This is a genomic window from Paenibacillus sp. ClWae2A (genome assembly GCF_032452295.1).
In the GTDB taxonomy this organism is placed as follows: Bacteria; Bacillota; Bacilli; order Paenibacillales; family Paenibacillaceae; genus Paenibacillus.
Genome location: NZ_JAULSQ010000017.1, coordinates 1 through 57,671, shown reverse-complemented (window position 1 = coordinate 57,671; position 57,671 = coordinate 1). Strand labels below are relative to the sequence as shown.

The window sequence follows — 57,671 nt, the reverse complement described above, 5'->3', positions numbered from 1 at the left end:
CGCTATTCGCTGGGCAACTTTGCTGGCTCGTTACTTTGTTTAACTCGCTTAATAATTCAAGACATGAACCTATCGCAGATACATCTGCAACGGTTGCAATTGCAGCTCGCGGATGGCTTCTGCCACCTGCTGGGCAAGGCGGCGGGCACCGCGTTCCTGAAAATGCGTGTTATCCTCCACACCTGAGGGGAAGTTCACGTACTCGCCTGGCAGCACCCACATAAAGTCGTCCTTGCTACCTTCCACGCCTGCCTGCTCAAACAGAAGACGGCTGCGCTCAGCCAGATCGATCAGTGGAACATCTTCCTCTTCCGCCAGCTCACGCACGGCGATGATATAATCGCCGTGGGTATCGGTCAATGTGCCATCATCCGCAAAGTAGCGACGATGCACCGGGGTTATGAGCACTGGACGAGCCTTGGCTTCGCGTGCAGCATCGATATACTTTTTCAAATATTCCTTATATGTTGTGAATGGGTCCGTCCCACGTTCAGGGTCCGGCTTCTCATCGTTATGTCCAAATTGAATAAACAGAAAATCCTCCGGCTTGATTCGCTCCATAATGGCGCTGAGTCTGCCTTCATTAATAAAACTGCGGGAACTTCGGCCTGACTGGGCGTGGTTATCCACTGCCACATCATGTTTGAACTGTGCTGGCAATAGCTGGCCCCAACCACAATACGGATATCCACTTTCCGGCTGATCTGTTACGGTTGAATCCCCGGCAAGAAATACGGTCATCGTCTGATTCGCAAGGGTAATCTCTAACGCATTGATTCTTGGCGCGGGACCAGAAAATGACAGACGAAGTCTGCCGCTGCGAACAACCACCGAGAATCGCACCTCTGCACATTGTCCGGGAAGTGTGCGAATGGTTGGCAGTACAAGCCTGCCCTCACCAGCTTTCACGCGGGTCACTGTCTCAGCCAATTCATCACCTGCAACAAGTAAAACTTGGTAGGTTCCGTCGGGAACATCCACGATGAACGATGCTTTGAGCGGAATACAGAAGCCCGAACGCAATCGGGCAGACATGGTTGTCTGCCCAGGTTTGTTATGATGTTGTTTCATGGAATTCGGCACATCCTCATCTCCGATGCGATGTTTCTCATACACCAGAGAACCTGCTTCGAATCCGTATCCTCCACGTTCCTCATATGCGGTTGTTGCAGTTACTTTCAGATAATCCCCTGTCTCACCTGCTCTTCCCGAGTCCGGTCCAAAGTTAAACTTCCAGCTGGTCACGGACACTGCATGGCCCTCTGCCGCTGCCTCCATGGCAACGGCCTGACTACCCTGAGCTTTATTCAAAAGCGATAACCTCCTTGGTTAACTTTCGTAAACGTTCATTCGGGCGAAGATACGAAGATACAGTAATCTGGCTTATCCTTTCAATCCGCTGGTGCTCATCCCTTGAACAATTTGTTTTTGGAAGATGAAGAACACAGCTACAACCGGAACCAGACTGACGATGGACATGGCGAACATTGCGCCCCAGTTGGAGGCAGATTCGCTATCCAGGAACATTTTCAGCGCCATCGATACGGTATATTTCTCAGGCGAGTTCAGGTACAATACCGGACCGAGCAGATCTTCCCATCTCCAGTAGAAGGAGAAAATCGCTGCTGTTGCCAGAGAAGACTTGATGAGCGGCATAATAATCTGGATATACAATCTGAATTTGTTACATCCATCGATGGTTGCAGCCTCATCCAGTTCCTTCGGAATCGTTCGAATGAACTGTACCATCAGGAAGATGAAGAACGGCATTCCGAAGAATGTAGGGACAACGATTGGAAGAATCGTATTTAGCCAACCCAGCTTCGTGAAGATAATGTATTGAGGAACCAATACCACGTCATGCGGCAGCATCAGCGTCAACATCATAATGGAGAACCAGAAGCTACGTCCCTTGAAGTTAAGTCTGGCAAAACCAAAAGCGATCAGTGATGACGATATCACAGCACCGATGGTAGATATCACTACGATTACAAGTGAGTTGGTGATGTAATCCATGAACGGTCTTCCCGCTGTGCCTTTCCAACCATCCACATAGTTACTCCAAATCCACTCGGTAGGAAACAGAGTGTCCGCAGTGACAAAGATCGTGCGGCTTTCCTTGAAGGAACTGAAGAGCATCCAAAGTACGGGATACAACATCAGGAGGGCAAGCGCTGCAACGAACAGGTGATAAATGGGCCATTTTACATTTCTCCAAACCATCGTTACTTCCCTCCTTCAGATTCGTAGAACACCCAGTACTTGGATGTCAGGAACACGGCTATCGTGAGCATACCGATCATGATCAGCATGATCCAGGCCATCGCCGAAGCATAACCCATGTTGTTAAACATAAATGCCTGACGGAACAGATACAGAGAGTACAGCATGGTACCATCCATTGGACCGCCTTCTCCTTTGGAGATAATGTAGGCTGGTACAAACGTCATGAATGCACCAATTGTTTGCATAATCATATTAAATAGAACGATCGGGCTAAGGAGCGGCAAGGTAATGCTGAAAAATTTCCGAACAGGATTCGCACCATCTACACCTGCTGCCTCGTACATCTCAGTGGGGATATTCTTGAGACCAGCCAGGAAGATCAGCATAGACGAACCGAATTGCCACACAGACAGTGAGATAAGCATAACGAGAGACGCATTCGGGTCACCAAACCAGCTGATTGGCCCGATCCCAATTGCCGTTAGTGCACTGTTGATAACACCCTCATTACTAAAGAGGTTACGCCACATAATGGATACGGCTACACTACCACCGATAATGGATGGCAGGTAGTACAGCGTCCGGTACGTTCCGATCATACGAGAGCCAGTGTTCAGGACCATCGCTACGAAGAGGGCAAAGATCAATCTTAACGGTACCCCAATGAATACATACAGAAACGTCACTTTGACCGAGTTCCAATATTTCGGGTCATCAAAAAACATTTTGGTGTAGTTATCAAGCCCAATCCACCGCGGAGAAGTGAACAAGTTATAACTCGTGAACGACATATATAAGGACACAAACATGGGGATGAGTGTGAAGCCCAGGAATCCAATAATAAACGGGCTTATGAACGCATATCCAGTTAAGTTTCTACGTAACGACGAATACTGCCTCAATGGAACGAACCTCCTTCATGGATCAGCTTGCTCCCTCATCCTTGCTTCGTTCATCTGGACGGGGAAAGGCCCTCGCATTCGCGAGTAGCCCCATTCCCGACCATCCCTGAAGTGGGACGAGCAAGCCATCATTCAACTGTTATTTATTGTTCGCAAGTACAGATTCGGCGTTCTTGCGGAATGTTTCTGCTGCCTGTTCAGGTGTAATTTTGCCAAAGTTCAACTCTTCAACCACATCTGCCAGAGCAGAGATTACTTCAGGTGAACCAACCGGTGGCGGAGAACTCATTGGTGAAGCTTTTGGCTCCATGGCTGCTACGAATTCAAAGACTTGTTTGGTTGCGTCACTCAGCTCAGGTGCGATAGCTTCTTTGATTGCTCCTGAGATTGGCACACCGCGCTCACCTTTGATCAGTTTGTTGGCTTCCACGTCATTCACCCAGAAATCAATGAATTTAGCCGCTTCTTCCTTCACTTTGGAGTTGGACGTTACACCCCAATACATACTTGGTTGCATATATAGTCCTTTTTCCATATCCGGTCCTGGCATTGGAGCGATTTCGAGCGGACGGTTCGCTACTTGTTGCAAGGCTACGAACTGGTTAGACCATTGCCATACGCCGATTCCTTTTTCCTTCACGAGATCTGATTCCTCAATAATGCCCTTGGTTTGATTGGCTACATCCGGTGTAGGTGCTGCGCCCTGTTCAATCATGCGGCGCATAAGTCCGAAGAACTCAACAAACAATTGGTCATCATCATATCCAAGACCTGTACCTTCCGCATTGTATAGCGAAAGTCCTTTGGTACGCAGGAAGTAGTGGAAGAAAATATCAGGAGCTACTCCTCCATCTAGATACAGTCCTTTTTCTGCGGTTTGTTTACCCAATGCTTCATACGATTCCCAAGTCATATTCTCAGGGAGTGTATCCACGCCTGCCTTTTTAAGCAACGCCGGATCATACTGGAATCCCAGAACGTTAACACCGGCAGGTACACCATATTGTTTACCGTTAATTACACCTGTGCTAATAACATTCTCGGACACATCGTCCACTTTGATCTGGTTGCCCAGATAAGGCGCTAGATCCTCAAGCTGACCATTCTGTGCATATTGGCTGATGTAGGAAATATCCATCTGAACGATGTCAGGCAACTGATTTGCCGCTGCTTGTGGTGCGAGCTTTTTCCAGTAGTCATCAAATGAAGCATATTCCACATCGATTTTGACATTCGGGTTTTTCGATTTGTACAGGTCGATGACCTTCTGTGTATATTCATGCCGTGCATCCGAGCCCCACCAAGCGATCCGCAGGGTAACCGATCCATCCGAAGACCCCTGTTCGCTACCTCCACCTGAACTACACGCCGCTGTAAAAACGAGCAATGCAGCCATCATCAGGAATATTGCCTTTTTCACCATGCCAATCTCCCCTTTTATGTTGATATGGTTGTGTGAACGAGTTATCCTTTCATTTCTGATAACGCTTTCACAAACTTGTTAATGTCATTTTCGCAAATGTACGACCAGAGTTGAATACACAAAACCGTCTTGTTGGTTCAAAAAACAGAGGAGGACAACAGTCCCCCTCTTGGCGCTGTTCGTCCTCCCCAGACATGAAACACATGATTGGTAGTCCATTGTTATATGCCGATCCTCCGGAATTCCGTAGGTGTCATACCGGTCCACTTTTTGAACACCTGACTGAAATATTGCGAGTTGCCCCCGAATCCGAACAATTCAGCAAGCTCGAATACTTTCACATCCCCGCCTCTGCGAATATGGTCACATGCGCGTTCAATGCGCAGGCGATTCACGTAGTTGGAGAAATTCTCGCCTGTAACTTTTTTGAAAATCTTGCCCAGGTAATCCGGATTCATATACAACATCTGATGGGCGACTCCGTTGAGAGAAAGATCCGCCTCTCCATAATGACGATCCACGATATCCATCATCTTCTCCACGGCAGAAGACTGGCGACTGATATGGTTTTTGTAATAACCGGAAGTTAATCGGGCTGCACTGCTTGCAACAAAAGACTTCAAACCAGATAACGTATCGATATGAGGCAGTTCTGCCATACGCTGGGTGAATTCCGTTGCCTCCTCAGGTGGACAGACATGAACCATCGCCGAGTACAGTTGCACTACGTAAGAGCGAGTCACTTCAATTTCCAGCTGCTGACGCGATAATAGATCAAACAAACGATCCACCTCTATCGCTGTTTCCTCGGTATTGCCCGATTTGATCAACTGACACAGTTGCTCCGCATCCTGTTCTACATGCACGCCGTCGCATTCTCCGGCCAAAACGAGATCATTCTTTGTGATCAGCTTGCCTTCACCGATAAAAAAGCGATGGTTCAGATACTGCAATGCCTCACGAAACAACCGCCGTGACTGGATCATTCGATCTGCTTCACTCAGCGCAGCGGTCACTTCCAATTTATATAGTCTGGTAAATGCAGCCCGAACCTCTTCAATGCTTTCTTTCAATCCGGCCGGATCAGCTGAATCCGCAAGCAGAATGAGGAGTTTGCCTTCAATGGTTGTACTTAACAGTACATGGGGGAGCAGGTCACTGGCAATGTTTTTGATCGCAAATAAGTGACTGTAATCATGTTCATCTACAATTCGGAACAGCAGTAACCGAACTGCATTCTCTTCAAGCTCCAGATCAAACAGCTCCTGATAATACTCCAGATCAACCGGCCCATAGGTGCGGTTGGTCATGAACTCCAGCAGAAATTGCTCCTTCACATGCGGAAGGACACGCTGTAATCGCTGTTTCATCTCACCGGCAACATGCTCCTTCACCTGGGCATCCTGATGCTCCTGCAACAGTTCAGTTAACGCATCATGGATCTGATTCTCATTGCAGGGCTTGAGCAAATAATGCTTCACACCATATTGCATCGCTCTGCGGGCATATTCGAACTCCTTGTAGCCCGATAACATAATGAAACGTACTCCCGGGTATGCTTCAGATGCCTTCTCTATGAGTCCGAGACCATCCAGACCTGGCATGGAAATATCCGTAATAATAATATCGGGTCTCGACTGCCCAATTTTTTCCAATGCTTCGATCCCGTTCCTCGCTGTACCCACCAATTCCGTTCCTGCCGCGGCCCAATCGACCACTTGGGAAATCCCCTCCAGTATGACACGTTCATCATCTACGAGCATCACTTTGTACATCGTCATCGTCCTCTCTGATCCAAGGTATGCTGATCGATACTACAGTTCCTGATCCGGGCTTGCTGCTCATCACCATTCCACCTTCATCACCGAAGGTCAGTCTGATTCGTTCCTGGATGTTAGATAACCCGATGCCCTGTCCTCTTGTCTGAATACGTCCTTCGTGTAGTTGTTCTAGGAATTCCGGTGTCATCCCCGGACCGTCGTCCTCGACTTCAATAATCACCTTATCTCCATCTGCTCTCGCCCGAATACGGATCCGGCAAGGGTCAATGCTTGGTTCGAGTGCATAATGTATGGCGTTCTCCACCAAAGGCTGTAATGTCAGCTTCGGTATCCGCGCCGTTCCTACCTCTGGTGCAATTTCCATGTCAAAGTCCAATCTTTCCTCAAAACGCGTGCGCTGAATCGTCACGTAACTGCGGACAATGTCCAGCTCTCTTTCCAGCGTGATCCACTTCTCGGACATATTCACAGAGCTACGCAGCAGAAATCCGAGAGCCTCAACCATTTCCGAGATCTGTCGTTGCTTCTGTACTTTAGCCAGCCAGTTGATCGATTCCAGCGTGTTGTATAGAAAATGTGGATTGATCTGCGCCTGAAGCGCTTTCAACTCAGTCTCACGAATCACCAGTTGCTTGGCATAATTCTCATCAATCAATTCACGTATTCGTTGTAGCATCATCTTAAATGTGCGATGCAGCAGCCCGACCTCATTCTGTGGAGATATAGGAACATTGCCGAGGGCCGCCTCCTCCAGTTTATCCAGATCGCCTTTTTCGATATTACGCATCTTTTTGATCAACTGTGCAATCGGATGGGTAATACTGCGAGAGAATCTCGCTCCAATGAGAAGCGCCGCCAGAAAAATCATGATGAAGATCACCGTGACCAACTGTTTGACAAACTGGATCTTTTTAAACATCTGGTCAAACGGGGTTGTGTACAAATAGGTCCAATCCGTATAGGAAGAATGAGCACGAGCAACAAAGTGTCTCCCCTGCTCCAACATGGCAATTCCATAGGGCTGGGTGCGCTTCAGTTCAGATTCAATCTCGGCTTCACTGACGGCTGATTCTGTTGGATAGATCACTTCTCTTCCATCGGTAATCAGTAATTGGGAGTCCTCAGCCGGTTCTTGCATCTGATCCTGTACAATTCGGTCCAGTCGTACGCGGATGATCAGTGTGCCGAGGTCCTCCAATGTAAATGCTCCGCCAATAAAGGATTTCACCTGTCGGACCGACAAGAGTCGGGACTGTTTATCCCCACTGGTATGCCAGGCATTGGAGCCCGAGTATTGCTGTCCTAGTGCAACCAGTTCCTTTTGCTTCGACTCCGAAATTCCCTCCCGATTGCCTGCGGCCATAACGTTATTATCATTATCGATAAATAGCATGGAATAGACGTATTTTTCGGAACCCGCGTAAGCGACTAACCTGTTGGTAATTTTTTTACGCAATCCATTTTTCTCGTAACCCGTTTCGGCCTTTTTCAGTTGAAGCAGATATTGCTGAAGCGGCTCGTCCGACATCACCTTGAAGGAGAGATTGGAAATTTCACGAAGTTGATTCTCAATACCTACCGAAGACATATTGAGGACCTGCGAGGATTTCTCATAGATCTGACGGTCATAGATACTGAACACATATCGGAGTACGGACGCATAAAACGTAAAGCTGATTAACATCAAAAGTCCGATGAGAAGAATCGTTTTGTGATGAATCGGCAGTGTTGTGAAAGCGTTCTTAATTTTGTTCATCCTAAGCGCTCCTTTGGCTTGCGAGGGGTGCCTGTCATACTATGATTAGTGGTTTTATTGTAAGTTATTTTCATATTTACACATCCATTGGTCATCTGACAAGATATATTTATGCAACATTTTAAGTCATCAGAGAAGGTATACATCTGTGTCAGCAACTCAAAAAGCACACAAAACAGCCAGAATACCTTGAACAGATCAAGGCAATCTGGCTGTTGAATAACATCATGCTTGAGCATGAAATACAATTTACGGGTTAACAAAAACCGTTTTCAGCTTCGCTACATATTGCACATCAAAGCCAAGACCTTCAGCCACCATGGCAAGGGGTACATATGTTTTGGACTCTTTGCCTACCTTATTCAGGAATGCAGGTGTATCCACAGTAACCGATGCTCCATTTACCTTCACAGCATTGGCACCAATCTTCACAGCAACTTTCCGGTTTCCATATGTAATGGTTGCGGTTGAAGTTTGGTTATCCCACACCGTAGTAGCCCCGACAGCGTTTACGATGTCTTGAATCGCCACAAAGTTTTTGCCGTTACGGATAATCGGTTTGTACGGTGTATTTAATGTTTTGCCACTCACAATAATGTTCATCGGCTCACCTGTTGCAGGTGCAGTCAGCTTGGTGTAGTCGCCCCAGATCGTTTTGGCAAATACTTCAGCAATGGCCGCATATCCAAATTGGTTCGGGTGGAAATCACGATCTTTGATCATATGAGTCATCGTGCCTTCACCACCAACAAACTCCTTGGCCACGTGTGCGACTTTGACATCGGTACCCTGAGCAGTGAATTGTGCTGCAATGCCATCAATGGTCTGTGTGAAGCCTTGGGATGCCTCCATCAGTTTGGCATAGAGTGCCTTGCCTGCTACTTCTGGCATCGGTTGATACTGGTCGGCGATGACAATTGTAGCTGTCGGATTAATTTCATGGATATCATTAATCGTTGCACTTACATTAGCTGTATATGTTGTGAGTAATTCTTTTACCTTCGCTTGCAGTTCCTGATCACTCAGTTTGTCTGCTGTACCGAGAAGCTCCGATACATCATTCCCCCCAATGGTGATTGCAACCAGATTCGCCTGTGCGATATCCTCGCGAATTGCAGCAGTATTGGCTCCAATCTGTCCCGCTCTTGGATCAGGAAGACTTGGTTGAATGGCTTCAGAAGTCAGCGTTTTGCCATCCTTAATTGCAGTAGTGAAGTTTTTCAGGCCACTGGTTTTCAATCCGGCAATCCCGTAGTTGTCCACCTGTGTACGCCCATGCAGCAAACCTTGCTCCTGCAGACGTTCTACATAACCATAAGGCAATTCTTTTGTGTTGGGCTCATAACCTACCGTTATGGAATCTCCCAAGGTGACGATGCGGAACTCCTTGGTTACGGCTACTGCATCTTTCTTCGCTGTCAGCGAAGTCTCGTTTGTACCCGCTGGCAATACACCGGTTTTGGTGTCAGCCGCGTGTGCAGGCAATGCAGATGATGTAAAGAGCAGCATTCCTGCCAACATGCTTACCGTTAAACCGGCAGCTGTATTTTCCCATATACGTTTACGCTTCATTCGGGGTAACACTCCTTTTCGCGAATCTATAATTACACTAATATATAGTACATCGGTCATTCCAATGATATAAGTCGTGTTACTCTATTCTATCATTTTAAAGTAGGCGTTGTCCTCTCTGCTGAGAGCACACATGAAATAACAGACTCCCTGATGGGGAGCCTGTTATTGGTGAAGCACAGCTATAACGTTCAGTGTTTAATTAAGATTGCGGCTTATCCGAGTCTTCAGCAATCGAATGATCCTTGTCGCTCTCCGGTTTGTTCCCGGCAGTTCGCTCCAGATACCGATCATAACGATCGTCCACTTCGCGTGCCATCTTCCGGTACTTTAACGTTTCCTCGACAATTGGATCACGTTCTGTCTGGATTCGCACTTCATATTTGGGAGGAATCAGCTGGCGTTCACGCTGATCGGTGTCGCCGGACTCTTCCATGTCCCCTTCCGTCAGCATATCACTGAGCCGTCGTTCCAGTTCTTTGGATTCATCCATTGTTTTCGCTCCTTTAATTAAAGTCATACATGAGTTACCTATACTATTGTACTTTCACTTCGTGTACAGAACCATCTTCCGATCGCTGTTATCCCCAGATTTCTTTGATTCCCTTTTTCAAGGTAGAAATCCGGTGATAAAGGCGAGCGCTCCGCTTCTTCAGATGCTTTCTGTCCCCTCCGTTAATGTACAATTAAAAGTATTTAAAGCATGGATGAGTTGAATAAACTCACTCCAGACCAGTAGCCTTCGCTTCCTTCAACACATCCGTCAGTGCATCATGGATTTTGCCATTGCTGGCAACCACATGATTCACAGACAGTTGATAAGGCGCTCCGATGGTATCGGTCACCTTACCGCCTGATTCTTCAACCAGCAGCGCACCTGCTGCAATATCCCACGGTTTCAGACCAACTTCGGTGTAGGCGCTGAGACGTCCTGCGGCAACATATGCCAGATGAAGGGCGGCAGATCCGCCTGCACGCAAGTTACGAACTTGCGGAGCAAGAGCCTGTACAGCGGCCATGTTCAGTGGCAACGCAAAGGTTGTGTCTGCCGGGAATCCAACCGCAATCAGGCTCTGAGCCAATTCCTTTTCACCAGATACAAGCATCCGGTTTCCGTGGACGTAAGCTCCTTTACCTTTTTCCGCGACAAACAGTTCATCACGGGAAGGGTCGTAGATTACGCCAACAATAACTTCACCATTGTGAGCCAATGCGATGGACACCGAATAAAACGGGAATCCGTGTACAAAGTTCGTCGTTCCGTCCACAGGATCAACAATCCAAAGGAACTCTTCTTCTTCGGCCTCTTTCAGTGCTTTTGCCGAAGCTTCCGGTCCCGGTTCGACGCCTTCTTCACCCAGAATGGCATGGTGGGGAAAATGCGTGAGAATCAGGCGGCGGATCATCTGCTCCGCTCCTTTATCCACTTCGGTCACCAGATCTTGGGGTGAATATTTGGTGCCAAGTTCAGCTACCGTCCCAAGACGGCTTTTGATCCATTCGCCAGCTTTGGAAGCTGCATTAATGGCAACGGCAGTATAGCTTTTGCTTGTCACGACATAAGGTATCTTTTCCTTCTCATTCAAAGCGTTCACTCTACTTTCTATATCAATCTACGAAAAGTTGAAATACTTGTTAAAAGTATACGCCTCACAGGTCGTAAAGTTTCTCGTTGCCCAAGCCCCTTTTGGCTAAGGATGAATGATGACGGTAGACTCGTCCACCCACTCCACACCCTCTTCGTGATAGAATGCCAGCTTCTGCATCAGTTGCACAAGAGCCTCATCCTTGCGTTTCGCCTCAATCATCACGTCAAGCCTTGGGGTGTCTGCTGCGATGTGACGCAAGAAGTCGAGCAATGGCTCTACCTCCACGCCATCGGCATGACCTCGCAGATCCTTTTCACTCTTCGGACTGGAGACATGGATTTTGGGTGGCAATGGCTGATCAGCCGGTGAATCTGCCTGGGCAAGCGGTGACTGCCAGGTCTTTAGAATATCAGGCCACAGATCCCATGGCCGTTCTCCTTCGTTGTTCACCCACTGGTGATGAATATCCAGTACCATGGGCAATCCCAAACGCTGGCACACGGCCAGTGTCTCAGGCGCATTGAACGTTTTGTCATCATTTTCAAGTGTAAGCCGCTCCTGGATGTCCCGATCCAGCTTCAAAAAGTTTTCTTCAAAACGTAGCGCCGCCGAAGGCTTGTCCCCGTATGCACCACCAATATGTATATTGTTCTTGGCAGTGGCATTCAGTCCCATGGCATCCAGCATCCGAACATGATGACGAAGGTCTCGTATCGAGTTGCGCAGAACTTGCTCACGGGGTGTACTAAGTACGGTAAAATGGTCCGGATGAAAGGACACACGCATATGATTTTCCTTCACAAAATCACCAATGGCCGCAAAGTCCTGCTTCAGTGCCGGGAACGGGTCCCAGTCATTCAGGTCCTCGTGTGTTGCCAGTGGAATCAATTTGGAAGAGAAGCGATATACATGAATATGGCTACCCTTGTTATGCCTGAGCAAACGTAATGTATTGTGCAGGTTCTCGGCTGCAATCCGTTCGAGCTTGCGGATCGCTGCTTCCCTGTCATCGATTTTGTTAAAACTCGACATGGTCATGGTCCGGGAAGGCGAGGCGTTCTCTATAAGCACGGACATTGCCACGTAACCAAAGCGTACGAGCATGAATTTCTTCCTCTCTATTAGGGCGGGAAACCCGCACGACATATTCAGCCGTCAGGATGTACCGTCACTGTATATAACCAAGTTTTACCCTAAAAGAGTGACCATAATCGTATTCTGGCAAATCAGTCCATCCGACTCGCACTTACAATCCACAACTATTCCTGTGCTTGCTCTCCAAAGAACATCTCATCCGCAAGGGCAGTCTGGATGCGTGATTCTTCCTCAGTCAATTTGCGGATGAGTTGCATCTCCACCTCGGTTACCTCTTGCCCCTGGAAGTTGATCTCTGCAATGGAAACCACGATCTTGACGATGGCTACAGCCACGTTATCCGGTGTGTATGCAATCACTTTCTGGCCGGTAGGAAATACCCTGAAGCCCTGTTTGACCATTTTGCCACGTCCGTATTCAAGCAGTTCGAACAGCTCCTGCTCATTCTTGAACTTGCATACGGAATTGAATTCAGTCTGAAATCCCATGCATATCCCTCCTGATCTTGTGGTCGCAGGCTACGCCTGTACGCCGTTCTCGTAATTCAGTGCCTGCTTGCGGTTGTAACGCTCCAGTGCCAGCTCAATCATACGATCCAGCAGTTCGGCATACGATACACCTGTCTCACGCCAAAGAAGTGGATACATGCTATATGGTGTGAAACCAGGCATGGTGTTGACTTCATTAATAAGCAATGCGCCGTCATTTTTCCGAATGAAGAAGTCCGCACGTGAAATGCCGTTACCTTCAATCGCACGGAACGCCTGCAAAGCTGCCTCGCGAATGCGATCTGCGGCCTCTGGGTCCAGTGGAGCTGGAATCAGCATCTGTGATTGACCATCAATATACTTGGCTGCATAGTCATAATATTCACCGGAGGATACGATCTCGCCTGGAACGGAAGCCATTGGCTCGTCATTGCCGAGGACGCTGACTTCAACTTCGCGGGCTTCGACGAACTCCTCAATGACAACCTTCGTATCATACCGAAGTGCGAACTCGACAGCTGTTTTCAGCTCATCGCGGTTACGCGCTTTGGAGATGCCCACGCTGGAGCCCAGATTCGCCGGTTTGATAAAACAAGGATACCCCAGCTGATCTTCGACCTGTACGATCATTTCGTGCTCTGTCTGCTTCCATTGTGTCGCGTTAAAATACGTAAAGGCACATTGGTCAATGCCAGCCTGTGCAAACAGCTTTTTCATGACTACTTTGTCCATGCCGCCAGCCGAAGCCAGTACACCTGCACCTACATATGGCATATCCGCCATCTCAAACATGCCCTGAATGGTGCCATCCTCTCCAAACGTACCATGCAGCAGTGGGAACATGACGTCCAGCGCTTCTGCTCCGCCATACAAACGGCCAAACAGTGCGTTCAGCGCATCCTGAGTTCCACCCGCGGATTGCTCCAGCTTCAGATCTTCAATCTGCGCGAACGGCGCATGCATGACAGGTCCTTTTTTCCACGTTCCCTGCTTGGAGATATAAAAAGGAACCAGTTCATACTTTTCATAATCAAATGCGTTTGTTACAGCAAACGCCGTTTGCAGCGACACCTCATGCTCGCCCGATTTTCCGCCGTACACGACGCCTACTTTTAATTTATCCATACTCATGTGTACCCTCCGATTATCTGTGCCTGATGCTGTCATGCTTGCATGCTCAGCACCCTTGTTATTCTGCTTGTGTTATCTGGTCTTATTTTACACGGAACTGGATGTCTGCGTCACCGCATCCCGAAAATCTTTCGTCATCAAAACTCATCTGCAATATGAAAAAGCCGGTATACCGTCCGCTCCGTCCAAGCGTAAGAATCCCGGTAATCCCAAAATCGGTGACGGCTGCTAACCGTATGTGCGTTAACAAGCGGCATACCGCCCGCATCAAACGCAGTCACAACGGTGCTGTGCTGAAATCGTCCATCTCCATCCCAATCGTAGAGAATAACATCGCCGAGCATCAACTGCTCAGGACGCTCCACTTCTGTCGCGGTCAGCCCCCAGCTGCTGCCTGATAAATAACGCTCCAGACTATTGGAGACTGCCCAGCTGTAACTCCACATTTCGGAGCCGTTCACATACCCTTTATACCACCAGCCAGCTTCTCTTCTACCAGTATAGTGGATGGGTGCGCCCCCTGCAAAGAGACATTGGGACACGTAATTGGTGCAATCCACATCAAATTCCTCAAATGCCGGATTCCCCGCATTCCACCACCGATCTGCATAGGCAACTGCCAGATCTCTGCGATATGACTGTTGCCGTGAACTTCTTCCTTGACCCAGCACTTCCCGATTCAGCAGCGGCCGATTCATCGCCTGTACAAAATCAGCTTGTTGAAACGGACGTCCTTCCCCAGCAGGGCGACGCTCCGGCACTTCTCGCTCGACCCGTCCAATGATCCATCCACCACTCTGCCGCAGAAAGGTTAACCGCTCCCGCTCAATCCGGTCCTCCCGGTGGGTGATCCCGCTCTTCTCGTAGAACAGTCTGCTGTACAATTGTACATCCACCACCGCTTCTTCCTGTCCGTCCATAAGCGTGCGCACAAGCTTGGCGCTGGTCTCGCTGCGAAGAGGCACGGCGCGCCGCTTACGATACCATTCGTCCAGCCTTGCCATACGCTCTCCCCGTTCCACCACGAAGTCACGATCGGTAACGATCCGTTCGCTGGTCTGTGGACGGTAGTCGATCTCACAGCGATTGTACTGGTTCACGTAAGTATATAAGGCACTCTTCCATTCCCGTTCCAAGCCTATGTCCCCCTTTTGGCATGAGTTTCTGTCTGGAATATTTCATTGCGTATATAAACTCCTACTATTCATATGAGAGGGTCTTCGGTTGTATGTACACGGCTCAGGAGGTAGATCCGAAATTCGGCAAATACAGGTACACGAGATATCTTATTCCTACCCGCTTCACGAAAACGCCTTCATCGGTTCAAAAGCTTGCTTGATCAGGCAAAAAGACCTTTACGTACGGAGGTGAAAACGGTATACTTAAAACTAAAGTTATGATTATGAAATTACGTTTCATCTGATGAAACTAACGAACAAGAACACGGAACGATGAAGGCCTGTTCTTCACCTAAATGAACGTTTTCTTCATCTCACCGACACATCCCAAGGAGGTACATGTATGTCAGCAAAGAATCATTTCTCCGCCGCTCGCAGTCTTGAGGTTGGAGGCAAGTCTTACCGCTACTACAGTCTCGATGCTCTTCAGGAAAACGGCCACGGCGATCTTTCCAGGCTTCCTTTCTCCATTAAAGTGTTGCTTGAAGCAGCAATTCGTCAATTCGACGGACGTGCCATCACCGAAGAACACGTAAAACAACTGACCGGCTGGGCAGATGGCCGTGACAATAACAAGGAAATTCCATTTATCCCTGCACGTATCGTTCTGCAGGATTTCACCGGTGTACCGGTTGTCGTTGACCTCGCTGCAATGCGTGATACTGTGAAAAAAGCAGGCGGCGATCCAAAACAGATCAACCCGCTCGTACCCGTCGATCTCGTTATCGACCACTCCGTTATGGTTGATGCTTTTGGTACCAACGATGCACTTGATTACAATATCAAAGTTGAGTTTGAGCGTAATGAAGAGCGTTACCGCTTCTTGCGTTGGGCGCAAACGGCATTCAACAACTTCCGTGCAGTTCCACCATCCACAGGGATCGTTCACCAGGTTAACCTGGAGTATCTGGCTTCCGTGGCAGCAACCAAAACCGTGGACGGCGAAACCGTTGTATTCCCGGATTCCCTCGTAGGTACAGACTCCCACACCACCATGATCAACGGACTTGGCGTTGTTGGTTGGGGTGTTGGTGGTATTGAGGCTGAAGCAGGTATGCTGGGCCAACCGCTTTATTTTGTAACACCGGACGTTATCGGTTTCAAACTGACAGGCAGCCTGAGCGAAGGCGCAACAGCAACGGATCTGGCACTTACCGTTACCCAATTGCTTCGTAAAAAAGGCGTTGTTGGTAAATTCGTTGAGTTCTACGGTCCAGGTCTTGCCAACATCGGTCTGGCTGACCGTGCAACAGTAGCCAACATGGCACCAGAGTATGGCGCTACCATCGGTTTCTTCCCTGTTGATAGTGAAACGTTGAACTATCTGCGTAACACTGGTCGTCCTGACGAACAGGTAGAATTGGTTGAAGCATACTACAAAGCTCAAGGCATGTTCCGTACTTCCAGCACCGTTGACCCTGAATTCACAGATGTGATTGAACTGGATCTCGGCTCTGTTGTACCAAGTCTTGCAGGACCAAAACGTCCACAGGATCGCATCGAGTTGACACAAATGAAAGAAAGCTTCAACAGCATTATTCGCACACCTGTAGATAAAGGCGGCTACGGTCTGAGCGATGAGAAAATCGAACAAACCGTACCTTTGAAGCACCCTAACGGTTCCACCAGTGAACTGAAAGCAGGCGCTGTTGTGATCGCTGCGATCACAAGTTGTACGAATACTTCGAATCCAAGTGTTATGGTTGGAGCGGGACTACTGGCGAAAAAAGCAGTTGAACGCGGCCTGACCAAACCAGGATATGTGAAAAGCAGTCTGACACCAGGTTCCCTTGTTGTTACCGAGTACCTGGAAAAAGCAGGCCTGATCACGTATCTCGACAAACTCGGATTCAACGTTGCAGGATACGGTTGTGCAACATGCATCGGTAACTCCGGCCCACTGCCGGACGAAGTGAGCGAAGCTATTGCTGAGAACGATATGACCGTAGCGGCTGTATTGTCCGGTAACCGTAACTTCGAAGGCCGTGTGCACGCACAGGTTAAAGCCAACTACCTGGCATCACCACCACTCGTTGTGGCATATGCACTTGCGGGTACAGTAAATATTGACTTTGAAACCGATCCAATCGGTTATGATACGAACAATGAGCCTGTATTCCTGAAAGACCTCTGGCCTAGCTCCGAGGAAATCAAGGATACCATCGCAAGTTCCCTGAACGCTCAGATGTTCCGCAACAAGTACGAGAATGTATTTACAGCCAATGAGCGTTGGAATTCAATTTCTGTACCGGAAGGTGAATTGTACGAATGGGACCCGAACTCCACGTACATTCAGAACCCTCCGTTCTTCCAGGAGCTTGGCGACAAGTTGAACGATATCGCAGATATCCGTTCTGCACGCGTTATGGCATTGCTTGCGGATTCCGTAACAACGGATCACATCTCCCCAGCAGGTAATATTGCCGTATCCAGCCCGGCTGGACTGTACCTGAAAGAACATGGCGTAGAGCGCAAAGACTTTAACTCCTACGGTTCACGCCGTGGTAACCATGAAGTCATGATGCGTGGTACGTTTGCCAACATTCGTATTCGTAACCAGGTGGCTCCGGGCACTGAGGGTGGTATTACGAAGTACCTGCCAACCGACGAAGAAATGTCCATCTACGATGCTTCCATGAAGTATCAGGATGAGGGACAGAACCTGATCGTTATCGCAGGTAAAGAGTATGGTACAGGAAGTTCCCGTGACTGGGCGGCAAAAGGAACATTCCTGCTCGGCGTTAAAGCCGTTATCGCGGAAAGCTTCGAGCGGATTCACCGTAGTAACCTGGTCGGCATGGGCGTAATGCCATTGCAATTCCAGGAAGGTCACGGCTGGTCCAGCCTTGGTCTGAACGGACGTGAAACGTATGACATTACTGGCCTTAGCAATGATGTGAAGCCAGGACAAGAGTTGAAAGTTACCGTAACTCGTGAAGACGGTACACAGTTCGAATTCCCTGTCATCGCTCGTCTGGACAGCATGGTTGATGTGGATTACTACCATAACGGCGGTATCCTGCAAACTGTATTGCGTCAAATGATGAAAAAAGCTTAATGACATAAATCATTAATGCGATGAAGTTATACAAAAAAGCTCCCCATTACGTGCAATCAGCACGTGGTGGGGGGCTTCTTTTGCTTTGCTTTCATAATAGAGATAAGTTTAAAAATCAATTTTCAATCCAACTTCTGAATCATCAGTTGGCCCAGGAATGCGGTATAGCCCTCTGCAGTTTAATTTTTCCACGTTAATCCAGTCTACAAACTCATCTCCTCCGTAGCATCTTACAAAAACGGCATATTCCAGCTCACCCTCATAATTAATGGACTCCGTGTATTCTGTGAATGGATGTTTCCCCTCTATACTCTGCAAAAAATCTGAAAATTCAATTCTCCACTCTTCCATCTTCTCTGCATATTGATCGGGGACATAATAGTAGAATCCATCTGGCGTATAATACGAAATTTTCATTATCATCTTGCAGACCTCCTATCAGCATGTCGGGTAACGGTCTAGAGTTTTAAGATCTCTATACCTTCTTTTAGAAATGATGAGACAAGCGTATGATATTCAATTCCATTTGCTAATTCCTCTTTCGTTTTATGTATCAGATAGTAGGAATATTTCTGCATCAACTCATGCTCGTTTAACTCAATGGGAAGGTTAATAATCTCAACGTCTTCCGAATTAAAACGATAACGATACCCTCTTTCTGACCTTCCTATGTTCATCACTGTTTGGATGACCATTAATTCATCACGTGTAACATTGTTTATTAAAGCTGATCTTCTCTGTTCCATACCAAGTATGATCTCTTCTGCCTGTTGATTAATCTTAGCATCAGCAATTTCGGTTTCAATTTGCATAATGGCTTTCATTGTTCCTGCTAGTTCTTTAGCTAATGAATACAATGTATATCCTCCTTTTTTTGTAAGGAATGGGTACTAACGCATCATCTCTACTCTACCTCATTTGCGATGTTACTCGCAAAGTTCACTGATCCTATCCTAAAGTTGATACCTTATGAAACAACAAAAAAACTCCCCGTAACGTGCAATCTGCACAGTGATGGAGAGCCTTTGGTTTCAGTATGTGTGTTCTCCGTTGCTTCAAGGCCAACTGCCTGCTAATGCCCAATGTGATGTGAGGCTTGATCCAACAGTTGAATCGTGCCCATGATCAGAAACAAACACGATAGAGCAATTAACGAGCCGCCGACCCATCTCGACATGATCACTCGCTCCTTAATCTGTTTTTCCGAAGCATCCGTTACCTTGTGTGGATACAGGAGAAACATTAGCCCTGCGCAAATGAACAGTACAGCCATTATAATCAAGTTGTTCCCCTCCTTACACGTGACTTTCCTTAGAATTTAACTTTTTCGTCGTCACGCGGGATTCTCCTCCCACCAACACCTTTTTCAGACCTGTAGCCATAGTGAAAATGATATATCCAATCAAGCCGCCGAGTGTATTAAGCATCAGATCATCCACATCAAATATGCCCATGCCAGTCACTAACTGTGTCACTTCATAGCCCAGACTGAGCAATAGGGACAGCAGGAACACCTTTACTCCAGAGAACAACTTGTTGCCAGTCAACACAGGAATGAAGATGCCCAGTGGGATAAAGGCCAGTATATTGCCTACCAGGTGGATTGAGGTACCCGGACGATGTAACGACAGGCCGTTCCAGTCTCGTGAGATTTCCTGAAATGGTGTCAGGTTGACAGTTCGCGTATGAATCAGATCCGGTTGTTGCAAGAACGCCATCAGTCGAACCTTCACGATGCCAAAGTCGACAGCACTTCCTTTGAATAGGATTAGCTTCGTCACTAAATATAAATAGATAATGAAAACGGCAGTCCAAAGGATGTGCTGTTTGCTTTTCTTCTGGTTGTTGTGCTTCATGTTGTTTTGCCTCCCTGGTGTTGCCCTGTTATTTCTTCACGGTGACGATGACGCCATCCATGTTATCACCCGATATTTCAGTTTGGCCTTGCTCAGGTATGTAAACGGTCGTGTCTTGGGTGGCCTGGTAATAACGGATATGATACTCCTCACCCTCTACTTCAACAGTAATGTTCTCTTTTTCTTTTAGCATATCGAGATACTCTTCCAGCACCAGATTATTCTTATACATGACGGCACTGTGCGGCAGCCCGACATATCGAAAGTGCCATGGTTCATACTGAATACCCGTGATGCGCACTTTATCCTTTGGGTAACGTAGAATAAATCCGTATTTCCATGCATTCTCCTCCAGCCAGGCGCCCTCTGGTGCTTCATTCATGGCAGCCAAGCTTGAGCCGATATCCAGGGATAACCCAAGATTGTGCTCACTGTGTCCCGCAGGAAGTGCATAGTCTGAACCCTTTTCCCGATATAACTCGTCCTGCTTCGCAAAGTCCCTGTATCCACTGCTGACGAGAAAATATCTGACTCCCTCTTCGCCTGCTGCTTCAACCATCTTCTGGAACTCCTGTGCCACCTGCCGTGATAACATGATTTTCTGATCCAGTATTCCATATCCACGAAGCAGATCATCCTCATGCGACACATATACAATATCGGATTTAACTCCTTCCGGGTGAACCGGGTATTGCTTATCCACTAGTAACAAGTTGCCCTTATGTACCTGATCCTGAATGTTTCCGGTGACGGATACGGTATAACCTGCGGGATTTTCACGCGTGTTCTGAATCTCGATGGGCAACTCATCCTTCTGCTGAATCCATCCCGGTGATTGCGTAACGATATATCCGATCAAAACGATACATATTAAAAAGCCCCACTTTTTCATGCTTGTTCCTCCTTTTACCTCATACATCAAGGATAGACAACACAAGTTAAAGAAAAAGCAGGGCAATTTTAAAGTTTTTCTTAAATTTGACGTTAGACCTCATTGAAATACGGGCAAACGAACTTCGAATTGCGTCCGTACCACATCACTCTGGGCCGAAATCGTCCCGTCATGCTGTTCCACTATATTGCGTGCAATAAATAGGCCAAGGCCTGTCCCACCTTCCTGAGGAGTCCTGGCACGATCTCCGGTGTAATACATATCGAAGATATGTGGCAATTCCTCCGGACGAATATGTCCACCATAGTTAATTACCTGAATGATGACCTGTTCAGCATCCCGATATCCATTAATATCTACATACATGCCATCCTTGCCATGCCGTGCAGCGTTAATTAGCAGATTCTCGAACACACGAGCCAGCAGCTCGCCATCACCGGAGACCGTAAGGTCAGTGTCTATTTTTAGTCGGGCGACTAGTTGGTTCTTTTCAAATACAGGATAGAGTTCTTCGTTCATCTGCTTCAGCAGTTCGCTAAGATCCAGCTGTGTCTTGTTTATAGGCAACATGCCATAATTCATACGGGTAATTTCAAACAAATCATCAATCAGCTTCTCCAGACGCTGTGATTTGGTGAATGCAATCGACGTAAAGTGCCGAACCTGCTCCTCCGTTAGCTGATCATCCTTCATGAGCAGATCCAAATATCCAAGCACAGACGTCAGCGGGGTTCGCAGGTCATGCGCCAGATTGACGACAAGCTGATCCTTACTATTTTCAGCAAAATCCCCTCGTTCTACCGCTTCCCTTAGCTTCTCACTTGCCAGGTTCACATCCTCCGCAATCGTACCTAACTCGTCCTTCGAGGAGATCTGCACACGATGCTGAAAGTCTCCATTGGCCAAATGCCTGATCCCTGTAGAAATGTCCTTGAAATACGTCGCGTAGGGCTTGGTAAACCAGAAGAAAAATAGAATGGCCAGTGGGATAAATAAAATCAGGAAGAAATAGATATCCCCGATACTTCTCATAAAATGACGATATTCAGCGAGCTGATCTTCTGCACGGACACCCGAATAATAGGCTTGCATAAGCTTGTAAATCCCATAGGTAATTGCACCAGAGGCAAGCATGCTTAACCCTAGCAACATAATCATGGTTGTACGAAAACTTCTTCGTTTAGTCATTAAACGTGTACCCCACACCCCAGATGGTTTTGATAAACTTGTTCTTGTTCACATCTTCCCCCAGCTTTTTGCGCAGGGTCCGAATATGGACCATCACGGTATTCCCACTCTCGTAATAGGCTTCTCCCCACACCTGTTCAAAAATGTTTTCTGCACTGAACACCTGCTTGGGGTGGCTCGCGAGCAGATACAGAATGTCGAACTCCTTCGGTGTTAGTTCCACTGGTTTGCCGTAGAGTGTAACACGATGTTGATCTGGCGTGATGATGAGCCCGCCCTTCTCCAGAATGGACCTCTGCACAGGCACAGACTGGCTGAATTGGAGAGAACGACGTAACTGGGAGTTAACCCGGGCAACAAGCTCCATCGGATTAAACGGTTTGGTCATATAATCGTCCGCACCCATCACGAGTCCCGTAATTTTGTCCATATCTGACGTTTTGGCACTCAGGAAAATGATCGGTAAATGATGCTGTTCCCGAATTTTACGGGTCACCTCATACCCATCCATGCCAGGCATCATAATGTCCAGAATCGCCAAATCTATCGCTTGGGTCTGAACAGCTTGAACCGCCGCCTTCCCGTCAAAGGCCTTGATGGTGTGATATCCTTCTTTTTGTAAATGTAAAGCAACCAGATCAGCGATCTCAACTTCATCGTCTGCGATCAGAATCGTAATTCTCTTCATTGCTTATTCCACTCCTATGTGTGATGCTGGGCATTATAACATATTTGAATCCAACAGATAAACCAATGAAAGGAATCCATACATATGAAACTGGAGCGTTTATTAGCCATCGTGGTGCTGCTAATCAATCGTGGACGAGTACAGGCCAAAGACTTGGCAGATATGTTCGAAGTATCGATCCGGACCATCTATCGGGACATCGATACATTGGGTCAAGCAGGCATCCCTGTGGTGACGTATCAGGGGGCAAGCGGCGGGATTGGTTTGGCAGAGGGCTACCGTCTGGATCGAAACGTATTAACAGACAAGGACCTCGCTTCCATCGTCATTGCACTGCGCAGTGTATCCACTTCCCATGCCAATGCGGCGCGTGAGCTTCTGGTCGAAAAACTCAGCAGCATCGTACCTGAATCCAAAAATGACGATTTCCAGGCCAATACCAATCGATTCATCGTTGATTATTCAACCTGGACACATCCCGAAGCGCTGAAAATCAAGCTTGAACTTATCGAACAGGGTATGGATCAATTACGCCCCGTAACCTTTACCTACTGCAGTGCGGAAGGTATCCAGACTCACCGAACTGCCGACCCTCATACCATCGTACTCAAGAAGCATTCCTGGTATCTGTATGCTTTTTGTCACGAGCGGAATCAATTTCGCATGTTCAAGCTTGTGCGCATGCAAGATGTCACACTTGCTAATGAGCACTTCGAGCGTAAAGTCATCAACCCACAGGACAGACCCTGGCAACAGGAATGGAGCCGTCCGGACAATCAAGCTAGGTTAACCTTGAAATTCCATCCTCGCGTCCGTCATATTGCGGAAGAATGGTTTGGGATCGAGAACGTCATGCCTGATGGGACTGGGTATTACATCAGCCAGGTTGCTTTTCCCGAGGATGGCTGGTTATATGGATTCATTCTCGGCTTCGGCGCGGACGTTGAAGTATTGGAACCTCAGCATATTCGGGATGAAATCTGCCGTATCGCGGAGCAAATTGTACAAAATTATATCTCCCCGACTCAAACCTGACAGACAGCTGTCCAGTTCCTCCTCGTATACTTCAGATATATTCAATCTCTACATATATGAGGAGGAACTAATCATGAACGTCACTGTATGTCAAAGCTGCGGCATGCCACTCACAACCCCTGCCCAATTCGGAACGGAAGCAGATGGAAGCACAACCCGTGAGTACTGTATCTATTGTTACAAAGAGGGCAAGTTTGAGCAGCCTGGTATGTCACTTGAAGGCATGACGGAGATGTGCACTGCCATTCTGAAGGACGAAGGCATGGATGAGGAATCGGCTCGTTCGATGCTTCGTAACCAGCTTCCTTTTTTGAAGCGTTGGCGCACGAATACAACGAATCAACATACAGAATCTCTGGCTGAAAACCCTACTGTTTCTGCTAATCATCCTGATCAGGTAACAACAGATCATTCGTTTTCAGCCCAGCCCGTTCGTTATGTCACGCTCCCTGGCAAACGTCTTGCCGGCGTATCCGCCCGCACAACCAATGCCATTGAGATCAGTGGCAAAGGCTGTATTCAGGGACTCTGGAACAATTATTTTGCCTCAGAGCACCTCCCTGCACCCGAAGCTGCCCGCTATGGCTGTTACACGGATTACACCGATGGCATAACCGGAGAATACACCATACTGGTAGGGCATGAGGTCAGTCCGAACGAATCATTGCCTGAAGGATTGGACGACATTTTACTCCCTCCTGCAACTTACGCCGTATTCACTTCCAGAAAAGGACCCATGGCAGAGGTTGCTCACGAAGCCTGGGGAGCCGTGTGGGCATGGGAGAAACAAAGTGATCGTACGTTCACCGGGGATTTTGAATTGTATGATGAACGCAGCCTGAATCCCGAAAGTGTTCAAGTGGATATATATATCGCTGTTCACCAAAGTAGATAAAGCCAACACCATACGCCTCAGACAGGATCAAAGTTTCCTCGCATCCTTCTTCATATTACGCAAGCTGCCGGGTTCGCTCGGCAGTTTTTTTGTTATATCCGGAACTACATTACCCCCTAAACAACCCGACCATGGTACCAAGTTAGTTAGCATGCTTTGCATCATTCAACCAGATAATATGCCTCATATGCGGGTACCATTGACTTCCTTAAAATTGGGACTATTCACATAACAACCGATTCGATCCTCCCATATCAAACCTTTCATATTAGGTCCTTTACTCCTGAATTTCCCTAAAAACGTTTACATCTCCTTAAAACCGGGTAAAATCACTACAATCCAATTGGAATTACGCCTTACACCCTTCTATTTCGTCTAACAAGTCACATGTACCTATATGCGCATCTGGCACGGTAACCAGTCGAAATACATAATTATAAAAAACGCATCAAAGGAGGAACCAAGATGATCCGCATGCCTATTCAGCAAATGATCCCGTACCATCACCAATATCCGCGCAACACGGCGACCACTGCTCCTAAAAAGGAGAATGAGAACACTCAAGGTCTATCCTTTCATGAAATTTTACAGCAAAAAATGGCGAAGAAAAATGTTTCTCCGTCCCTTAGATAAAAATGGACACCGGACCGACCCTAGTCGAGTCAGGTTATCGACCGTCTTTCCGCAGCTTGGCGGAAGGGCGGTTATTGGCGTTGAGCCATAAACGACTGTACAGTCCTCAGTCATGTTTCTATAATGGTTTTAAATATCTACGAGGTCCATGACATATGCGAACTGTAAAAGGGGGACTTAGCACATGATCACCATTGGTTGTTTTCACGCTCATTATTCCAACATCGCTTTAATTGAAGAGACGCTTGCTCCTTATAAAGTTGAATTGGTCCATTACGTCGATCCAGGTCTGGACCGTCTTAAACATGACGCTGACTTTTCCGAGGTCGTCATTCACGAGAAGGTAGCCCAGACGCTCCAATGGATCGCTGAGTGTCATGCTGATGCCATTCTGGTCACGTGCACCCTGTTTGCGACAGTACTGGAGCAAGAAGCCTTACAGGTCCCTGTGCCTGTGATCGGCATAGATGATCCGTTATTGCAGGAGATGCGGCGAGTACCGGGAGATTACATCATCGTGTTCACCAACCCGGCAACCGTTGAAGGCACGATGGCACGAATGAATCAGGCATTACAGCATGAGTATGAGAATGGGCCACTACACGTTGCCAAGACATCTCAGACGGAAGCGGTATGCATCCCTGGGACATTTGAGTTGATTATGCGTGGAGACCAGCAAGGGTATCTCGAATCGGTACGTGAAGGCTTACAGCAAATTGCTGAGCAGTATCCGGGTAAAACGGTAGTGGCAGCCCAACTCTCTATGGCTCCCGCTGCTGCACAGGTTACAGTAGATAGCGGTATTCCAATCCATAGCCCGCTAGCATTGCTTGCGATGTATTTGGAGAAGAATTTGGGCCTGGCTCGATAGTAGATGCTAATTTGGAGTGAAGTAACAAGTTCTATCTAAAACTATGAACTCACTTACTTAGTAACACCACAAATTAACGAGGTGAACTAATATGCGATTCCTCTATATTCTTGTACTGTTTATAGTAGGTTTTTCCTGTTCCGCATTTCTATACGGAGGAGCACCAAAACTCAGTGATGCTCTTTTATTTGTTATCGCAGGAATTCTGTATAAGATATGGGCCACATGCAGTCATAAAGCTAATTCTGATAAAGGCTGAGTAGGTTAAGAATACATACATGACATAGCACTAAAAAAGCCGTTCTTCTCTGCAATGACGGAGAGAAACGGCTTTATCTCTATTTCAGACTGCCCAGCTTGCGCTGTACCCGCTCCTAGGAGCGTGTCCGGTACTCCTCAGCCTTCGCCTGCATCCCGGCAGCTACAGCCTCATTCTCGGACAATCCTTTGTCCGCCGCAAAGGCACGAATGTCCTGCGTAATGCGCATGCTACAGAACTTAGGTCCGCACATGGAGCAGAAATGAGCTTCTTTGGCCCCTTCTGCCGGCAGCGTCTCATCATGGTAGGACAGCGCCCGTTCCGGGTCCAGCGAAAGGTTGAACTGGTCACGCCAGCGGAACTCGAACCGTGCCTTGGACAATGCATCATCCCGGCGTTGGGCACGCGGATGGCCCTTCGCCAGATCGGCAGCGTGGGCCGCGATCTTGTAGGCGATGACCCCTTCCCGCACATCATCCTTGTTGGGCAGGCCCAAATGTTCTTTTGGCGTAACATAACAGAGCATGGACGTGCCGAACCAACCAATCATGGCCGCACCAATCGCGGATGTGATGTGATCGTAACCCGGGGCAATGTCGGTCGTTAGCGGCCCCAACGTATAGAACGGTGCCTCTTGGCATATCTCCATCTGCAAGTCCACATTCTCTTTGATCTTGTGCATCGGCACGTGACCCGGGCCTTCGATCATCACCTGCACATCATGCTTCCACGCGATCTGCGTCAGTTCCCCAAGCGTAGCCAGTTCCGCCATCTGAGCTTCGTCATTGGCATCGTAGATACTGCCTGGACGAAGTCCATCCCCCAGCGAAAACGCCACATCATACCTTTTCATAATCTCGCAGATTTCTTCAAAATGGGTGTACAAAAAATTCTCCTGATGATGCGCCAGACACCATGCTGCCATAATGGAACCACCCCGAGATACAATGCCTGTCATTCGCTTGGCTGTCATGGGGATATAACGCAGCAGTACACCTGCATGAATTGTAAAGTAGTCCACGCCCTGCTCTGCCTGCTCAATGAGTGTGTCACGGTACAACTCCCAGGTCAGCGCTTCCGCTTCGCCATTCACCTTCTCCAGCGCCTGATACAGCGGCACCGTACCAATCGGCACAGGTGAATTGCGGATGATCCACTCCCGGGTGGTATGAATGTTTTTGCCTGTGGACAGATCCATAACGGTATCCGATCCCCATCGTACCGCCCAAGTCATCTTCTCGACCTCTTCCTCGATGGAGGAAGATACGGCAGAGTTACCGATGTTGGCATTGATCTTCACGTGAAAATGACGACCGATCAACATCGGCTCACTCTCCGGGTGATTGATGTTGGATGGCAGAATGGCACGTCCACTCGCCAGCTCCTGCCTCACAAATTCCGGTTCCACGCCTTCACGAATGGCGGCGAATTCCATCTCTGCCGTAATGACGCCCTGCCTCGCGTAGTGCATCTGGGTCACACAGCGTCCTGGCTGTGCCCGCAGCGGTTTGCCACGTAATCCGGGGTACTCTTCGGCGCCGGCTCTCTTCCCTCCGGGCTTCAGTCCGTTATCCTCCGGTTTAACCGTACGGCCCTGATAAGCTTCTACATCGCCACGCTCTGTGATCCAACGGGTGCGCAGAGCTGGTAGACCTGCACGGATATCCGCATGAAATTCGGGATCTGTCATGGGGCCGCTCGTATCGTAGACACGCAGCGGTTCGTTATGCTCCACCCCTTGGGGAGTATTCGTGTCATGAAGGGCTATCTCACGCTCCGGTACAGCAATGTCCGGCCGTGAGCCCTGAATGTAGACTTTGCGGCTGCCCGGAAAGGGCTGAATCCGTCCGGCCGCTCCTGTTTCTTTTTCCACCTGCCGATCGTTATGTTCCTGTTCCATCGCTTGTTGTCCCGTTTGATTTCCTGTACTCATGTTCGCTTGTCTCCTCCTCAATGTTCATTCGCTTGGTTTGGTTGGTTTCGTCATTAGCTCACTTACGTACCTGTCCCAAATCATGCGCAATGCAGAGAAGAAAGAGCGATCCTACATCAGACCAGGGGAGACACTTTTCATGTACAGTTAACAACAGACGGAGGCTGCCACAGATCATGGATCTATGGTGACTTCTCTCTCATCATCCAAGCCCAATTCCGCAGGTTATCGAAAAAGAGGCCCATAGAATCCGCGCTATATCGCCCGTTCCCTGTATATAAAAAAGCCGGTCCCCGAAGGAACCGACTTTTATGTCCATCACCAATAATGCACCTTTATGCAGCTCCTTAACGGAGCCCTACAAGGGTCACATCATGTGGTGTTTGTGGTCATATCGCCGATTACTTCCCTACGCTGGTATGATCCAGATCAGGTGCAAAGGGTCCGGAATCTCATGCGATTCCGTCTCAGTCCGGACAATTCGGACTCCCCCAGTAACGTTAACAAGTTGCGGCTTACATAAGCCGCCGTTCATATTCAATGAAGCTGGCCCCGCTGGGCCGTCCATTACAGAGTAGCGTAACCGGAACATAAAAACAACCTTTATATTCCAAATCACCAATTCCATTGGAGAACAACCTTACCTCAACATCAGGATAACATGAGCCCCATCTGCGTAGCAGCATCCTTCAACACAGGTGCGTATTCATGCAATGTCTCCTGCGAGAGTCGACTAACAGGCCCTGAGACCGAGAGGGCAGCTGCAATATTGCCTCTGCGATCCATAATCGGTACAGATACCGCGGCAGCTCCCGGCTCACGTTCCTCATAACTCGTCGCATATCCGTTATCCCGGATGTCTCCCATTTGCGCCAAATACACTGCCGGATCAATAAAAACCGGCCATTCCGGCCCGTTCATCAGTTCTTCACGATCCTCGTCCGTGGCAAACGCCATCAAGACTTTGCTGGAAGCGCCCACAGACAGTGGGAGTCTAACACCCACTGGTGCGACTCGGCGAATCGCCTGATCACTTTGCACAGCCTGAATCCGAATCCGTTCACTGCCATCACGCAGGTACAGACTCACGGTCTCTCCCAATCGATCTCTCAGTCGCTCCATCGCAGGCAGCAGCAGAATAGCGGGATCATCACTGCGGGACATATGTGCCGACAGCTCCCAGATTCGGATGCCAAGTCGGTACTTCTCTGTTGCTGCATCGCGGATCACGAACCCTCGATCCTCCAGCGTAGCCATCAAGCGGTGCACTGTACTTTTGTGCAGGCCAATCTGGCTGGCAATTTCGGTGAGTCCCAGATCACTGCGTGTGGTAAAACATAATAATATATCCAGCGCCCGTTCCACAGCCCGGACGGTTAACTTGCGATCTTCCATGGCATAATGCCCTCCTCATGTTTCATCACATGAAACTTGGTTACATAAATTATATGAGAAACGGTCTCATCTGTAAACCAAAAAGAGCCAAAATCGAAATAGGCCAACGTGTAAATTTTTCCTTTTTATAAGACTTAATCCCCTGTAATTTACACACTAAGGTAATGTTACCCATATATCTTAAGAACTATATAACAATTGCGTAACAAATGGCCTCAATCAATTGACTTTGACTATACTGGAACATACGATAAAGATATATTACATTAAGATATCGCTCTGAAGCAGGCTCTGAAATCGACGCAATTCTCTTTTCATGTCGTTGTTATCTTCAACTGAACTTCAAAGGAGGGGCATTCATGTATCCAACATCCCAGAGCGAAGCCCCGCTGCATACAAAAGTGTCCGATCTGCCCTCTTCCCTATCACCGAGGCTGATTCGGTTCAAACATATTATCGTAGCGTTGCTGCTCTCCGTTGTATTTTTTCTACTGTTTTGTTTTATTGCACTGCATGGTTATATCGCATGGGTATTATCCAATCCTACTGTAGCACCGGTCTTCTCCAATCCGATGCAGGCCAAGAACATGAAGTACGAAGACATCACGTTCCCGGCAGCAGATGGCAGCCGGACGATGCAGGGTTGGTATATACCTGCTGACAATGCTGCAAGCAAAACGATTATTTTCAGTCACGGCTATGGTGCCAATCGTGAAGAAACATGGGTACCCATGTATGACCTGGCACACTATGCCCATCAACTTGGGTTCAACGTGGTCATGTTCGATTATGGCTTCGCCTCACAGGTGAACAAAGCTGTGGCCACAGGTGGTAAAGCTGAGTCACAGCAATTGCTGGGTGCCATCCAGTTCGCCAAGCAGCGCGGTGCGCAGGAACTGGTTGTCTGGGGTTTCTCCATGGGTGCCGGTACGGCGCTTCAAACTGGACTGATTACACAGGAAGTGGATGCGATGATTCTGGACAGTACGTTCCTGCTTGAGCCGGATACACTGTACCACAACATTCATAACCAGATCGATCTCCCGCGTCAGCCTACACTGGAGATCATGAAGCTGTTGTTCCCTGTTCTGAATGGTACCGGATTGCAACAGATTCCATACCAGGAAGTGAAAAAGGAAGATTATCCGTTCCCAATTTTCTTCATCCATGGTACAGAGGACGAGAAGGCGCCTTATCCAATTGCGGAGCAGCTCGCTGCCAACCAGACTAATCCGTACTCGGATGTATGGATTGTCCAGGATGCGCACCATGAGTTGATCTTCCGGGAGCATCCGAAGGAATATCTGCGCCGTGTTTCAACTTTCCTGAGTCATGTAACGAAGACAAGCAGTGACGATGTGCAGAACACGAATAATGGAGAATAATCAAATTTCAATCATCGAATTTTTTTCAGAGCCCTCAGGGGCTCTTTTTTTTTGCACTCATAGGACAACAAGCTCACGGAATATACTCTTGGGACGCATGAACAGACGGTCTGCATGCAATGAATTTCATCTGAAGGAGGTTCAACATAGATGAACTGGTATGGATATGGTCACCTGCTGCCTCTGCGGACATTGGAGGAAATCCGTTTCTGGAAAGAGCAGGAGAAAGAACATACACTCGTCATTCGTGCCCTGGTTCCTGATCTGGAGCCCCCATACGTCAAGCTACTGGAGGAATGGGAGGCTACCTTTGCAAACAGTGAGCGAGTAGCCAATCAGCTTTTAAAACAACTATTGCCCGGAACCCATCCGCCTGCTCCCTACATGGTTCGTTGTATCGATCAACTTGTGTTGGCAGCTCGGCAGCAATCGAGAGAGTTCATCAAACAGTTGTATGTTCTTTTGGAGCAAAGTGCTGCTGTGCAAGCTGTTCCGCTTGCCAAAGTACTCATTCTGCATTTTATCCGCGAATCGGAGTATTTTCTGGGCGTATTGGATACGCTTGGCCAACCTGGCATCTTGCGCGAGACGGACTCGGAGCCGTCACTTTTTCTGGAAAATGCGTTGCATACATCAGGGTCAGGAAGCATCCATCGCCAAGCTTCAGAAGCTCCAACTTCTCCAGAGGGGAATGTAAACGCACCTGCCGCATCAGCTCAGATCCAATCCGCAACCGCTCAACCGCCTTCTACCGGAACAACACAAGCCACGCCCAGCTCTACAGCACCTCCAGTAAAGGAAAAGCCGGTTCCCATTGGAGGACACACACTGCCACCCCTTCCCTATGCGTACAATGCGCTGGAACCACATATTGATGAGCTGACGATGCGTATCCATCATGACAAACACCATCAATCTTATGTGGACGGACTAAATGTAGCAGAGAAGAAGCTGGCGGAATCGCGAAAAAAGAATAACTTTGAACTCATCAAACATTGGGAACGTGAACTCGCCTTCAACGGGGCAGGCCACTACCTGCATACGATCTTCTGGACGATTATGAATCCTGCTGGCGGCGGCAAACCTTCCGGTATGCTGGCAGAGCAGATCAAGCGGGATTTTGGCAGTTATGAAGCGTTTAAGAATCAATTCACAGAAGCTGCGAACAAGGTGGAAGGCAGTGGCTGGGCGATGCTTGTCTGGAGCCCGAGAGCACATCGTCTGGAGATTTTGCAGGCGGAAAAACACCAGAACCTGTCCCAGTCCGATATCGTACCGCTCCTGCCACTGGATGTGTGGGAACATGCCTACTATCTGAAGCATCAGAACGAACGCAAAAAGTATATCGAGGATTGGTGGAATGTTGTCTACTGGCCCGCTGTTGCCGAGCGTTACGAAACAGCACGCAAGTTGTTGTGGCCGCCTTATTAAGCTTGGGGTTAGATGGTTTAGAGAAAAAAGAGATATCTCCAGCCAAATGACTGAAAGATATCTCTTTGGGTTTATACAAAAAAGCAAGCCTCCTGTAAAAGAGACTTGCTTGTATTTTGAGAGACTTCCTATTTCTAAATGTTCACTTAAGAAGCACAGCCCTCGCACGCCACATAGTTGTCGCCAACCTGTTTGCTAATGGAGATCAGATCGCCCAGCTTGATATCAGACTCATCTGTAAACTCCAGATCGGCTATACGTGCAACGATCAGTGCAGCAGCCTCTTCCTTGCTTGTTGCCATTTGGCTGAACTCGGATTTTTCGCCTGTTGATACAACCTCATATAAATACGTATATCTCAATGTGTCCATCCTAACACTCTCCTTCCGAAATCACATCATATCATCTCTATTAACCAATTCCAAGCCCTAGTAAAAAGTGTTAATCGTAACGCAGCTTCATCTGCTCAGCTGTCAGGCGTACTTCTTCAGAGCCAACGCTAAGCACCCTGCTGGTCTCCGCCTGTGGATAACGATCGCGCAGTGTTCGAACCAAAGCCGCAGTATATGCCGCAGCTGAAGGTACACCTGCCAATTCTTTCAGACTTGCCATCGTGCCAGGCTGAACATCGGGATATCCTTCACTCGCCCCGCCTGCTGCATGCTGATAGAATTGTCGCACATCTGCTGCCAATTGATCTCCCTGACCTTCCACGATGATAAAAGCCGTAATGATATACGCCTTTGCCTGCCTGCGCTGGGCAATACCACAGAATTTCAATCCACCTACACTGACATCATAATCTCCCGGGCAAAAAGCACCCTGGACTTCGCCAGTTTGTGCCTGATTCGACCACGGCGTTAGCGACTCGGCAATAATCGAAGCCATCTCCCGGAAATCATCATGAATATTGATAGCATGTCCGGGATTAGGCAGAATCAGCGACACATTAACTACCCCTGGGTTCAAGGGTACTGCCGCTCCACCGGAAGGCCGAACACAGACCGCTGTCTCTTGGCTTCTTATCCGTTCCATCGCTTCTACAGCCTGTGGCAACCTGCGGTCACGCAGACCCGCTACAAAGGCATCTGGGTGTCTCCATATATGTGCAACAGGTAGATGCCCTGCCCCAACCCGCCTGCACATAACTTCTTCCCAAGCAAAAGCTTCCAGTACACTACTACCTTGTCGCATGAGTGGTGTCTCCCAGATTTGCAGACGCAATGAAGCCTGTTGATCTGCCTGTATTCCCTTTTCCGGCTGAACCGGTTGATCTGAATGGGAAGGTACACTCATCGTTCCATTACCTCCGGCTTAACGAATTCATATGTATCCAGTATATAGGAATGACAACGCATATATAAATAAGCCGGTTCCCAGGGAACACGGCTTATTTATATCACATCCTATGGCTTAGAAACTGCTGCTTCCAAAACCAAAGGAACTTACTCATCCGGCTTGTCCAGCGAGTGGACATACCTGATCTTAATCTTTCACCAAAGACAAGAACTCTGCACGTTGTGCCGGATTCTCACGGAAAGAACCACGTACAGCAGACGTCACCGTCTTGCTTCCCGGTTTCTTCACGCCGCGGGAACACATGCACAAGTGCTCGCCTTCCACAACGACCATAACTCCATGAGGTTCAACGGCCTCTGTCAGAATGTCAGCGATCTGTGAAGTAATACGTTCCTGAACTTGCAGGCGACGTGTTACTGCTTCGACCAGACGAGCCATTTTGCTCAGACCAACGATCTTGCCGCTTGGTACATACCCAATGTGCACCTTGCCGAAGAACGGCGCCATATGGTGCTCACACTGACTGTAGTAGACAATATCCTTGACGATAACCAGTTCTTCATGATTCTCGTCAAACGTGACACCGAGCACATCGCGCGGATCTACTTCATATCCGCCGAAAATTTCTTCATACATTCGGGTCACACGTGCAGGCGTTTCAAGCAGCCCTTCACGTGTACTATCTTCTCCGATCAATTTCAGGATCTGCTCTACATGATACTCGATCTTTTCCCGATTGTCGGATACTTTTGAATTCATATAATCTTTAACGCCAGCCACTGCCAAACGCCTCCTTTCGAACCACTACTGTAAGAGGTTGTTCAAAAAGTCCGACCCAACTTTTTGAACACGCACTTTAAGCAGTTATTCCCTGCTATTATTTTCGGCGGCCCGAACTTTTACGCGCAGGATGCTGTTGCGGCTGAGGCATTTTCGCTCCTGGCTGCTGATTCTTCATCATCTGCTGGGCACGCTGCATTTGCTTGCCATTCAGGTTGTAGCCCATTTGCTTCGCCATTTTCTGAAGCATGTCCGGATTGCTTTGCATTTTCTCAAGTTGTTTACGCAAGTAGAACACCCCGATGAAAAATCCCCCGACCAGACCAATAATCAATGTGATAATCGGTATAACAATATCCATCTCTTAGACACCTCTGTATGCATTCTAAAAAGCCTGATAATCCGTGTCACTTCATGATGTTCAACACACATGTTGCAAACCTGACACAGACCGGATTTCCTGAAAGTATCATAGCATTTCCGCACGCCTTGAGCAAACGGATTTTCCAGTTGAACCGCACACAAGCTACGTCATGACGGCTTCAATGAAAACGGTTGTATGCTGAGCCAGATCAATTTCAACCACATCCAGAGAATAACGCGTACTTCCGCGCGCCACCCTGATTACAGGTCTGCCGGGCAATCCCCGATGTTGACGCACAATGACTCCAGTCTCTTTGGTGGACAGTCGTACCGCTGTACCATTGGGATACACGGATACACTCTTGTTGAACTCAATCAGAATGTCTCGATCCAGTTTTGTACCAGACAACGCCATCATCTCTTCACAGGCCTCATGTGGCAACAAACTGTCCTTGGATAAACCGTTAATGAGATTATCATAGATATTAGCCACACTAACGATTCTCGCAAACAGATGGATGTCACTCCCCTTGATCCCTCTCGGCATGCCTGTACCATCTACATGCTCATGATGTTGCAAGGCTGTATGAGCGACCAACAGACTGAACTCCCGTTTGTTCTTAATCACTTCGAATCCACGCCATGTATGGTGCAACGAAGAATTCGCAGCAGAGCCACTGCCCGGAGGTTCCCCCACTTTGCCAATATCATGCAATAATGCCCCCACAGCAAGGTCCTTCAGTTGATTATAATTGAGTCCCATATTCAGTCCGATGACCGAAGACAACAAACATACATTCATCGCATGAACATACTGTGCATTGTCTTTGGTACGAATATCGGTGAGCTGCACTAACAGTTCACGCCCGTTCAGTACATCATTCAGCAACTTATCTATACTGAGGGCAACCTTTCTAGGACTCCAGTCTTTCCCGGATCGAATGGATTCGAGTGTGACACTCATTTCGTTAATTATTGCCCGTTTCGTGGTTTCATCCAGAATGTCTTCTGGTTCCACATCTTTATACGCTTCATCCTGGATGTATAACATGGTCACGCCAATACGCTTCAGCGTATTGACCATGTATACGGTGAGCTGGACTCCGGCAGACAGCAGTACCGTGCCGTTACTGGAATATACCGTCTTACCCAGAAGCTCCCCCGCTTCCACGCTCTCCACGTTTACATACTTCATGAACGTCCCCCGCTCTTACGTTACGATCGCTGCTCCAATGCGAGCAATTGCTCCTTGGTTTGCAGACCGCCTACATAACCCACCAGGGTACCGTCTTTACCACTGATACGGTGACAGGGAATAATAATCGGAATCGGATTCTTGCTAATGGCGTCCAGAACTGCACGAACAGCCTTCGGTCTGCCGATGATTTCCGCAACCTGTTGGTGTGATGAGGCCTCTCCATAAGATATATCGGACAGAACTTGCCATACTTGTAGCTGGAATGGTGTTCCAAGCCGATCAAGCTGCAAGTCGAACGTTTTTCTCTCCCCTGCAAAATACTCCTTTAACTGCTTTGCAGCTTCGCTGAGCTTCTCTTCATTCTTCTCATATCGATACTCGCCAATCCAGATGCGAGCCCATTGTTGCAGATGAGCTTCGCGTACGTGAAAGGCGCCAAAATCTATATGACACAGCCCTTCATCCGTCGCGCATAACGTAAGAGTACCAATCGGTGTCAGTACCTCATCGTAGTATACGGGCTTGCCATGAAGACCTGTAACTGCTGAAGGTTTCCACGCTGCGGCTTCCGGTTTGGCAGGCTGTGCAGACTGCTCACTACCCGGTTCAATCCCAGCTTCCATTTTCAAATCCTGTTGTAACGCACGTAAGGCATTGTTCTCGTTGTTCTGTTCCTCTGGCTGCTTCTCACTCACTTGCCCAGCCTGTGGCTGTTTGGGTAAGGTCTCGGACGAACTTAGTCGCTCCTCGGCCTTCTGCAGCATGCTTAGTACGTTCCCATCTTGTTCGTTAGCGGCAGCTTCCCCAATTGCTCTCATGGCGTCTTCTCCTCCAATTCTGCTTAACGCCCAGGCTGCGGTTCCCCGCAACTCGGGGCGCGGATCACGTTTTAGTACTTCTGTAAGTTTGGGTACAGCACTTTTGTCTTTGAAATTGCCCAGGGCGATAACGGCGTTGCGTTGAATCGGCTTTTTGCCCCGCCAAGCGGCGGAACTCTGACCGAAACGTTCCTTGAATTCCCGGTTACCGATGTCCAGTAGCGGCAGCAGGAGTGGCTTCACAATCTCCGGATCGGGATGAAACTCGGGATGGTGATCCCAGTTCTTGCCCCGGTTCTTTGGACAGACGATCTGACACGTATCACAACCGTACAAACGGTTGCCTATTTTCAGCATAAATTCTTCATCCACGAACCCTTTCGTCTGGGTTACAAAAGAAATACAACGCTGTGAATTCAACTGCCCCGGCCCCACCAATGCTCCTGTAGGACAGGCATCAATACATTTTGTACATTCACCACAGTCTTCGGTCACAGGTGTGTCTGGTTGAAAAGGAATATTCGTCACCAGTTCCCCGAGAAAAATCCATGAACCGAATTTGGGTGAGATAATGGCACAGTTTTTGGCGCTAAAACCAATCCCCGCACGCTGGGACACCGCACGATCCACCAGTGCTCCGGTGTCTACCATGCTTTCGATCATGGCTTCAGGTACACGTTCCTTTATAAAATTGACCAACTTGTCCATCGCTGTACGCAGGACCTGATGATAGTCCTGACCCCAAGCCGAGCGGGCAAAAATGCCGCGATACGCACCAGGCTCCGATTTTGGCGGATTCACCATTTTGGATGGGTATGCCACGGCTATCGCAATAAGTGAAGCGGGCTCGCCATCTTTTAAGGCCGGGTGCACCCTTTTTTCAATATCCGGCTCTTCAAAACCTGAAGCATACCCCTTATCCCGCGACTGCTCCAGCAGCGACTTCAGGGAAACAAAGGGATCAGCAGAAGCAAATCCGATATCATCAATGCCCAGTCCGGGGCCAGCTGCTTTGATCTCCTGTTTTAACTTCTCCCATACGGAGGCTTCCTGTGCTGCCCCGGTCTGTACGCTCGTCATTTCTCTTCCCTCTCTTCTTCCGACACTTATTCCGTAAATAGTGAACGCCCGCCTCACGGTAAGAGGACAGGCGTTAATTTCTATATATGCCTTGCATACTTGAATTCAAACGGAACGAGTCTATATGGTTTAACGCAAAATGCAGTCTGAAGTTGTTGTCCTGTCAGCATTTTACAATTTCTTCAATTCAGAAAACGGCCAGAAAATAAATTCAGCCTTGCCTACAATCTGGTCGGATGTAATACTGCCAAACACTCGGCTATCCTTACTTTTGCCTTCATGACGATTATCCCCCATCACGAAGAAATGATCCGGCTCAAGTGTGATTGGGCCAAAATCCGAATCTTGCACTTCAATATCGGTGTACGTTTCCGCTTGCCGCTCGCCGTTCACATATAGATGGTGATCCTTGACCTCAATTGTATCTCCCGGAAGTCCAACGATCCGTTTCACCAGAAAATCCTTCTTCTCTACACCTTCACTTGGATCACGAAGTACGATTACATCTGATCGGGAAGGAGTACCCAGATGGTATACAATTTTGTTGACGAAAAGGCGATCTCGCTCAACCAGTGTCGGCTGCATGGACTGTCCCTTGACCATTGACAGATTGAACACAAACAGGTTCAGCAGCATCATGATAACAAAAGCAACAACAATCGTTTTGACCCAGTCCCACAGCTCGACAACCCAGGATTTCTCCGGTTGTTCAGGCTTTGGTGGTTGATTACGTTCCTCGGAAGCCATATGTTCCATTGAATGATTATTGGAATTCAAAGGGACACCTCATTTATTAATTAGTTGAATTGAACTTGTAACATGATGACCATACTCCCTTTCAGTCTACTTCATTTGGGGGAGTGAAACAATTGGTTATGAGCACCAATACCTTGAATATCATGAATGCAGCCGGGATAGTCGCAGTGGTCTAAATAAAATTCGGAGACACCGAAGCATGTTTAGAAAATGAGGAAACCAGAGGAATATGACGTGAAGAACACTCATATAAATAGAAAGGCACATCCCTCACGTTCTTACACGTTAAAGAGATATGCCTAATATGAAATGAAAATCTTTTTTTATTTCTTTTTAAACATGCAAACTAAGCTTTGGACAAAATACTAAGAGTCTGGAAAGCGCTCATAATCTGATTGGCACCGTAACCCATTGCTTCATATAGAGGCATGGCTACTTTGTTGTGCTCATCACCCGCCACCCATACTTGGCTGACTTTACGCTGCTGGAACCGCTGTTCCATAGCCTCGACAAGTGTTTTGCCGACTCCACGGCGACGATAGTCTGGATGTACCGCAATACGGTAGATGCAACCTTGGTTGTGATCAATCGTACCGATCAAAGCGCCCACGAGGTCTCCCTCTTCTTCCGCAACCATGATCAGGTCAGAATCCCATGACAATTGACGGGCAAACGGGCCCATCGTGTTCTCATAACACTCTTCCGATAGTGCAACCTGGAGAAGCTCCGTCATCTGGCTTGCATCACTCAACTGAAAGGAACGAACGTGCATGTCTTAAATCTCCCTTTTCGTTAGCTTAGATGAGGTTTTTTTACAAAAAGGGATTCCCTTTTTACCAAAAAACCAATGTTCATATAATGACAAAAAACGAGAAAATACCGCTTCTTCGTCAATTAAACCATACTTTTCTCCATAAAACACGCATTTTCTTTTGAAAGCGCTTAATTGTAACCGTTTACATACGAATATTAAACTTCACCTCCATTTTAGCGCCTGAAAACACATAAATAGTTTCATAAAGGGTAAAATATGTTTGTTATCTCTGGCCCATCATTAGATCAACGCCTCGGGGGACTTAATAAACAAAAATGTTGCTTAATTAGCTCGAATGCGGTTTAATATTAGTGGCAAGGGTATTATTACATATGTACCTGTTTTCAAAAAAACCTAAAATCTCAGGAGGTATTTCACTATGACTTTTCAATTACCAGCACTTCCTTACGCTAACGACGCACTGGAACCACATATCGATGCAAAAACGATGGAAATCCACCACGATCGCCATCACAATACTTATGTAACCAACTTGAACGCAGCTCTGGAAAGCGCTCCTGAACTGCAAGGTAAAAGCTTGGAAGATCTGATTGCTAACCTTGACAGCGTACCTGAAGGCATCCGCACAGCGGTTCGCAACAATGGTGGTGGACATGCTAACCACAGCTTGTTCTGGGAAATCATTGGACCTAACGGCGGCGGCGCTCCTACAGGCGATATCGCAGCAGCAATTGATAGCGAACTGGGTGGCTTTGATAAATTCAAAGAAGATTTCGCTAAAGCAGCTACAACTCGCTTCGGTTCCGGCTGGGCTTGGCTCGTAGTTGGCAAAGATGGTAAATTGTCCATCACTAGCACACCTAACCAAGACAGCCCTCTCTTCGAAGGTCAGACTCCGGTTCTGGGTCTGGATGTATGGGAGCACGCTTACTACCTGAACTACCAAAACAAACGTCCTGACTACATCGCCGCTTTCTGGAATGTAATCAACTGGGATGAAGTGAACAAACGTTACGCTTCTGCAAAATAAGACGTTTTACCGTAATTTCGAACAATCCTTAGGGATCTGAAATAAATTGCCCCCTAAACATTCATTATTCTCCTGCCTGGATGAATAACCAATGTTTAAGGGGGCTTTTTTGGGTAATATCCGCTTCAGCAGAATTAAAGTCGGGCGTCCCAGCTTCCGCAATACGGGTCCACCGGACTGATGCCTTTAAACGGGGTTTCCCCCATCAGCTTGCTTACAACGGCTCGTACCGAATCCTCGCTGGCTGAGTATGCATTAATAAATACCTTTGCTCGTGGAACATCATATAAATGATACGGGTTCGCAAAGGATACAAACACCGTTGGCAGTTCTTGTATAAACCATGGCAGGTTCTCAATGAAGGGTTCTGCCCACTCTAGCCGAATCGAAGGTTTGAGGCTGGCGCTTGGCATATTGACAGCGTAAATGATCAGATCAGCACGATGACGCACCGTTTCCACACTTTCCATGAACGCCGCATGTTGCTGCCGTCCCGGTTCGAATAATGTCACCTCAAATCCCTGCTCCCCAAGATGCTTCGTCATTGAATCCACGATTGTTGAAGAATAAAAGCCCTCATTTTTCAATAGGGAACTGTTCGCCTCAACTGGGACGAGTAACACACGCTTCGTAGAGACAGGATGGAGCGGCAGTATAACGTCTATATCCTTCACCAGTGTAACCGCTTTGTCTGCCGCTTCCTTCGCCCACTCCCGATGCTCTGCGCATCCAATAACGGATAATGCATCCTTATGCGGGACGAGCGCTTCACGGGGCTGCTTATGAAGACCAAGCGAGGCTTTCAAAGCTAGAATTCGTGTCACCGCCTCATCCAATCTGTCCAACGTTAACTGTCCCGATTGAATGCCCTGGTACATATAACCTATATCTTCCCTGACATCTCGTGTAAATAAAAACATGTCGCAACCTGCTGCAATACATAGCGGAACAGCCTGTTCTCTCGGTAATGCCATTGTAAATCCGGCCATCATTGTTGAATCGGATACAATTAGGCCTTGGAAGCCAAGCTGTTCCCGGAGCAATCCTGTCAACAATTCCCTGGATAGGGTTGCTGGCATAATCTCTTCATCGCGCAGCTTGGGATTCAGCTTTTTTGAATAGGCGGGAAGACGAATGTGACCTGCCATCACTGTCTTGACCCCGCTCTTGATCAAGCCCTGATATATCTGCCCAAAGGCAGCATCCCACTCTTCGACCGACAGCGTGTTCACAGAAGTAAGCAGATGTTGATCCCGATCATCAACCCCATCCCCTGGAAAGTGCTTCACCGAAGCTGCAAGCCCATGAGCCTGCAACGATTCAGTATACGCCTGAGACATGACAAGCACCGTATCGGTGTTTGAACCGAAGGTGCGGGTGTTAGTGACCGGATTGCGGAAGTTCAGGTCAATATCAACCACAGGAGCAAAGGACCAATTACAGCCTACAGCCTTGCCTTCGCGAGCCGCAATCATGCCGAGACGACGCGCCATCTCCGGTTCACCCGTCGCTGCAACCTGCATGTTATTCGCAAATACAGTGCCGTCAGTGGCAATTCCACCCCCTCCGTTTTCCAGATTGGCTGCGAGCAGCAGTGGAATCGTTGACCGTTCCTGAAGATAACGATGGTCATCTGCAACGGACTCCTTGTCCTCTGGACGAAACATAAATCCGCCAGGCTGAATACCCTCCAGGATGCCATCCAGCATTTCCTTGTGGCCCGTTACCCCATGCATGCAAAATAACTGCCCCACCTTTGCCTCCAGTGTCATCTTCTCAAAGGTTCTTTCCACCCAATGAATATCCACTTCATCCAAGTAAAAGGGGTTACCTTGTAAAATGGTATGATTAAGCACCAATGACGCCTCCTTCTCCCTCATCAAGCCGGGATTTGTCTGCCGCTGTCCGGCGCAATTTAATATCAATCAATATCTGGTCATAGAAAGGCTCCGTCAGCTTGTATTTCAGGAAAGGCAAAGCGGCAAGAATCATAAGAACACCGGGAATTACACTGAAAAACAAGCCGATTGAGGTCACCGTACCGGGAGACTGTGCCTGATTTGGAACATAACCTGTCATAGCCAAAGCAAATGCTCCAAGGGACCCGCCCACTGCATCGGCAAACTTGGATCGAAATGTATTTGTCGAGAAAATGGTGGCCTCTGCCCGGTCTCCTGTCCTCCACTCGCCATACTCCACCGTGTCAGCAAGCATGGATGACATGGAAATTAGTGACATACCAATCATCAATGTTCCAAGGATGGACCATACGAATAGCATCGTCACTCCATGCCCAAACAAAAACAGCAAAATATATGACAGACCAAATCCGATGTTTCCGACAAATGCCGTATTACGCTTCCCTATTTTTTTCATCACCCCGATAGAGAGCAAGGCACCTGCCAAGATTGGCACAATGCTAACCGCTGTATAAAGGGCGATTAAGTTCTCCTTATGGAGAACGTATTTGAAATAGTAGATCGAAAAGGCACTGCGTAGGTTCATGGTCATATCAACAATAAAGAGGGATAGTAACAGCATAAGCAGGGGTACATTGCTGCGCAATAAGGTCCATGCAGCAGCAATTTTGAAAGTTTCTTTCCTAGGAGTATGAATTTTTTCCTTAACCGTGAAAAAGGTCAACCACATGCACAGCATACATACCCCACTAAAAAGAAGGGCAGGAACAGTCCATGATCCCGTTGCCTTCACCAGCGGAATCGTTAAAGCACTGGACACTATTGCACCAATAATCGCCATAATGCGTGGAACGACAACAACTTTGGTTCGTTGCCGCGGATCGTCGGTAATTACAGCGGTCATGGACCAATAGGGCACATCGAGAAAGGTATACGCTATGCTCCATACGGCATAAGTAACAAAAGCGTAGATCAGCTTGCCGTTGTCACTCAGATTAGGCTGCATGAACAAAAACAGCGTCAGCACCGTCAAAACTACCGGAGTAAACAGCAGATAGGGTCTAAACTTCCCCCATCGTGTATGAGTATTATCCATAAAAATGCCAAACAACGGGTCAGCAAATGCATCAATTATTCTTACAACTAATAACAATACACCGGCTGAAGCAGCCGCAATGCCCAAATAATCCGTATAAAACATTAACAAGTAGCTGACCGTGAGTGTATAGAGCATATTTTGACCAAGGCTTCCCATCCCGAAGGAAATGGCCGTCTTCATGGATACTTTCATCGCTTATTCGCCTGCCTCTTGTTCGATTAGATACCAGGCTTGCAGTTGTTCACGCTCTAAATCACTGACCCCTAGGCCTTCAAGTAAATAATTGTCCGTAGAACCGTATACCCGAACTATTTCATCAATGGCAGCCCTTAAATATTCAGGCTTAATCCCCATGAAGCTTTGAATGAGGGATACATGCTCGGGGTTCTGTACTACTTCCTTGATTTGATCTATCCATTTCCGGTTAGCTTCTTGCCGATATTGAGACGACTTCATATAATCTTCCATAATCGTCTCGAGAGGAACATCAAGGAGTAGGAGAATGATAGCCGACGCGAAGCCAGTGCGATCTTTGCCTGCGGTACAATGCCAAAGTACCGGACGTCCCCCGGACTGAAGGAGTGTGCGAATAAGCAAACGATATGCTTGTTTCGATTGTTCATCCGTTACGAATTGCTTATAAACCCCCAAGAGAGGATCCTCGGTCAAGCGGTGATTCATTAGAGCAGGCAGAAGCTGGTCCAGGCTCTGTACGGCAACAGCCCCGCCCAATGCCGGGTTGCTGAACATCTCCACACCCTCGATCGGCGGGTTAGGATGTTGCTCCTGTTCTTCCTTTGAACGCAAATCACAGATAAAAGACAGCCCCAAATTTTGCAGATATCGTATATCCTCCAGGCTCAAATCAGAAATTTCGCCCGAACGATACAAATGATTGGTCTTTACCACTTTTTTACCCTGATTCACAGGGTAACCGCCTAATTCTCTCAAGTTAATACGATGCATTAGATCCTGATTCATATGTTTTAATAGGCTCCCTTCAAGTGGTTAACTAATAGTAATTGTATATTAACATGCAGTTAATACCCTTAATACTAAAGAGCTAATGTTAACTGCGTATTATCGTATTATTGATTATTTGTAAAAAGAAAAATGGCATCCATTAAGGATGCCACCGATCATTGAAAACGTGAATTCGATTGTAAATAAGCAATAATCATTGCAGCCATCTCATGAATCACCCGTTCTGGATCGACCCCCTGATCAAGGTGCAGCAACTCGCCTCGCAATGCCATGCGCTGGAGGGTCGAGTTCACAACGTTGCTGATCATTGCCGTAGCCACATCTACATCAATTTCTTGGCGAATGGACCCGTCAAGCTGGCCCTCATCCAGCCATTTGCTAAATGGAGCCTTGTCCTGATGAAGATAGCTACGGTATCTTTGCTCAAGCTCTGGCGTCGAATAATTATCCTTATAGCGTGTATCAAAAACGGCGATAAATTGATTGCGCTGCTTGTGTTCTTCAAAATGCAGCAGTATGTAGTCAAACATTGCCTGAAATTTCATTAATCCATTTACCGTTGATGGAACGTGATCATTCATGGCAACCTTAAATTGCTCCAGAATGCGAATCTGAATCTCAAAAATAATCTCATCAATGGATTTAAAGTACTTATACAATGTTACCCGGCTAATGCCACATCGCTCCACAATGTCCTGGATGGTGACTTTTGAAAATTCCATCTCCATATAGACCGCTTCCGCAGCCGCTATGATCTCTTCCTTTCGTTTGCCGCGATGTTCATCCAACTGTTTTCTCCAGCTATCGTTCATGAATTCACAGCCCTCTCTCTCCATGCTAATTCATCCCGAGTCTGCCATCTGTTTGGCTTCAACCCTCGCCTCGATAATTATACACTGTCTGCATTCATTAGGTTCATTGTGATCAGCATATTAGAGAAAAGACGTGGCTGGGTTGCTCGTACATGGCGACCAAGACTCCAGCACACGTCTCATACTTACTAAAAGGGATATAAGGAACAGAATAAACTCAGATTCTCCATCCTGCTCGTTAGCCCCTTCCCATTCAGGAATTCATGTTGTCATAGTTACCTGCAAAGTATTGACTGATCAGCTTCAGAAATATGTTGGGAAATGCCATCTTGTCCATATCTTCCGGACCGATCCAGCGGTAGGTCAAGCCATCGCCTTTACCTGTCAGTGTCAGCAACGGGTCACTAACCTCAGATGGTGCCAACATCTCTCCTTCGTTAAGCGATGCTGAGATGTTCTGCGCATTAGGCGTGCCTGGCTCCGATGAATGCGTTGTGGCTGACTCAGGTGGCACAGCTGATGATGAGGCTGTGTCCTCCCTTGTTGCCGCCTGTGCATCGTAGGCGGCTCTGGCTTCCGCTGCGATCAGCGGAAGCTCACTACTCTGGTCCTGCTCGGTACACTTGTACACCTGCAGGCTCCAGACAATGTGGCTGAACACATGCTCCGCATGGGTAGCCAGCCCTTCCGGGCGGGCAGCGAAGCCTTCCGCCCACAGACTGCCGGCCAGCAATGCCATGGCCGGCTCATCAGCCAGCGGCGCCGCCTTCTTGCTGGCTGCGGCGGGCGCCGCGAGCACATGCGGCAGCTCCCACATCCGGGCCAATAGGCCCGTGTCTGGGCGCTGGCGCACAAGCACTTGGCCGCGATGAGCACCGCGGCCCTCCACAATCGCGACCAGCCGCTGCTCAGGGCGCGGCGGCTTCGCCTTGGTCTTGACCGGCAGCGTAAGCTCTCTTCCGGCGATACGGCCGGAACATTGCTCCATGACCGGGCAAGTCAGGCAGTGCGGCGCTTTGGGTGTACACACCAGCGCGCCAAGCTCCATCAGCGCCTGATTGAAATCACGCGCCCGCCCTTCCGGAATGAGCTCTCCTGCGAGCTCTTCCATCAACAACCGGGTGCTGCCCTTCATAATGTCCTCATCGATGAGGAAGTATCGGGACAGTACCCGCATGACATTGCCATCTACCGCAGGCTGCGGCTGGTTGAAGGCAATGCTGAGAATGGCCCCGGCAGTATACGGGCCCACCCCTTTCAATGCAAAGACAGCCTGCTTGTCCTGAGGCATCTCTCCTCCGTGCAGCTCCATGACTTGTCTCGCGGCTGCCTGAAGATTACGGGCACGGGAGTAATAACCGAGTCCCTCCCAATTTTTCAAGACGTCCTCTTCGGGTGCCTCCGCCAACGCCTGCACGGTCGGGAAATTCCCGATAAAACGATTGAAATACGGAATTACCGTATCTACCCGAGTCTGCTGAAGCATAATCTCCGATACCCATGTGAAATATGGATTGTTGTGGCGACGCCACGGCAAATCCCGTCGGTTGACCATATACCAGTCCAGCAAATTCACGCTGAAATGTTGTTTCTGTTCCTGTAAACCCATATTTCCGTCCTCTCCTATTGCCAAGCTAGCTACTTTTCTATCTGCTCCACGATCGCAAAGGCCGCTGCCAATTCCGTCTGATGCGTAATACTCAAATGAATGTCATATTGCTTATCGTATGGCAGCTGCAGACGTTCCCAGGCTTGACTGGACAACGAGGCCACTGGACGACCTGTCCCATCAGGCAGTACCTCAATGTCAGTAAAGCCCATGACGCTACCAATACCGCAGCCAAATGCCTTAGACACCGCTTCTTTCGCAGCAAATCGACCGGATACAAACTCCGTCATCCGCTTCCCTCGACGAACCGCGATCTCCCGCTCTGCTGGCGTTAAAATTCGTTTTATGAAAGCCTCGGCATGGCTACCGGACAGCAGCTTGCGCATACGTCCAATCTCCAGCACATCATTACCAATGCCATATATCATCAACGCTTCACCCGCTTAATCTTTTATACTGTAAAGGTAGTTCAAAAAGTTTCATCTTCTTGGTACTGAAAACCGCTCTTTTTGAACATGCATTGTAAAAGATCTCCATTCAATCACATGATCCGTAACTCTCCGAACACGTATTCTATTGTAGCAGGAGGGGCGCCCAGAAGCGAGTACCTATCCGCATTACCATATATGCTAAAATATGAATCAGGAGTCGTCTGAAATTCTGAGGAGGTCTGAATAATGCCCATAACTTTTGAATTGCCCACTGATGTAGATGCGATCATTCGCGGGGACTTTTTCCCTGCACAACAACGCGCTCAAGGTGTCATCATTCTGGCTCATGGATACAAAGGCTTCAAAGACTGGGGTATGTTCCCCTACGCAGCTTCACAGCTAAGCCAGACGCATCATGTGCTGACCTTTAATTTCTCTCACAACGGTATCGGCGAATATCTGGAGCAATTCTCTGAACTTGAAAAGTTCGCAGTGAATACCTACAGCCGGGAGCTTGCCGATCTGGCCCTGGTACTGGAACATGTGGCTACACAACCTGAACTCACTGGACTTCCTGTATACCTGGTTGGCCATAGCCGCGGTGCGGGCGTAAGTCTCGTCTATGCACTGGATCATCCCGAGCAGGTGGCAGGTGTCATCTCCTGGAATGGCGTAACCAATCTGGATCTCTTCACAGCAGAGCAAAAAGAAGAAATGCGTACGCATGGCCGCAGCCATGTCGTTAACGGACGAACAGGCCAGCAGATGCCACTGGACGTGTCTATACTGGAAGACCTGGACAAGCATAGCGAACGTTACGCTATTATTGACCGCTTGGCTTCTTCAACTTTGCGAGTCGCACTCATTCAGGGAACAGAAGATTCCCAACGTCTGCTGGACGGTTCTGTCGCACTTGTGCAAGCACGCCCTGATATCCCATGGCACCAGATTCCTGATGGGAACCATACCTTTAATACGGTACATCCATTTAAAGAAACCACTCCACAACTGGAGCAAGCCATCACCCAAACCCTGCAACAGATCAAAGACTGGAGTAGCTAACTCATCTTTAATATAGTAGTCACCTGGATTTTTGCGATTTCTCGTTCCACATAACAAAAAGAGTCACTGCGTGAGCAGTGACTCTTTTTGCATTCCCTAAGAGGGACGTTATTTCAATGTTGGTGTTAACAGCTTATAACGATCATGCTCATCCATTCCTATTAGATACCAGGAATGGCATTGCGTTTGTGATGTGTCCGTGTATAGAACGCTTCGAGGCGCTCTTGTGCAGCCGGATCGATCTGTTTGCCTTCGAGATAGTCGCTGTTCGCTTCATACGAAATTCCCAGCTCATCTTCGTCCGTCTGACCTTCCCATAACCCTGCGGATGGTGCTTTGTCCAAAATAGCCTGTGGAACGTTCAAATATGCTGCCAGCTGGCGTACCTGACGTTTGTTCAGGGTGCTCAGTGGTGTGATATCCACAGCACCGTCGCCCCATTTCGTATAGAAGCCTGTAATGGCTTCAGAAGCGTGATCCGTACCTACAACGAGCAGGTTCTCTTCAAACGAAAGCGCATATTGCATAACCATACGAGTTCTCGCCTTCACGTTACCTTTGCCTTGGTGAGTCATATGGCGTGGGCTGCCCAAGGATTTGAAACCTTGCTCCACTTCCAGCGCAATCTCGTTAACTGCATCTTCGATATTGGTTTCCACGACATGCTTCAGATCGTATGCTTTGGCTACAGCGTAGCTGTGGTCGATATCGGATTGTTCACCATAGGGTTGGAATACCCCCAGTGTTTTGTACTCTTGGTTATTCTCTTGAGTCAGCTCGTCCGTCGCTTTTTTGCAAAGCGCCGTAGCCACTGCACTGTCAATACCGCCGCTGATCGCAATCAGCAAACCCTTGGCACCCGCATTTTTCACATACGTCTTCAGAAAATCAACACGCTTGCGTACTTCCTCTTCTTCATTAATGCTTGGTTTAACCTTCAATTCAGCGATGATCTGTTGTTGCAAACTCATCGTTCACACACCCCGTTTCTAAATGAATGAAATTTGATGTCCAGCTTGAAAGCTCCGAATGGTTCAATAACCTTATCTATCCAAAATGAAACGCCCCGGCATCGGTGATCCGAAGGGCGGGGCGTTCTATGGAGCGAATTAACGGCAGTAACGGTCAAATGCACTTTTGAGATCAGCCGCAATATCCTCTGCAGAACGGTCTTCCACTTGATGACGCTCGATAAAGTGAACGAGTTCTCCGTCTTTCATCAGAGCGATGGACGGTGAAGATGGAGGATACGGTGCAAAGAATTCACGTGCTTTTGCAGTTGCTTCTTTGTCCTGACCAGCAAATACAGTATACAGGTGATCCGGTGTAATATCGTGCTGAAGTGCTTCGGACACACCTGGGCGACATTGACCTGCGGCACATCCGCAGACAGAGTTAATGACAACCAGCGCTGTTCCTTTTGCATCCGGAAGACTTGCTTCCACTTCTTCAGGAGTACGCAACTCCTGGATTCCTAGACGAGTTAACTCATCCCGCATGGGTTGAACCATATCTTTCATGTATTGATCAAATGACATCGACATTCGGTTTCACTCCTTATAAATGGTTGTTCTATGATCTCGATAGAATTAAAGGCGAATAACTCTCCAAAACAACGTTACATTCATATCGAACATTATGGATGTAATGATGTGCTATTCCTATTATACATCCATAAGCAATGAAAGCAAGATTCAGAAACCGCCTGCGGAAAGGCTTCTTCCATAATATTATGTCTCAATGTCTGGCAAAATATGCTGAATGACTAACGTTCAAATGCCACTTTGAAGGTGGTTCCTTGGCCTTCCTCCGATTCCACGGTAATAGTTCCGTTATGTCGTTCCACAATACTCAGGCACATGGACAATCCAAGTCCGGTTCCCTTGGCTTTTGTCGTGTAGAAAGGTTCAAACAGCTTTTCCTTCTTCACCCTGGGTATACCCGGTCCTGTGTCACGTACACACAGTTCTACCTTATCATCCACTATCCGTGTCTCCAGTGTAAGCACGCCCTTCTCATTCATGGCTTCCATCCCGTTACGGGCCAGGTTCAACACCACCTGTTTGATTTCCTTTGAATTGAGATGCAGCTTCGGCACATTATGGGCCAACATGAGTTCAATACTCTGACCACGCAGGTTCGCATCCGCCCATAACAACGGACTCAGTTCATGTATGATATCATGCAGCTGGGATTCTTCTTTCTCGGCAATTCGATTCTGAGCCAAAGACAAGAAATCATTAATGATACTGTTGGCCCGGTCCAACTCTTCCAGAACGATTCGGTAATAGTGATCGAGGGAGTCTGGGCTCTTTTCCTGCATGAGTTGAAGAAACCCCCGCACAACCGCCATTGGATTACGCACCTCATGCGTTATGCTTGCAGCCATCTGCCCCACCAGACTGAGACGATCCACATTATCCAGTTCACTTCGCAACATCTCAAGCTCTGTGATATCCTGAATGATCAGCATGGCTCCTGTGACTTCTCTCGTATGTTCTGTTGAAAAGGCATAGATCGGTACGGTTCGGGACTGAAATACGTGTGCACCGTAACGAACCGTCAACCCACTAATCTCACCATGAACAATGGCTCTGCGAATGCTTTTATCCATTTTATCTGCCTGACCTTGTTCAACAAATTGACTGGCAGGCTGTCCAATGAGATCAGGCGTGGAGGTACAAGGTAGCTGCTCCCTTGCGGTTTGCTCCATCATCTCATTGACAAACATGACTGTGCCTTGTTTATCTACGGTGGCAATGGAAAGAGGCACTGCGTTCAGAATCTGATGAAGTTTCTCCGTTTCGGCTATGTATCGGTGGTGGACTTCCGAGAGATGCTGCTCCAGCCCGCGATAGTGCTTCATCCGTTCCAGCCATAGCAGACTCAGACTGCCCGCAACAATGGCTCCAGCGGTATATCCAAGTGCTGTAAGTATCATGTAGGTCGCAGAGTATGTGGATTCATTCTGGAGGGATGCGATCCATAACAGACTCGTTACAACCAGTTCCATTGTAATCAGGATGATGAGGATCGCCATTTTGCGAGAAGGTGTATTATGCTTGAATCGTTTGGCAGACAACCATACAATAGGATAGAGAAGAATGCCCGTATGAAGGAGAAATCCGTACAGATCATAGGGATGCGCAAAAAGAAAATAGAAGAGAATATGTAGAATGGACAGCGTTACGCCTATAGCGGACTTACAATACAAAATAACAAGTATCACAGGTACGATGCTTAATGATATGGATACGGCCATCGGGCTTGCATGGAGCGCAAACAGCAGACACAATAACATGCTCGCGACACTTGTCACAGCAAAACTGGTATGAACGGTTCCGGCATGTTCCATTCTGGCAATAGCCCGCTTGGAGAGTACCAGACGGAATAAGGGAATCAGAAATACCGCCGACCCTGCCAGCAGTACTTGTAAAAGCATGTCCTTTAACGCAACCACAATGCCATCTCCTCCTCTGCCTGCACATTCCCTCATGTATTTCTGATTAAAACATAGGCGACAGTATATTACAATATATCCCTTAAGACTGCACAATAGAACTGCTCATAACTCCATTATATTTCAGAAAAAGCCAGGAGTAGACACATTTTACGTAAAACAGACAAAATCAATGAAAAAAGAGGGTAATAACGTATGTATGATGTCATTGTAATTGGTGGTGGATCGGCGGGCCTGATGGCTTGCGTTGCTGCTGCCGAGCATGGAGCCTCCGTGCTTCTGCTGGATAAAGGAGATCAACTGGGTCGTAAACTCGGCATCTCTGGCGGAGGTCGATGCAATGTAACCAATGCCAAGGAAACGGATGAACTCATCCGACATATTCCGGGTAATGGACGCTTTTTATATAGTTCGTTTCAGAATCTGGACAACCAGGGAATCATGCGTTTCTTCGAGAATCTCGGAATTGCCCTGAAAGAAGAAGACAACGGCAGAATGTTCCCTGTAACCGATAAAGCGAAAACAGTTGTGGATGCGCTGGTAGGCAAAATTGTCTCCCTCGGCGTTGAGATTCGCACCAAAGAACCGGTTAAGGAACTCATTCAGAACGGTCAGCAGGTACAGGGTGTTAAATTGATATCAGGTAAAACCATTCTTGGGCGCTCTGTCATTATCGCTACCGGCGGCAAATCCGTACCCCAAACCGGATCAACCGGAGACGGTTACCCCTGGGCTGAGGCTGCGGGTCACACGATTACGGAGTTGTATCCAACCGAAGTGCCTATTGTGTCTGGGGAGAGTTGGATTCAATCCAAAGAACTGCAAGGTTTGTCTTTGAGGGATATCGCTTTATCCGTAGTGGATGCCAAAGGAAAAACAGTCATCTCTCATCGCGGGGATATGATCTTCACGCATTTTGGAGTGTCTGGACCGGTTGCACTGCGTTGCAGCCAATTTATCCGCAAAGTTCAGATGAAGTCTGGAAACCCACAGGTCATGATGAGCATTGATCTGTTCCCGGAGCTGTCCCTAGGTGCATTGGAAACACAGGTCCAACAGGTATTGGAACAAGAATCCCGCAAGGCTGTCAAAAACATCTTAAAAACATGGGTTCCTGAACGCATGATTCCCTTAATGATGAAACGGGCAGAGATCAGCGATGACCTCACGTTCCACCATTTCCCCAAAGGTATGTTAAGCAACTTGTGTGGCCTAATGAAAGCTTTTACCTTCCGTGCAGACGGGACGAGATCGCTCAAAGAAGCCTTTGTTACTGGGGGAGGAATCCACTTAAAGGAGATATACCCAAAAACAATGGAATCCAAGCTGCTGCCTGGACTATTCTTTTGCGGTGAAGTTTTGGATATTCACGGCTACACCGGAGGGTATAATATCACCGCTGCATTCTCCACGGGATATACGGCTGGCATGCATGCGGCTGAATATAAACACGCTAAACTATAATAGGTATTACACACTTTAAGCGCATGATGAATTGCTTCAGATGTCAAACACCCCGATATCCACATCTGGTGGACGATCGGGGTTTTTGGGCATTATGCCATTTTAGAAAAATTGGCTTGAACTGCTCATAGCTTGTGACATTTCCCTTCTATGCTTTGACACTGCCTGAAAATCCATCAGCCGAATCATCGTATGTCGGGTCATCGCTATAGTTATGTCTGCCTTGCTCTGTCTGGCTTCCCTGGTTTCCGCTCGCATACCCCTCATTCCAGTCCTCATTCACGAGATGAGCCGGAATCGATATATTCTGAAACTGATCCAGCTCTTCCGTTTGCGAGGCAAATACAGCACTTCCTCCATGAGATTGTACAATCTCTACGGCAGACTGAGGATCTTGGCGATCTGTGGGGATGTACAATTCCAGCGGGCCGGACTGATATGGCTTATATCCCAATTCCTCCAAGGTTGCCCTGGCGGCATTCAACGCTGAAACATCTGTGAAGTGCACCTGTAGTTCGCTATTATCCATCATCATCTCTTCCTCCTTGCTACAGCTAATCTCTCATCATCCATAGATGAGATTCTTCTTCTATAGCATGGGCAGATATAGCGCACGATATGCTCCGAATTAGAAAGGAATTCCTTTAGCCCCGGGTCAGCCGGACCCATCCGGCAATAGATAAGACACAGAGTCCAAAAGCCACTGCACCTGCGGCTGTCAGAATACCGACGATCCAGCCGAGCCAGGCCAACCCCAGCGCGAATCCCATAAGAATACCAATCGGGATGAACAACATCCGAACCATCATTGAACCTGCAAGATGCAGCGCCTCCGAGTCATACGTTATGAGCTGAGCATAGTCGGACGTTGCAAAAACATCCCAGGAACGATACAACATCATCGTCAACATGATGATTAATAACGCACACACAATGACATTGACCGGAAAAGGTGGTAATGCAACTGCTGCGATGGATAGTCCGCCAAGTTGCAGATACAATTTCATCGTGGCCGAGTTCCTGAAAAATGCCTTGAATGCAATCTCCGCTGTCCGATTCGCAATGGAACGATTGCGTAACAGTTTACGCGGTTTGCGGAAGATAATAGAACGTGTTCGTGGGGCTTTCGGCTTGCTCACCGCCCGACTTAACATTAGAGCTGTAAGCTGCAGCCTGCTCCGCAGATCCTCCCGCACATCCCCTTCAAACGTTCCCTTCATCAACAGCCTCATCTGTCCAACTGTAATCAGAAGAAGCATGATAATTACGATTCCAAATATGATTTTCCACGTCTGTCCGTGCATCCATGATGTCGTATTAATGGTCATATAACCTATGCCAATGACGAGAGGGATCATCTGAATCCAGCGCCGCCATCCTGTATGTCGAACCTTCGTCATATGTAGTGTTATGGCTTGAAATGAAGCTACTGCCCCAAACCAGACAGCCATAAGTGCAATCTGGAGATTCGACATCTCATAGACACGGGACCACAGGGGTGCGGTCAGCGCTGTAATCAGGATCATTTTGCCCAGATGTTGCAGACAGGACCGGTAGAGCCCTTGCCTCATTAACGTGCGCATCCACAACGGCCTTGATTTCAGAAACAATACATCCGCTTCCTCCACAAATATCAACACACCACCAGTAAGCATAACCACGTCGATCAGCCCAGTCAGTACGGGAAGCGGTAATCCTGTCGCCCATCCAGGCAGTGGTTTGGTCCATAGACTCGTGTACCATCCAATCAGATAGAGCAGACCCGGAACAAGCAGGTATACCCACACCGTCCAATCCACGACGAGTCTGAGATTTTTCATCTGTTCCCTGAAATGCTCTTTGCGTCTTCGTCTGTATAAACGAAGTGGGGTATAACGCTGGGAAGTTCCCATCCTCTCTCACCCTCTCTCTATCTAAGACGTCAGTATATCAAAACAGTCAAACAAAGAGGCTTCCGGCAATCCTGCCGTTTCACGGATCTCATCCAATGTTCCCTCGGCAGCAGATCTGCCCGAAGCAATCAAAATAAACCGATCGCAGATTCGTTCAGCGGTATCCAGCACATGCGTAGACATGAGCACACCCGCGCCGCGGCGACGTTCATCATCAAGTAATTTCAGAAAATCCTTGGTTGCACGGGGGTCCAGTCCGATGAACGGCTCGTCCACGATATAGATATCGGGCGAAGACAGAAATCCGATCATCAGCATCATTTTCTGCCGCATGCCCTTCGAAAAACTGGCTGGAAGATCATTCCGAACGTGGTCCATGCCGAAGCGAACCAACAGTTCCTCCGCTCTGGCGACAAAGACCTCTTCCTCCATTTCATACGCCGCTGCGGCCAAATCAAGATGTTCCCATAGGGTCATATATTCGTAAAAAACCGGTTGCTCCGGGATATAGGCATAACGACCATCTCCTCCAATCGTCACTTCATAGTTCGCATGTTCCAGCAGACCAAGCAGCGTTTTGATTGTGGTACTTTTGCCCGCACCATTGGGTCCGATAATGCCTACCAGTTCTCCTCGCCCCACATTCATTCGAATATTGCGTATGGTCGATTGTCCCGGCTCGTATCCTGCCTCTGTAATATGTACGTCCAATATGGACTCCTGTATGGCTGTACCTTCATGCTCTATTTTCATATCGAACACTCCTGTTCTGATTTGGGGCTTGTTAGTTCATCTCATTTTATTGTATACGAGTTGTGTGTTGTTTGTTTGATCATTTCAAGCATTTTTAAGTACAAATTATGTTATAATGTTAGAACATATTAACGTTATTATATACTTACGTATTACTTTCATAATTTGGATCATACTATAGGAGGAATATATCATGAATGGTGGGGCTCAGATGAAAGAGGAGCATTCCAAAAGAAAAATTCTTTCTCGTAAAATAGGCAAAATGGGAAACAGCTTGGGCATTAGCTTGCCGAAGGTTTTGATTGATAAGCTCCATGTTTCTCAGGGCGATGAGATTGAATTTATTGAAAACAGCCAGGGAGAAATTGTACTAAAAAAGGTTAAACAAATGAAAATACCCGAACATGTAAGACCCGAAGTACTGGAAGCTTTCTTTGACGTTTTCGAAGAAGATGAGGATATCCTTAATGATTTAAGGGATCGTTAAGATGACCATATTCCTTACCATTGAAGAAGTAGTAGCCGCTCACCATTTTATGATGAAGAAGATGAATGATACAGCACAAGCTGGAGTTAAGGATTCTGCTTTGTTGGATTCTGCGATAAATAGACCTCTCCAAAGTTTGTTTGGAGAGGATGCCTACCCTTCCATATTTGATAAAGCTACTGCCTTATTAGAGTCATTGGTTAAAAACCACTGTTTCTATAACGGAAATAAACGTACAGCTTATCTTGTAACCAAGTCCTTTCTGCGAGTGAATGGCTACCATTTGCAGATGGAACGTAAATATGCCGTAGAATTTATGGTCAACATTGCCGAAGGCGAGTATACATTTGAAAAGATAGTGCGCTTATTAGAAGAACATTCAGAAGAACGCTAACTCATATGTCTTATAAGTGCAAAAAAGAAGCAGGGGTTCCGGAGCCCCTGCCTCTTCATATTACAGTGAAAATCTCATATTACCGATTTGTCTCCACCACAGATATAGTTTCGCTCTCTGCATCCGCATCCACGTTCAGACCCAGATCCAGTGCTCCACGGCTTTCGCTCGCAGTGCTGCTGTTCACGTTACGCTCATGGTCATTCACGCTGTTGTTGCGTTCAGTTTGAGCTACTGTAGCACTCTCTCCTTCTGCTTTCGCGTTCAGACCCAGATCCAAGGCTCCGCGGCTTTCGCTTGCATAGCTGCTGTTTACGTTACGCTCGCTGTCTTTCACGCTGTTGTTGCGTTCAGTATGAGCTACTGTAGCACTCTCGCCTTCCGCTTTCGCGTTCAGACCCAGATCCAGTGCTCCGCGGCTTTCGCTCGCGTAGTTGCTGTTTACGTTACGCTCACGGTCATTCACGCTATTGCTGCGTTCAGATTGAGTCCACGTTGCACTCTCTCCTTCTGCTTTCGCGTTCAGACCCAGATCCAAGGCTCCGC

General features: G+C 47.9%; 55 protein-coding genes and 1 riboswitch. Of the genes, 12 read left to right on the top strand and 43 right to left on the bottom strand.

Translation table 11 applies throughout. The annotated features are described in order from the left end of the window. Nucleotides 1–69: 69 nt before the first annotated feature. From QVE09_RS28800 to QVE09_RS28740, 13 genes are all read right to left on the bottom strand, one after another. Entirely contained in the window at nt 70–1,278 is a 1,209-nt protein-coding gene (locus tag QVE09_RS28800) for a rhamnogalacturonan acetylesterase (RefSeq protein ID WP_397387119.1), read from the bottom strand. 105 nt (nt 1,279–1,383) lie between these two features. Further along, complete coding sequence (locus QVE09_RS28795) at nt 1,384–2,223, bottom strand: carbohydrate ABC transporter permease (protein WP_315939592.1); 840 nt, start codon at nt 2,221–2,223, stop codon at nt 1,384–1,386. A gap of 2 nt (nt 2,224–2,225) precedes the next feature. After that, a complete protein-coding gene (locus QVE09_RS28790) occupies nt 2,226–3,128 on the bottom strand; it encodes a carbohydrate ABC transporter permease (RefSeq protein WP_315939591.1) in 903 nt (300 codons plus the stop codon). A gap of 139 nt (nt 3,129–3,267) precedes the next feature. Then, on the bottom strand, nt 3,268–4,551 hold the full coding sequence (locus QVE09_RS28785) for an ABC transporter substrate-binding protein (RefSeq protein WP_315939590.1): 1,284 nt from the start codon (nt 4,549–4,551) through the stop codon (nt 3,268–3,270). Nucleotides 4,552–4,772: 221 nt separating this feature from the next. Then, nucleotides 4,773–6,326, bottom strand: coding sequence for a response regulator transcription factor (locus QVE09_RS28780; RefSeq protein WP_315939589.1), 1,554 nt, complete (start codon nt 6,324–6,326; stop codon nt 4,773–4,775). Beyond that, on the bottom strand, nt 6,301–8,088 hold the full coding sequence (locus tag QVE09_RS28775; RefSeq protein ID WP_315939588.1) for a cache domain-containing sensor histidine kinase: 1,788 nt from the start codon (nt 8,086–8,088) through the stop codon (nt 6,301–6,303). Before QVE09_RS28775 ends, QVE09_RS28780 begins: the two co-directional genes overlap by 26 nt. 249 nt (nt 8,089–8,337) lie before the next feature. Beyond that, nucleotides 8,338–9,660: an SGNH/GDSL hydrolase family protein gene (locus QVE09_RS28770; protein ID WP_315939587.1), complete on the bottom strand. Its 1,323-nt coding sequence runs from the start codon at nt 9,658–9,660 to the stop codon at nt 8,338–8,340. A 202-nt stretch (nt 9,661–9,862) separates the two neighbouring features. Then, nucleotides 9,863–10,153 carry a hypothetical protein gene (locus QVE09_RS28765; RefSeq protein ID WP_315939586.1) on the bottom strand — a complete coding sequence of 97 codons (291 nt, stop codon included), beginning with the start codon at nt 10,151–10,153 and terminating at the stop codon, nt 9,863–9,865. Nucleotides 10,154–10,382: 229 nt separating this feature from the next. Then, a complete protein-coding gene (locus QVE09_RS28760; protein WP_397387115.1) occupies nt 10,383–11,246 on the bottom strand; it encodes an inositol monophosphatase family protein in 864 nt (287 codons plus the stop codon). Nucleotides 11,247–11,351: 105 nt separating this feature from the next. Further along, nucleotides 11,352–12,353, bottom strand: a complete 1,002-nt coding sequence (uvsE, locus tag QVE09_RS28755; protein WP_315939584.1) for a UV DNA damage repair endonuclease UvsE — start codon at nt 12,351–12,353, stop codon at nt 11,352–11,354. Nucleotides 12,354–12,508: 155 nt separating this feature from the next. Next, nucleotides 12,509–12,832: a hypothetical protein gene (locus QVE09_RS28750; RefSeq protein ID WP_036614107.1), complete on the bottom strand. Its 324-nt coding sequence runs from the start codon at nt 12,830–12,832 to the stop codon at nt 12,509–12,511. 30 nt (nt 12,833–12,862) lie between these two features. After that, nucleotides 12,863–13,963: a D-alanine--D-alanine ligase gene (locus QVE09_RS28745; protein ID WP_036614110.1), complete on the bottom strand. Its 1,101-nt coding sequence runs from the start codon at nt 13,961–13,963 to the stop codon at nt 12,863–12,865. A 137-nt stretch (nt 13,964–14,100) separates the two neighbouring features. Beyond that, complete coding sequence (locus tag QVE09_RS28740; protein ID WP_397387114.1) at nt 14,101–15,099, bottom strand: amidase domain-containing protein; 999 nt, start codon at nt 15,097–15,099, stop codon at nt 14,101–14,103. A 385-nt stretch (nt 15,100–15,484) separates the two neighbouring features. On the opposite strand from QVE09_RS28740, the gene acnA reads away from it, so the two are divergent. Next, the gene (gene acnA / locus QVE09_RS28735) at nt 15,485–18,199 is read left to right on the top strand and encodes an aconitate hydratase AcnA (RefSeq protein WP_315939583.1); all 2,715 of its coding nucleotides are present in this window, start codon (nt 15,485–15,487) and stop codon (nt 18,197–18,199) included. A 108-nt stretch (nt 18,200–18,307) separates the two neighbouring features. Here the strand turns inward: acnA and QVE09_RS28730 are convergent, their stop codons facing one another. From QVE09_RS28730 to QVE09_RS28700, 7 genes are all read right to left on the bottom strand, one after another. Beyond that, nucleotides 18,308–18,622 carry a hypothetical protein gene (locus QVE09_RS28730; protein ID WP_315939582.1) on the bottom strand — a complete coding sequence of 105 codons (315 nt, stop codon included), beginning with the start codon at nt 18,620–18,622 and terminating at the stop codon, nt 18,308–18,310. Between the two features lie 35 nt (nt 18,623–18,657). Beyond that, nucleotides 18,658–19,056, bottom strand: coding sequence for a hypothetical protein (locus QVE09_RS28725; protein ID WP_315939581.1), 399 nt, complete (start codon nt 19,054–19,056; stop codon nt 18,658–18,660). 215 nt (nt 19,057–19,271) lie between these two features. Continuing rightward, nucleotides 19,272–19,481 carry a hypothetical protein gene (locus QVE09_RS28720; protein ID WP_315939580.1) on the bottom strand — a complete coding sequence of 70 codons (210 nt, stop codon included), beginning with the start codon at nt 19,479–19,481 and terminating at the stop codon, nt 19,272–19,274. A 13-nt stretch (nt 19,482–19,494) separates the two neighbouring features. Further along, complete coding sequence (locus QVE09_RS28715) at nt 19,495–20,055, bottom strand: VanZ family protein (protein ID WP_315939579.1); 561 nt, start codon at nt 20,053–20,055, stop codon at nt 19,495–19,497. Between the two features lie 28 nt (nt 20,056–20,083). Beyond that, a complete protein-coding gene (locus QVE09_RS28710; RefSeq protein ID WP_315939578.1) occupies nt 20,084–20,947 on the bottom strand; it encodes a M15 family metallopeptidase in 864 nt (287 codons plus the stop codon). Between the two features lie 99 nt (nt 20,948–21,046). Continuing rightward, nucleotides 21,047–22,135 (bottom strand): HAMP domain-containing sensor histidine kinase, encoded by a 1,089-nt coding sequence (locus QVE09_RS28705; RefSeq protein ID WP_315939577.1) that lies wholly within the window; start codon nt 22,133–22,135, stop codon nt 21,047–21,049. After that, a complete protein-coding gene (locus QVE09_RS28700) occupies nt 22,128–22,823 on the bottom strand; it encodes a response regulator transcription factor (protein ID WP_211085189.1) in 696 nt (231 codons plus the stop codon). Before QVE09_RS28700 ends, QVE09_RS28705 begins: the two co-directional genes overlap by 8 nt. A gap of 84 nt (nt 22,824–22,907) precedes the next feature. Here QVE09_RS28700 and QVE09_RS28695 point away from each other — a divergent pair, with 84 nt between their 5' ends. The 4 genes from QVE09_RS28695 (at nt 22,908) to QVE09_RS28680 (ending at nt 26,257) form a co-directional block, all read left to right on the top strand. After that, nucleotides 22,908–23,858, top strand: coding sequence for a helix-turn-helix transcriptional regulator (locus tag QVE09_RS28695; RefSeq protein WP_315939576.1), 951 nt, complete (start codon nt 22,908–22,910; stop codon nt 23,856–23,858). 73 nt (nt 23,859–23,931) lie between these two features. Beyond that, the gene (locus QVE09_RS28690) at nt 23,932–24,753 is read left to right on the top strand and encodes a zinc ribbon domain-containing protein (RefSeq protein WP_315939575.1); all 822 of its coding nucleotides are present in this window, start codon (nt 23,932–23,934) and stop codon (nt 24,751–24,753) included. Nucleotides 24,754–25,218: 465 nt separating this feature from the next. Then, nucleotides 25,219–25,386, top strand: a complete 168-nt coding sequence (locus QVE09_RS28685; protein WP_315939574.1) for a hypothetical protein — start codon at nt 25,219–25,221, stop codon at nt 25,384–25,386. Between the two features lie 184 nt (nt 25,387–25,570). Continuing rightward, nucleotides 25,571–26,257 carry an aspartate/glutamate racemase family protein gene (locus tag QVE09_RS28680; RefSeq protein WP_315939573.1) on the top strand — a complete coding sequence of 229 codons (687 nt, stop codon included), beginning with the start codon at nt 25,571–25,573 and terminating at the stop codon, nt 26,255–26,257. A 374-nt stretch (nt 26,258–26,631) separates the two neighbouring features. Here QVE09_RS28680 and thiC read toward each other — a convergent pair whose 3' ends face one another. Both thiC and QVE09_RS28670 read right to left on the bottom strand, forming a co-directional pair. Next, nucleotides 26,632–28,416 (bottom strand): phosphomethylpyrimidine synthase ThiC, encoded by a 1,785-nt coding sequence (thiC, locus tag QVE09_RS28675; RefSeq protein ID WP_315939618.1) that lies wholly within the window; start codon nt 28,414–28,416, stop codon nt 26,632–26,634. Nucleotides 28,417–28,838: 422 nt separating this feature from the next. Then, nucleotides 28,839–28,952: riboswitch (TPP riboswitch) on the bottom strand. Between the two features lie 148 nt (nt 28,953–29,100). After that, nucleotides 29,101–29,844 (bottom strand): IclR family transcriptional regulator, encoded by a 744-nt coding sequence (locus QVE09_RS28670; RefSeq protein ID WP_017690772.1) that lies wholly within the window; start codon nt 29,842–29,844, stop codon nt 29,101–29,103. Between the two features lie 359 nt (nt 29,845–30,203). Between QVE09_RS28670 and QVE09_RS28665 the strand changes: the two genes are divergently transcribed. Together QVE09_RS28665 and QVE09_RS28660 are read left to right on the top strand one after the other, a co-directional pair. Next, nucleotides 30,204–31,229, top strand: coding sequence for an alpha/beta hydrolase (locus QVE09_RS28665; RefSeq protein ID WP_315939572.1), 1,026 nt, complete (start codon nt 30,204–30,206; stop codon nt 31,227–31,229). A 150-nt stretch (nt 31,230–31,379) separates the two neighbouring features. Then, nucleotides 31,380–32,660: a Fe-Mn family superoxide dismutase gene (locus QVE09_RS28660; RefSeq protein WP_315939571.1), complete on the top strand. Its 1,281-nt coding sequence runs from the start codon at nt 31,380–31,382 to the stop codon at nt 32,658–32,660. 146 nt (nt 32,661–32,806) lie between these two features. Here QVE09_RS28660 and QVE09_RS28655 read toward each other — a convergent pair whose 3' ends face one another. The 8 genes from QVE09_RS28655 to QVE09_RS28620 all read right to left on the bottom strand — a co-directional run bounded on the left by QVE09_RS28655 (nt 32,807) and on the right by QVE09_RS28620 (nt 39,726). After that, nucleotides 32,807–33,031 carry a hypothetical protein gene (locus tag QVE09_RS28655; RefSeq protein ID WP_036614132.1) on the bottom strand — a complete coding sequence of 75 codons (225 nt, stop codon included), beginning with the start codon at nt 33,029–33,031 and terminating at the stop codon, nt 32,807–32,809. 70 nt (nt 33,032–33,101) lie between these two features. Then, complete coding sequence (locus QVE09_RS28650; protein WP_315939570.1) at nt 33,102–33,956, bottom strand: lipoate--protein ligase family protein; 855 nt, start codon at nt 33,954–33,956, stop codon at nt 33,102–33,104. 189 nt (nt 33,957–34,145) lie between these two features. Beyond that, the gene (gene folE / locus QVE09_RS28645; protein ID WP_062837627.1) at nt 34,146–34,739 is read right to left on the bottom strand and encodes a GTP cyclohydrolase I FolE; all 594 of its coding nucleotides are present in this window, start codon (nt 34,737–34,739) and stop codon (nt 34,146–34,148) included. A 97-nt stretch (nt 34,740–34,836) separates the two neighbouring features. Beyond that, nucleotides 34,837–35,100: a YneF family protein gene (locus QVE09_RS28640; RefSeq protein WP_315939569.1), complete on the bottom strand. Its 264-nt coding sequence runs from the start codon at nt 35,098–35,100 to the stop codon at nt 34,837–34,839. Between the two features lie 165 nt (nt 35,101–35,265). Next, a complete protein-coding gene (locus tag QVE09_RS28635) occupies nt 35,266–36,297 on the bottom strand; it encodes an HD-GYP domain-containing protein (RefSeq protein ID WP_315939568.1) in 1,032 nt (343 codons plus the stop codon). Between the two features lie 20 nt (nt 36,298–36,317). Beyond that, nucleotides 36,318–38,198, bottom strand: a complete 1,881-nt coding sequence (queG, locus tag QVE09_RS28630) for a tRNA epoxyqueuosine(34) reductase QueG (RefSeq protein ID WP_315939567.1) — start codon at nt 38,196–38,198, stop codon at nt 36,318–36,320. A 171-nt stretch (nt 38,199–38,369) separates the two neighbouring features. After that, nucleotides 38,370–38,954: a signal peptidase I gene (gene lepB / locus QVE09_RS28625; RefSeq protein ID WP_397387118.1), complete on the bottom strand. Its 585-nt coding sequence runs from the start codon at nt 38,952–38,954 to the stop codon at nt 38,370–38,372. Between the two features lie 346 nt (nt 38,955–39,300). Then, complete coding sequence (locus QVE09_RS28620; protein ID WP_017690782.1) at nt 39,301–39,726, bottom strand: GNAT family N-acetyltransferase; 426 nt, start codon at nt 39,724–39,726, stop codon at nt 39,301–39,303. 421 nt (nt 39,727–40,147) lie between these two features. Here QVE09_RS28620 and QVE09_RS28615 point away from each other — a divergent pair, with 421 nt between their 5' ends. Continuing rightward, nucleotides 40,148–40,759 carry a superoxide dismutase gene (locus tag QVE09_RS28615; RefSeq protein ID WP_315939565.1) on the top strand — a complete coding sequence of 204 codons (612 nt, stop codon included), beginning with the start codon at nt 40,148–40,150 and terminating at the stop codon, nt 40,757–40,759. Nucleotides 40,760–40,893: 134 nt separating this feature from the next. On the opposite strand, the gene QVE09_RS28610 is transcribed toward QVE09_RS28615, so the two are convergent. From QVE09_RS28610 to acpS, 6 genes are all read right to left on the bottom strand, one after another. Beyond that, nucleotides 40,894–42,615, bottom strand: coding sequence for a glycoside hydrolase family 3 protein (locus QVE09_RS28610; protein WP_315939564.1), 1,722 nt, complete (start codon nt 42,613–42,615; stop codon nt 40,894–40,896). After that, a complete protein-coding gene (locus tag QVE09_RS28605; RefSeq protein ID WP_315939563.1) occupies nt 42,608–43,969 on the bottom strand; it encodes an MFS transporter in 1,362 nt (453 codons plus the stop codon). Before QVE09_RS28605 ends, QVE09_RS28610 begins: the two co-directional genes overlap by 8 nt. 3 nt (nt 43,970–43,972) lie before the next feature. Then, the gene (locus QVE09_RS28600) at nt 43,973–44,758 is read right to left on the bottom strand and encodes a tyrosine-protein phosphatase (RefSeq protein WP_315939562.1); all 786 of its coding nucleotides are present in this window, start codon (nt 44,756–44,758) and stop codon (nt 43,973–43,975) included. 158 nt (nt 44,759–44,916) lie between these two features. Then, nucleotides 44,917–45,597 carry a TetR/AcrR family transcriptional regulator gene (locus QVE09_RS28595; RefSeq protein ID WP_315939561.1) on the bottom strand — a complete coding sequence of 227 codons (681 nt, stop codon included), beginning with the start codon at nt 45,595–45,597 and terminating at the stop codon, nt 44,917–44,919. Nucleotides 45,598–45,826: 229 nt separating this feature from the next. Continuing rightward, complete coding sequence (mutY, locus tag QVE09_RS28590) at nt 45,827–47,182, bottom strand: A/G-specific adenine glycosylase (RefSeq protein WP_315939560.1); 1,356 nt, start codon at nt 47,180–47,182, stop codon at nt 45,827–45,829. A gap of 29 nt (nt 47,183–47,211) precedes the next feature. Further along, nucleotides 47,212–47,610, bottom strand: coding sequence for a holo-ACP synthase (acpS, locus tag QVE09_RS28585; RefSeq protein WP_315939559.1), 399 nt, complete (start codon nt 47,608–47,610; stop codon nt 47,212–47,214). Between the two features lie 249 nt (nt 47,611–47,859). On the opposite strand from acpS, the gene QVE09_RS28580 reads away from it, so the two are divergent. After that, nucleotides 47,860–48,675 (top strand): alpha/beta hydrolase family protein, encoded by an 816-nt coding sequence (locus QVE09_RS28580; protein WP_315939558.1) that lies wholly within the window; start codon nt 47,860–47,862, stop codon nt 48,673–48,675. A 161-nt stretch (nt 48,676–48,836) separates the two neighbouring features. Here QVE09_RS28580 and nadE read toward each other — a convergent pair whose 3' ends face one another. The 3 genes from nadE to QVE09_RS28565 form a co-directional block, all read right to left on the bottom strand. Next, on the bottom strand, nt 48,837–49,646 hold the full coding sequence (gene nadE, locus QVE09_RS28575) for an ammonia-dependent NAD(+) synthetase (RefSeq protein ID WP_047841401.1): 810 nt from the start codon (nt 49,644–49,646) through the stop codon (nt 48,837–48,839). Between the two features lie 138 nt (nt 49,647–49,784). Next, nucleotides 49,785–50,219 (bottom strand): BrxA/BrxB family bacilliredoxin, encoded by a 435-nt coding sequence (locus tag QVE09_RS28570; protein ID WP_315939557.1) that lies wholly within the window; start codon nt 50,217–50,219, stop codon nt 49,785–49,787. Nucleotides 50,220–50,440: 221 nt separating this feature from the next. Beyond that, the gene (locus tag QVE09_RS28565) at nt 50,441–52,135 is read right to left on the bottom strand and encodes a two-component system sensor histidine kinase NtrB (protein WP_315939556.1); all 1,695 of its coding nucleotides are present in this window, start codon (nt 52,133–52,135) and stop codon (nt 50,441–50,443) included. A gap of 195 nt (nt 52,136–52,330) precedes the next feature. Here QVE09_RS28565 and QVE09_RS28560 point away from each other — a divergent pair, with 195 nt between their 5' ends. Continuing rightward, a complete protein-coding gene (locus QVE09_RS28560) occupies nt 52,331–53,599 on the top strand; it encodes a BaiN/RdsA family NAD(P)/FAD-dependent oxidoreductase (RefSeq protein WP_315939555.1) in 1,269 nt (422 codons plus the stop codon). A gap of 148 nt (nt 53,600–53,747) precedes the next feature. On the opposite strand, the gene QVE09_RS28555 is transcribed toward QVE09_RS28560, so the two are convergent. The 3 genes from QVE09_RS28555 to QVE09_RS28545 all read right to left on the bottom strand — a co-directional run bounded on the left by QVE09_RS28555 (nt 53,748) and on the right by QVE09_RS28545 (nt 56,244). Continuing rightward, the gene (locus QVE09_RS28555; protein WP_315939554.1) at nt 53,748–54,134 is read right to left on the bottom strand and encodes a hypothetical protein; all 387 of its coding nucleotides are present in this window, start codon (nt 54,132–54,134) and stop codon (nt 53,748–53,750) included. Nucleotides 54,135–54,243: 109 nt separating this feature from the next. After that, a complete protein-coding gene (locus tag QVE09_RS28550) occupies nt 54,244–55,491 on the bottom strand; it encodes an ABC transporter permease (RefSeq protein ID WP_315939553.1) in 1,248 nt (415 codons plus the stop codon). A gap of 21 nt (nt 55,492–55,512) precedes the next feature. Then, nucleotides 55,513–56,244, bottom strand: a complete 732-nt coding sequence (locus QVE09_RS28545; RefSeq protein ID WP_315939552.1) for an ABC transporter ATP-binding protein — start codon at nt 56,242–56,244, stop codon at nt 55,513–55,515. Nucleotides 56,245–56,437: 193 nt separating this feature from the next. Between QVE09_RS28545 and QVE09_RS28540 the strand changes: the two genes are divergently transcribed. After that, entirely contained in the window at nt 56,438–56,731 is a 294-nt protein-coding gene (locus QVE09_RS28540; RefSeq protein ID WP_176873173.1) for an AbrB/MazE/SpoVT family DNA-binding domain-containing protein, read from the top strand. Between the two features lies 1 nt (nt 56,732). After that, on the top strand, nt 56,733–57,125 hold the full coding sequence (locus tag QVE09_RS28535; RefSeq protein ID WP_315939551.1) for a type II toxin-antitoxin system death-on-curing family toxin: 393 nt from the start codon (nt 56,733–56,735) through the stop codon (nt 57,123–57,125). Nucleotides 57,126–57,204: 79 nt separating this feature from the next. Here the strand turns inward: QVE09_RS28535 and QVE09_RS28530 are convergent. Continuing rightward, nucleotides 57,205–57,671, bottom strand: a 467-nt coding sequence (locus QVE09_RS28530; protein WP_315939550.1) for a hypothetical protein, incomplete at its 5' end; no start/stop codon positions are given.

What these genes read in the sequence shown, in the direction of transcription:
- QVE09_RS28550 (WP_315939553.1), bottom strand. Translation starts at nt 55,491, where the DNA reads ATGGGAACTTCCCAGCGTTATACCCCACTTCGTTTATACAGACGAAGA.
- QVE09_RS28595 (WP_315939561.1), bottom strand. Translation starts at nt 45,597, where the DNA reads ATGGAGAGAGAGGGCTGTGAATTCATGAACGATAGCTGGAGAAAACAG.
- QVE09_RS28670 (WP_017690772.1), bottom strand. Translation starts at nt 29,844, where the DNA reads ATGGAAGATCGCAAGTTAACCGTCCGGGCTGTGGAACGGGCGCTGGAT.
- QVE09_RS28580 (WP_315939558.1), top strand. Translation starts at nt 47,860, where the DNA reads ATGCCCATAACTTTTGAATTGCCCACTGATGTAGATGCGATCATTCGC.
- QVE09_RS28635 (WP_315939568.1), bottom strand. Translation starts at nt 36,297, where the DNA reads ATGAAGTATGTAAACGTGGAGAGCGTGGAAGCGGGGGAGCTTCTGGGT.
- acnA (WP_315939583.1), top strand. Translation starts at nt 15,485, where the DNA reads ATGTCAGCAAAGAATCATTTCTCCGCCGCTCGCAGTCTTGAGGTTGGA.
- acpS (WP_315939559.1), bottom strand. Translation starts at nt 47,610, where the DNA reads ATGATATATGGCATTGGTAATGATGTGCTGGAGATTGGACGTATGCGC.
- QVE09_RS28710 (WP_315939578.1), bottom strand. Translation starts at nt 20,947, where the DNA reads ATGAAAAAGTGGGGCTTTTTAATATGTATCGTTTTGATCGGATATATC.
- QVE09_RS28540 (WP_176873173.1), top strand. Translation starts at nt 56,438, where the DNA reads ATGAATGGTGGGGCTCAGATGAAAGAGGAGCATTCCAAAAGAAAAATT.
- mutY (WP_315939560.1), bottom strand. Translation starts at nt 47,182, where the DNA reads ATGGGTTTACAGGAACAGAAACAACATTTCAGCGTGAATTTGCTGGAC.
- QVE09_RS28730 (WP_315939582.1), bottom strand. Translation starts at nt 18,622, where the DNA reads ATGATAATGAAAATTTCGTATTATACGCCAGATGGATTCTACTATTAT.
- QVE09_RS28745 (WP_036614110.1), bottom strand. Translation starts at nt 13,963, where the DNA reads ATGAGTATGGATAAATTAAAAGTAGGCGTCGTGTACGGCGGAAAATCG.
- thiC (WP_315939618.1), bottom strand. Translation starts at nt 28,416, where the DNA reads ATGGAACAGGAACATAACGATCGGCAGGTGGAAAAAGAAACAGGAGCG.
- QVE09_RS28690 (WP_315939575.1), top strand. Translation starts at nt 23,932, where the DNA reads ATGAACGTCACTGTATGTCAAAGCTGCGGCATGCCACTCACAACCCCT.
- QVE09_RS28605 (WP_315939563.1), bottom strand. Translation starts at nt 43,969, where the DNA reads ATGAAAGTATCCATGAAGACGGCCATTTCCTTCGGGATGGGAAGCCTT.
- QVE09_RS28665 (WP_315939572.1), top strand. Translation starts at nt 30,204, where the DNA reads ATGTATCCAACATCCCAGAGCGAAGCCCCGCTGCATACAAAAGTGTCC.
- nadE (WP_047841401.1), bottom strand. Translation starts at nt 49,646, where the DNA reads ATGAGTTTGCAACAACAGATCATCGCTGAATTGAAGGTTAAACCAAGC.
- QVE09_RS28770 (WP_315939587.1), bottom strand. Translation starts at nt 9,660, where the DNA reads ATGAAGCGTAAACGTATATGGGAAAATACAGCTGCCGGTTTAACGGTA.
- QVE09_RS28695 (WP_315939576.1), top strand. Translation starts at nt 22,908, where the DNA reads ATGAAACTGGAGCGTTTATTAGCCATCGTGGTGCTGCTAATCAATCGT.
- QVE09_RS28570 (WP_315939557.1), bottom strand. Translation starts at nt 50,219, where the DNA reads ATGTCGATGTCATTTGATCAATACATGAAAGATATGGTTCAACCCATG.
- QVE09_RS28655 (WP_036614132.1), bottom strand. Translation starts at nt 33,031, where the DNA reads ATGGACACATTGAGATATACGTATTTATATGAGGTTGTATCAACAGGC.
- QVE09_RS28650 (WP_315939570.1), bottom strand. Translation starts at nt 33,956, where the DNA reads ATGAGTGTACCTTCCCATTCAGATCAACCGGTTCAGCCGGAAAAGGGA.
- QVE09_RS28680 (WP_315939573.1), top strand. Translation starts at nt 25,571, where the DNA reads ATGATCACCATTGGTTGTTTTCACGCTCATTATTCCAACATCGCTTTA.
- queG (WP_315939567.1), bottom strand. Translation starts at nt 38,198, where the DNA reads ATGACGAGCGTACAGACCGGGGCAGCACAGGAAGCCTCCGTATGGGAG.
- lepB (WP_397387118.1), bottom strand. Translation starts at nt 38,954, where the DNA reads ATGGAACATATGGCTTCCGAGGAACGTAATCAACCACCAAAGCCTGAA.
- QVE09_RS28555 (WP_315939554.1), bottom strand. Translation starts at nt 54,134, where the DNA reads ATGATGATGGATAATAGCGAACTACAGGTGCACTTCACAGATGTTTCA.
- QVE09_RS28795 (WP_315939592.1), bottom strand. Translation starts at nt 2,223, where the DNA reads ATGGTTTGGAGAAATGTAAAATGGCCCATTTATCACCTGTTCGTTGCA.
- QVE09_RS28750 (WP_036614107.1), bottom strand. Translation starts at nt 12,832, where the DNA reads ATGGGATTTCAGACTGAATTCAATTCCGTATGCAAGTTCAAGAATGAG.
- QVE09_RS28620 (WP_017690782.1), bottom strand. Translation starts at nt 39,726, where the DNA reads ATGCACGTTCGTTCCTTTCAGTTGAGTGATGCAAGCCAGATGACGGAG.
- QVE09_RS28545 (WP_315939552.1), bottom strand. Translation starts at nt 56,244, where the DNA reads ATGAAAATAGAGCATGAAGGTACAGCCATACAGGAGTCCATATTGGAC.
- QVE09_RS28700 (WP_211085189.1), bottom strand. Translation starts at nt 22,823, where the DNA reads ATGAAGAGAATTACGATTCTGATCGCAGACGATGAAGTTGAGATCGCT.
- QVE09_RS28780 (WP_315939589.1), bottom strand. Translation starts at nt 6,326, where the DNA reads ATGTACAAAGTGATGCTCGTAGATGATGAACGTGTCATACTGGAGGGG.
- QVE09_RS28705 (WP_315939577.1), bottom strand. Translation starts at nt 22,135, where the DNA reads ATGACTAAACGAAGAAGTTTTCGTACAACCATGATTATGTTGCTAGGG.
- uvsE (WP_315939584.1), bottom strand. Translation starts at nt 12,353, where the DNA reads ATGCTCGTACGCTTTGGTTACGTGGCAATGTCCGTGCTTATAGAGAAC.
- QVE09_RS28660 (WP_315939571.1), top strand. Translation starts at nt 31,380, where the DNA reads ATGAACTGGTATGGATATGGTCACCTGCTGCCTCTGCGGACATTGGAG.
- QVE09_RS28775 (WP_315939588.1), bottom strand. Translation starts at nt 8,088, where the DNA reads ATGAACAAAATTAAGAACGCTTTCACAACACTGCCGATTCATCACAAA.
- QVE09_RS28615 (WP_315939565.1), top strand. Translation starts at nt 40,148, where the DNA reads ATGACTTTTCAATTACCAGCACTTCCTTACGCTAACGACGCACTGGAA.
- QVE09_RS28785 (WP_315939590.1), bottom strand. Translation starts at nt 4,551, where the DNA reads ATGGTGAAAAAGGCAATATTCCTGATGATGGCTGCATTGCTCGTTTTT.
- QVE09_RS28715 (WP_315939579.1), bottom strand. Translation starts at nt 20,055, where the DNA reads ATGAAGCACAACAACCAGAAGAAAAGCAAACAGCACATCCTTTGGACT.
- QVE09_RS28765 (WP_315939586.1), bottom strand. Translation starts at nt 10,153, where the DNA reads ATGGATGAATCCAAAGAACTGGAACGACGGCTCAGTGATATGCTGACG.
- QVE09_RS28640 (WP_315939569.1), bottom strand. Translation starts at nt 35,100, where the DNA reads ATGGATATTGTTATACCGATTATCACATTGATTATTGGTCTGGTCGGG.
- QVE09_RS28800 (WP_397387119.1), bottom strand. Translation starts at nt 1,278, where the DNA reads ATGGAGGCAGCGGCAGAGGGCCATGCAGTGTCCGTGACCAGCTGGAAG.
- QVE09_RS28560 (WP_315939555.1), top strand. Translation starts at nt 52,331, where the DNA reads ATGTATGATGTCATTGTAATTGGTGGTGGATCGGCGGGCCTGATGGCT.
- QVE09_RS28600 (WP_315939562.1), bottom strand. Translation starts at nt 44,758, where the DNA reads ATGAATCAGGATCTAATGCATCGTATTAACTTGAGAGAATTAGGCGGT.
- QVE09_RS28685 (WP_315939574.1), top strand. Translation starts at nt 25,219, where the DNA reads ATGATCCGCATGCCTATTCAGCAAATGATCCCGTACCATCACCAATAT.
- QVE09_RS28535 (WP_315939551.1), top strand. Translation starts at nt 56,733, where the DNA reads ATGACCATATTCCTTACCATTGAAGAAGTAGTAGCCGCTCACCATTTT.